The organism is Bacillus sp. XB1 (genome assembly GCF_053557995.1).
This window is the reverse complement of the sequence record NZ_JBNRIL010000003.1, coordinates 57,672-115,342: the sequence shown is the minus strand read 5'-3', so window position 1 is coordinate 115,342 and position 57,671 is coordinate 57,672. Positions and strand designations below refer to the sequence as shown.

At 36.6% G+C, this 57,671-nt stretch carries 47 protein-coding genes and 1 riboswitch (2 of these 48 cut by a window edge); of the genes, 23 read left to right on the top strand and 24 right to left on the bottom strand.

Features of this window, described 5'->3' with window-relative positions:
* Window positions 1-2,363 carry the 5' portion of a DEAD/DEAH box helicase gene (locus ACK1U5_RS21775; RefSeq protein WP_048534548.1) on the bottom strand. It extends 394 nt beyond the left edge of the window, so 2,363 of the gene's 2,757 nt are visible here — the first part of the coding sequence; the start codon lies at window positions 2,361-2,363; the stop codon falls past the left edge of the window.
* Window positions 2,347-3,966 carry an SWIM zinc finger family protein gene (locus tag ACK1U5_RS21770; protein ID WP_069605264.1) on the bottom strand — a complete coding sequence of 540 codons (1,620 nt, stop codon included), beginning with the start codon at window positions 3,964-3,966 and terminating at the stop codon, window positions 2,347-2,349. Before ACK1U5_RS21770 ends, ACK1U5_RS21775 begins: the two co-directional genes overlap by 17 nt.
* A gap of 158 nt (window positions 3,967-4,124) precedes the next feature.
* Between ACK1U5_RS21770 and ACK1U5_RS21765 the strand changes: the two genes are divergently transcribed.
* The 3 genes from ACK1U5_RS21765 to ACK1U5_RS21755 are packed head-to-tail and all read left to right on the top strand — an operon-like array spanning window position 4,125 to window position 7,564.
* Window positions 4,125-4,616: a zinc ribbon domain-containing protein gene (locus tag ACK1U5_RS21765; RefSeq protein ID WP_001281753.1), complete on the top strand. Its 492-nt coding sequence runs from the start codon at window positions 4,125-4,127 to the stop codon at window positions 4,614-4,616.
* A gap of 5 nt (window positions 4,617-4,621) precedes the next feature.
* Window positions 4,622-6,172, top strand: a complete 1,551-nt coding sequence (locus tag ACK1U5_RS21760; protein ID WP_070757671.1) for a zinc ribbon domain-containing protein — start codon at window positions 4,622-4,624, stop codon at window positions 6,170-6,172.
* Window positions 6,173-6,184: 12 nt separating this feature from the next.
* Window positions 6,185-7,564, top strand: a complete 1,380-nt coding sequence (locus ACK1U5_RS21755; protein ID WP_069605262.1) for a zinc ribbon domain-containing protein — start codon at window positions 6,185-6,187, stop codon at window positions 7,562-7,564.
* Between the two features lie 132 nt (window positions 7,565-7,696).
* Here the strand turns inward: ACK1U5_RS21755 and ACK1U5_RS21750 are convergent, their stop codons facing one another.
* On the bottom strand, window positions 7,697-7,999 hold the full coding sequence (locus ACK1U5_RS21750) for a DUF3910 family protein (protein WP_069605261.1): 303 nt from the start codon (window positions 7,997-7,999) through the stop codon (window positions 7,697-7,699).
* An 85-nt stretch (window positions 8,000-8,084) separates the two neighbouring features.
* A complete protein-coding gene (locus ACK1U5_RS21745) occupies window positions 8,085-8,963 on the bottom strand; it encodes a cell wall-binding protein EntA (protein WP_044584989.1) in 879 nt (292 codons plus the stop codon).
* A gap of 664 nt (window positions 8,964-9,627) precedes the next feature.
* Here ACK1U5_RS21745 and opuD point away from each other — a divergent pair.
* On the top strand, window positions 9,628-11,142 hold the full coding sequence (gene opuD / locus ACK1U5_RS21740) for a glycine betaine transporter OpuD (protein WP_001230117.1): 1,515 nt from the start codon (window positions 9,628-9,630) through the stop codon (window positions 11,140-11,142).
* 678 nt (window positions 11,143-11,820) lie between these two features.
* Here opuD and ACK1U5_RS21735 read toward each other — a convergent pair.
* From ACK1U5_RS21735 to ACK1U5_RS21710, 6 genes are all read right to left on the bottom strand, one after another.
* A complete protein-coding gene (locus ACK1U5_RS21735) occupies window positions 11,821-13,122 on the bottom strand; it encodes a glycosyltransferase family 2 protein (RefSeq protein ID WP_000988751.1) in 1,302 nt (433 codons plus the stop codon).
* Window positions 13,119-13,874, bottom strand: coding sequence for a diguanylate cyclase (locus tag ACK1U5_RS21730; RefSeq protein WP_000653236.1), 756 nt, complete (start codon window positions 13,872-13,874; stop codon window positions 13,119-13,121). The genes ACK1U5_RS21735 and ACK1U5_RS21730 overlap by 4 nt, the downstream gene beginning before the upstream one ends.
* 261 nt (window positions 13,875-14,135) lie before the next feature.
* Window positions 14,136-15,347: a NupC/NupG family nucleoside CNT transporter gene (locus ACK1U5_RS21725; RefSeq protein WP_001051029.1), complete on the bottom strand. Its 1,212-nt coding sequence runs from the start codon at window positions 15,345-15,347 to the stop codon at window positions 14,136-14,138.
* Window positions 15,348-15,715: 368 nt separating this feature from the next.
* Complete coding sequence (locus tag ACK1U5_RS21720; RefSeq protein ID WP_000760245.1) at window positions 15,716-17,452, bottom strand: C40 family peptidase; 1,737 nt, start codon at window positions 17,450-17,452, stop codon at window positions 15,716-15,718.
* 210 nt (window positions 17,453-17,662) lie between these two features.
* Window positions 17,663-18,547 carry a D-amino-acid transaminase gene (locus ACK1U5_RS21715; protein ID WP_080119342.1) on the bottom strand — a complete coding sequence of 295 codons (885 nt, stop codon included), beginning with the start codon at window positions 18,545-18,547 and terminating at the stop codon, window positions 17,663-17,665.
* A gap of 627 nt (window positions 18,548-19,174) precedes the next feature.
* Window positions 19,175-21,103: an LTA synthase family protein gene (locus ACK1U5_RS21710; RefSeq protein WP_000665350.1), complete on the bottom strand. Its 1,929-nt coding sequence runs from the start codon at window positions 21,101-21,103 to the stop codon at window positions 19,175-19,177.
* Between the two features lie 546 nt (window positions 21,104-21,649).
* On the opposite strand from ACK1U5_RS21710, the gene ACK1U5_RS21705 reads away from it, so the two are divergent.
* Both ACK1U5_RS21705 and ACK1U5_RS21700 read left to right on the top strand, forming a co-directional pair.
* Complete coding sequence (locus ACK1U5_RS21705) at window positions 21,650-22,015, top strand: YkvA family protein (RefSeq protein ID WP_000810369.1); 366 nt, start codon at window positions 21,650-21,652, stop codon at window positions 22,013-22,015.
* Between the two features lie 50 nt (window positions 22,016-22,065).
* Window positions 22,066-22,557 carry a metal-binding protein gene (locus ACK1U5_RS21700; RefSeq protein WP_001139060.1) on the top strand — a complete coding sequence of 164 codons (492 nt, stop codon included), beginning with the start codon at window positions 22,066-22,068 and terminating at the stop codon, window positions 22,555-22,557.
* A 71-nt stretch (window positions 22,558-22,628) separates the two neighbouring features.
* Here the strand turns inward: ACK1U5_RS21700 and ACK1U5_RS21695 are convergent, their stop codons facing one another.
* On the bottom strand, window positions 22,629-22,946 hold the full coding sequence (locus ACK1U5_RS21695) for a DUF4870 domain-containing protein (protein ID WP_001014099.1): 318 nt from the start codon (window positions 22,944-22,946) through the stop codon (window positions 22,629-22,631).
* A gap of 295 nt (window positions 22,947-23,241) precedes the next feature.
* Between ACK1U5_RS21695 and lldP the strand changes: the two genes are divergently transcribed.
* Together lldP and thiC are read left to right on the top strand one after the other, a co-directional pair.
* The gene (gene lldP, locus ACK1U5_RS21690; protein ID WP_001099331.1) at window positions 23,242-24,903 is read left to right on the top strand and encodes an L-lactate permease; all 1,662 of its coding nucleotides are present in this window, start codon (window positions 23,242-23,244) and stop codon (window positions 24,901-24,903) included.
* A gap of 71 nt (window positions 24,904-24,974) precedes the next feature.
* Window positions 24,975-25,090, top strand: a riboswitch (TPP riboswitch).
* Window positions 25,091-25,202: 112 nt separating this feature from the next.
* Window positions 25,203-26,963: a phosphomethylpyrimidine synthase ThiC gene (gene thiC, locus ACK1U5_RS21685; RefSeq protein ID WP_000814479.1), complete on the top strand. Its 1,761-nt coding sequence runs from the start codon at window positions 25,203-25,205 to the stop codon at window positions 26,961-26,963.
* Window positions 26,964-27,064: 101 nt separating this feature from the next.
* On the opposite strand, the gene ACK1U5_RS21680 is transcribed toward thiC, so the two are convergent.
* From ACK1U5_RS21680 to cydA, 3 genes are all read right to left on the bottom strand, one after another.
* Window positions 27,065-28,423: an arsenic transporter gene (locus ACK1U5_RS21680; RefSeq protein ID WP_030029375.1), complete on the bottom strand. Its 1,359-nt coding sequence runs from the start codon at window positions 28,421-28,423 to the stop codon at window positions 27,065-27,067.
* 470 nt (window positions 28,424-28,893) lie between these two features.
* Window positions 28,894-29,919, bottom strand: a complete 1,026-nt coding sequence (locus tag ACK1U5_RS21675; RefSeq protein ID WP_000272787.1) for a cytochrome d ubiquinol oxidase subunit II — start codon at window positions 29,917-29,919, stop codon at window positions 28,894-28,896.
* Window positions 29,912-31,267 carry a cytochrome ubiquinol oxidase subunit I gene (cydA, locus tag ACK1U5_RS21670; RefSeq protein WP_000381987.1) on the bottom strand — a complete coding sequence of 452 codons (1,356 nt, stop codon included), beginning with the start codon at window positions 31,265-31,267 and terminating at the stop codon, window positions 29,912-29,914. The genes ACK1U5_RS21675 and cydA overlap by 8 nt, the downstream gene beginning before the upstream one ends.
* Window positions 31,268-31,522: 255 nt before the next feature.
* On the opposite strand from cydA, the gene ACK1U5_RS21665 reads away from it, so the two are divergent.
* Window positions 31,523-31,672 carry a hypothetical protein gene (locus tag ACK1U5_RS21665; protein WP_000283181.1) on the top strand — a complete coding sequence of 50 codons (150 nt, stop codon included), beginning with the start codon at window positions 31,523-31,525 and terminating at the stop codon, window positions 31,670-31,672.
* A 91-nt stretch (window positions 31,673-31,763) separates the two neighbouring features.
* Window positions 31,764-32,849 (top strand): hypothetical protein, encoded by a 1,086-nt coding sequence (locus ACK1U5_RS21660; RefSeq protein ID WP_001231654.1) that lies wholly within the window; start codon window positions 31,764-31,766, stop codon window positions 32,847-32,849.
* Window positions 32,850-32,896: 47 nt separating this feature from the next.
* On the opposite strand, the gene ACK1U5_RS21655 is transcribed toward ACK1U5_RS21660, so the two are convergent.
* Window positions 32,897-33,781: a LysR family transcriptional regulator gene (locus ACK1U5_RS21655; RefSeq protein ID WP_000421939.1), complete on the bottom strand. Its 885-nt coding sequence runs from the start codon at window positions 33,779-33,781 to the stop codon at window positions 32,897-32,899.
* Window positions 33,782-33,915: 134 nt separating this feature from the next.
* Here ACK1U5_RS21655 and ACK1U5_RS21650 point away from each other — a divergent pair, with 134 nt between their 5' ends.
* Window positions 33,916-35,916: a YhgE/Pip domain-containing protein gene (locus tag ACK1U5_RS21650; protein WP_000676214.1), complete on the top strand. Its 2,001-nt coding sequence runs from the start codon at window positions 33,916-33,918 to the stop codon at window positions 35,914-35,916.
* A gap of 39 nt (window positions 35,917-35,955) precedes the next feature.
* On the opposite strand, the gene ACK1U5_RS21645 is transcribed toward ACK1U5_RS21650, so the two are convergent.
* The 3 genes from ACK1U5_RS21645 to ACK1U5_RS21635 form a co-directional block, all read right to left on the bottom strand.
* Window positions 35,956-36,336 (bottom strand): VOC family protein, encoded by a 381-nt coding sequence (locus ACK1U5_RS21645; protein WP_000610162.1) that lies wholly within the window; start codon window positions 36,334-36,336, stop codon window positions 35,956-35,958.
* A 39-nt stretch (window positions 36,337-36,375) separates the two neighbouring features.
* Window positions 36,376-37,533, bottom strand: coding sequence for an acyltransferase (locus ACK1U5_RS21640; RefSeq protein ID WP_000194318.1), 1,158 nt, complete (start codon window positions 37,531-37,533; stop codon window positions 36,376-36,378).
* Window positions 37,534-37,681: 148 nt separating this feature from the next.
* Window positions 37,682-38,899 carry a dicarboxylate/amino acid:cation symporter gene (locus ACK1U5_RS21635; RefSeq protein ID WP_000649376.1) on the bottom strand — a complete coding sequence of 406 codons (1,218 nt, stop codon included), beginning with the start codon at window positions 38,897-38,899 and terminating at the stop codon, window positions 37,682-37,684.
* A gap of 223 nt (window positions 38,900-39,122) precedes the next feature.
* On the opposite strand from ACK1U5_RS21635, the gene ACK1U5_RS21630 reads away from it, so the two are divergent.
* From ACK1U5_RS21630 to chbG, 8 genes are all read left to right on the top strand, one after another.
* Complete coding sequence (locus tag ACK1U5_RS21630; protein ID WP_030029362.1) at window positions 39,123-39,425, top strand: PTS sugar transporter subunit IIB; 303 nt, start codon at window positions 39,123-39,125, stop codon at window positions 39,423-39,425.
* Window positions 39,426-39,439: 14 nt separating this feature from the next.
* The gene (celB, locus tag ACK1U5_RS21625; RefSeq protein WP_069605028.1) at window positions 39,440-40,741 is read left to right on the top strand and encodes a PTS cellobiose transporter subunit IIC; all 1,302 of its coding nucleotides are present in this window, start codon (window positions 39,440-39,442) and stop codon (window positions 40,739-40,741) included.
* 9 nt (window positions 40,742-40,750) lie between these two features.
* The gene (locus tag ACK1U5_RS21620) at window positions 40,751-41,068 is read left to right on the top strand and encodes a PTS lactose/cellobiose transporter subunit IIA (RefSeq protein ID WP_000379645.1); all 318 of its coding nucleotides are present in this window, start codon (window positions 40,751-40,753) and stop codon (window positions 41,066-41,068) included.
* Window positions 41,069-41,414: 346 nt separating this feature from the next.
* Complete coding sequence (locus ACK1U5_RS21615; protein ID WP_001023563.1) at window positions 41,415-41,717, top strand: PTS sugar transporter subunit IIB; 303 nt, start codon at window positions 41,415-41,417, stop codon at window positions 41,715-41,717.
* Between the two features lie 16 nt (window positions 41,718-41,733).
* The gene (gene celB, locus ACK1U5_RS21610; RefSeq protein WP_001168837.1) at window positions 41,734-43,041 is read left to right on the top strand and encodes a PTS cellobiose transporter subunit IIC; all 1,308 of its coding nucleotides are present in this window, start codon (window positions 41,734-41,736) and stop codon (window positions 43,039-43,041) included.
* A gap of 182 nt (window positions 43,042-43,223) precedes the next feature.
* Entirely contained in the window at window positions 43,224-43,547 is a 324-nt protein-coding gene (locus ACK1U5_RS21605) for a PTS lactose/cellobiose transporter subunit IIA (RefSeq protein WP_000989057.1), read from the top strand.
* 3 nt (window positions 43,548-43,550) lie between these two features.
* Complete coding sequence (gene celF, locus ACK1U5_RS21600) at window positions 43,551-44,876, top strand: 6-phospho-beta-glucosidase (protein ID WP_069605027.1); 1,326 nt, start codon at window positions 43,551-43,553, stop codon at window positions 44,874-44,876.
* 49 nt (window positions 44,877-44,925) lie between these two features.
* Entirely contained in the window at window positions 44,926-45,630 is a 705-nt protein-coding gene (chbG, locus tag ACK1U5_RS21595) for a chitin disaccharide deacetylase (RefSeq protein WP_113710550.1), read from the top strand.
* 38 nt (window positions 45,631-45,668) lie between these two features.
* Here chbG and ACK1U5_RS21590 read toward each other — a convergent pair whose 3' ends face one another.
* Window positions 45,669-46,850, bottom strand: a complete 1,182-nt coding sequence (locus ACK1U5_RS21590; protein WP_069605026.1) for a chromate transporter — start codon at window positions 46,848-46,850, stop codon at window positions 45,669-45,671.
* Between the two features lie 188 nt (window positions 46,851-47,038).
* Between ACK1U5_RS21590 and exsM the strand changes: the two genes are divergently transcribed.
* Complete coding sequence (gene exsM, locus ACK1U5_RS21585; protein ID WP_000207046.1) at window positions 47,039-47,452, top strand: exosporium regulatory protein ExsM; 414 nt, start codon at window positions 47,039-47,041, stop codon at window positions 47,450-47,452.
* Window positions 47,453-47,636: 184 nt separating this feature from the next.
* On the opposite strand, the gene ACK1U5_RS21580 is transcribed toward exsM, so the two are convergent.
* The 3 genes from ACK1U5_RS21580 to ACK1U5_RS21570 form a co-directional block, all read right to left on the bottom strand.
* On the bottom strand, window positions 47,637-50,312 hold the full coding sequence (locus ACK1U5_RS21580; protein ID WP_000820963.1) for a PRD domain-containing protein: 2,676 nt from the start codon (window positions 50,310-50,312) through the stop codon (window positions 47,637-47,639).
* Between the two features lie 104 nt (window positions 50,313-50,416).
* On the bottom strand, window positions 50,417-51,154 hold the full coding sequence (locus ACK1U5_RS21575) for a polysaccharide deacetylase family protein (RefSeq protein ID WP_000597152.1): 738 nt from the start codon (window positions 51,152-51,154) through the stop codon (window positions 50,417-50,419).
* A gap of 199 nt (window positions 51,155-51,353) precedes the next feature.
* A complete protein-coding gene (locus tag ACK1U5_RS21570) occupies window positions 51,354-52,427 on the bottom strand; it encodes a glycosyltransferase family 4 protein (RefSeq protein ID WP_000378319.1) in 1,074 nt (357 codons plus the stop codon).
* Window positions 52,428-52,959: 532 nt separating this feature from the next.
* Here ACK1U5_RS21570 and ACK1U5_RS21565 point away from each other — a divergent pair.
* Window positions 52,960-54,285, top strand: coding sequence for a UDP-glucose dehydrogenase family protein (locus ACK1U5_RS21565; protein WP_061139624.1), 1,326 nt, complete (start codon window positions 52,960-52,962; stop codon window positions 54,283-54,285).
* Between the two features lie 74 nt (window positions 54,286-54,359).
* Window positions 54,360-55,475 (top strand): non-hydrolyzing UDP-N-acetylglucosamine 2-epimerase, encoded by a 1,116-nt coding sequence (gene wecB / locus ACK1U5_RS21560; protein ID WP_000140145.1) that lies wholly within the window; start codon window positions 54,360-54,362, stop codon window positions 55,473-55,475.
* Between the two features lie 37 nt (window positions 55,476-55,512).
* Here the strand turns inward: wecB and ACK1U5_RS21555 are convergent, their stop codons facing one another.
* The gene (locus tag ACK1U5_RS21555; RefSeq protein WP_000392785.1) at window positions 55,513-56,631 is read right to left on the bottom strand and encodes an LCP family protein; all 1,119 of its coding nucleotides are present in this window, start codon (window positions 56,629-56,631) and stop codon (window positions 55,513-55,515) included.
* 82 nt (window positions 56,632-56,713) lie between these two features.
* Window positions 56,714-57,349 (bottom strand): YigZ family protein, encoded by a 636-nt coding sequence (locus ACK1U5_RS21550; RefSeq protein ID WP_069605025.1) that lies wholly within the window; start codon window positions 57,347-57,349, stop codon window positions 56,714-56,716.
* 236 nt (window positions 57,350-57,585) lie between these two features.
* Here ACK1U5_RS21550 and ACK1U5_RS21545 point away from each other — a divergent pair, with 236 nt between their 5' ends.
* A protein-coding gene (locus ACK1U5_RS21545) for a DegV family protein (RefSeq protein WP_000684725.1) crosses the window boundary here: on the top strand, window positions 57,586-57,671 show its beginning. It continues 757 nt past the right edge of the window; 86 of the gene's 843 nt are visible here — the first part of the coding sequence; its start codon is at window positions 57,586-57,588; its stop codon lies off the right edge, out of view.

The following is a 57,671-nucleotide window of genomic DNA, read 5'->3' as shown; positions in this document are numbered from 1 at the left end:
TCTTCTAGCACACGTTTTAGCATGTTCCCCATGCCGATATATTGAGTGAAGATGAGGCAACTTTCATTTTGATCTTTTATATTTTCTATGAGTTCCATTAACGTTTTTGTTTTCATAGAGCGTTCAACGACATTTTGTGGCTCTTCTTCTTTTAAATAAAGAGCTGGATGATTACAAATTTGTTTTAGCTTGTTCAGCATAAGTAATATAAAGCCGCGTCTTTCAATTCCACTTAATCCTTCGACATTTTGCAGTGTATCTTGAACAAGTTGTTCATATAAGGAAGCTTGTTCACCAGTAAGAGGACAGTAAGCTTTTTGTTCTTGTTTATCTGGTAAATTTAATGCGACTGTTTGATCTTTCTTCGTTCGGCGCAGTAAAAATGGTGAGATAAACCGTTGAACTTGCTGGATTTTTCCTTCATCACGATCCTTTTCAATTGGTGTGACGAAGCGGCGTTGGAATTGCCCTAAGCTTCCGAGATATCCATGATTAATAAAGTCGAAAATGGACCAAAGTTCAGCGAGGCGATTTTCCATCGGTGTACCAGTTAAAGCGATTTTGTGATTTGCTTGCAAGTTTCGTACTGCTTTCGACTGTTTCGTATGTGGGTTCTTAATATTTTGTGCTTCATCCAAAATAACAGCATCCCAGCATAATGAAGTTAGTTCTTCCTCATCGAGTTGAGCCAATGCATAAGATGTTAATACAACATCTGCTGATTGAAAGAAATCTTCAAAAGAATTGCCCTTATCTCTATTACTTCCGTAATGTAATTGAACACGTAAATTCGGTGCGAAACGCTCAAATTCTTTTTGCCAATTTCCAAGAACAGATGTCGGCGCTACGATTAATGCAGGGCCTGTTTTGAGATTGTTTTCTTTTATATATAGTAAGTAAGAGATTGTTTGAATACTTTTCCCGAGTCCCATATCGTCAGCTAGCAATGCTCCAAATCCAAGCTTTCGTAAATATAACAACCATTCAATGCCGTGTTGTTGATACGGACGAAGTGTTGCGTTTAGTGAAGTAGGGACATCTACTTTTGGAATATCTCCAATATGAAGCAGCTTTTGGAATAGTTCCTCATAATATCCATCTAGTTCAATTTCAATATCAGTAAACGGACTATCATCTTCTACAATTTCTGTTTCAGCCGTATTTGATAAATGTTGCTGCAGGACATCTTTCATCTCTAGTCCGTATTTATCGGCACGGTTCATGAGTTTCCTTACTTCTTCGATAAAGGCTGGATCTAGTCGCATCCATTGACCGTTTATATTAAATAGACGTTTGTTTTGTTCAACGAGTTCGAAAAATTCGCTTTCTGATAAATCAATGCCGTTCGTCGAAATGCGCCAATCAAAATTAACGAGCGTATTCATACCGAAGAACGATTGTGTTTGTGCTGTATTTTGCTTCAGCTGGACACGTAATTTCGGTTTTGTTGCTTTTAAATTTTGCCACCATGATGGTAGTAAAATTGTAATGCCGGCTGCAAGTAACTCGTCGCTTGCTTCTGTTAAGAAGTTCCACGCTTCTGTTTCAAAGAGTTCATTTCGGAACGTATCTCCTTCTTTTAACCACGGTATGAGCTTACTAAAACCTTCTTGTGTTTCTGTAATCCGTTCTTCGTAATCGTGCCATCTTTTCGGTAAGGAATCGATGTTTTCATATACATATATGCGATGCGCCCCGCGCTTTGGTGTCACAATTGTTTCAAGCTTCCACATTTCAAATTCTTCTTGTGGTTCTTGTAATCTTAGTCCGATTGTAAACGGAAGATCATCTTCAATATAACCAATTTTTCGAAGCCAATCTTCTTCATGTAGTGCTGTTTCCAGTTGTCTTTTCGTAAAGTCATAATGTTCATATAGTCTTTTAGCATCTTCCCAGCCGTCATTTGAGCGGTTGTCTTGTAATATGCTTTCATTTACTGCTGCTGAGAAAAGCGATGCTAATGTTTCATCTTCAATTGGTGTATTTTGAACTTTCCAAGATGGTTGTTTAGGCCAATGATTCATATCTGGTACGAAACTACCACTCGTAAAGGCATCCCATAGTTCATTTGCATCTTTCGTAAGTGCTGTAATCGTGCCATTTATTTGAATATGTGCAAAGGAATTCATCGGTTTGTTTGCAATGTATTCAAAGGCTTGTGCATTTGTTAGCAGCACACCTTGTTTTCCTTCGAAGGTTGCTTCTTTTAGAAACGTACCGTAGAAAGAAGTGGAGTGCCATGTGAATGCATTTCGTTTCCAACTTGTTACGGATAATGGAGTACCGCTGTCATCTTCTCCCCAAAGGAACCAACCTTGACTAACATGCTGGAGCCTAATTGTTACTTCAGTTTGATTGATCATCGATTAATTTTCCTTTCCGTAATTCCTCTTGTAGTGCACGCAGGCGTGAATGGAGATTGGCGATGTGAATAATGAAAGCATCCCATTCATCGGTGCGTTTTAATCGTTTATATAATGTCCGTAATTTCTTTAAGTAACGAACTGCACGTTTATATGATTTACGATTTCGTTCTTCAATCGCCTCTACAGCAGCAAGATGGTAAAGAGGAAGTGCCACTTCTGGCGCTTCTTTTTCAATATCTTTCAGTGGCTCTTTCAACAGTTCAATTGCCTCAAATCCATATAAGAGATGAAGCTCTGCCCATGTGCGATACTGTTTTTTCGCGAGTACGTACTGTTCGTAGTTTGTGAAACTATACGGTAATAGTTCTTGTAAAATCATTTCAAAACCAGCTTGTTCATTTGTATGTGTTGCGTATGTTTCATACATGATTACAAATAGCCGAACGATATCTTTTATGAAAAGCGTATTTTCGTGATCTTGGATCGTTTTCTTTACTTGTTTATACGTAAAGGAAAGCCAGTTTTTTGCACGATCCCATTGCATGGCACTTAATAGTTCTTCTAACCAATAGAAGTATAGACTCACAACAGAAGCAGGCTGTTTTTTTAGTAAGTCCATCGCTAGTAGATCTTCGTCATTCAAAAAGAGAAGATGGGAAGACGCTAACGCTTTGGATAGTGGATTGATTTTCGTATCGATTCGTTTTTCTTCTTCTTGTATTTTCTCTTTATTGTTTAAAAGTTCACTCCATATGTGACGATAAATGAAAAATCGCTCTTGCGTATAAGTGTCGGTAGAGAAGAATACTTCATGAACGAGACGAGCTGTTTCTTGTAAAATTATTTCAGACTCTGAAGGAATCGCTTCTGATTGTAAGTCCCGAACGATGGATTCTACTTTGTCTACAAATAGGCGAATGACATTAACAGGTTGGTGATAAGAATACGTTTTGTTTGCTTCGAATGCCTGAATTTCTTCTAATAATTTTTGAAAGCAGTAAATTGCTGCATGTAACCTGAATAATTCATGTATGGCGATGACGCGCGGAGCTTTCCGCTCAAGCTTCGTATAGAAATCTGTAAAGATACTCATAAGAAAATACATTTGTTTATAAGTAAGGCGAGCTTGTTCTTTTTTAAATGATTCATATTCTTTTTCAAAATATGATTCCCAACTTTTATAATCCGTTTCTTCAAAAGCTGATGATTGCAATAGTTGTCTTGCAGTTCGAATAGGAGGAAGGGAAGGTCTCGTATTATTTTTAAATAAAGTTAATACATCTCCTACTTGCCCGAAACTAGACGCTGCAGATAGTAATACAGCGAGCATATGCTCACATTGTGTTGGTGCGAAGCAATCACAATAACTTTCAGCGACATTACGAATCGGAATATGAACGCTATATACGTTGCCTTCCGCATCTACAGTTCCTGATAGTGTATAACCATCAAAGTCAACGTTGTAGACAACACCACTACGATATAGGTGCCGAGCTGTAGCGACATGTTCCTGATCAGCTGTTTGCTGTGGATCTAGTCCTTGAACGAACTCATTCGCAATCATCATAATTTCATCTTTCGTAATTGAGTGTTGCAGCATAATATTCCTCCGTACACATATTTCTTTCCTTTACCATTATAAACAAAAAATGCTCAAAACAGAAAAAATGAAATTTGGATTACATAACTTGAAAATCATGGTAATATATAAAATGTTAATTTCATATATGAATATATACGTATAGGAGGATAAATAATTTGTCAGATTTACAGACGAAGTTAGGTAGTGGAATGAATAAGTTACAAGAAGGAATAGAACAAGGGAAAATGAAGTTGCAAGTTGCACAAGAAATTGCTCAATTGAAAAAGGGAATGCAAGTGCAAATGCAGAAAAAAGCAGAGGTTCTATTAGAGGTTGGGCAGCAAGTGTATGTTCAATTAAGAGGAAGTGGAGTAAATGAAGCGAGCTTAAAAGAAATGATTGCTCCAGTTCAAGAATTTGATGTAGCTATTTATCAAGCAAGAAAGCGCATTGTTGAATTGCAAAAACAACAAGGTGAAAAAGCTACATGTGAATGTGGTGGACCTTTATCAATAAATGATAAGTTTTGTGGTTCGTGTGGAAAACCTAACCCGATGTTAGCAGTAGAAAATGAAGGTGAAACGGTAAATTGTATTTCATGTAATGAGCATATCGATAAAAACTCTACTTACTGTCCAGTTTGTGGAATTAAGCAAAGTGGGGAGTGAATTAAATGTATTGTCGCACATGTGGAAAACAACATGGTGAAGAAGTAAATTATTGCCCAAATGAAGGTAGTATGGAGATTGCAGGAGCTATAGATGCAGTAACATTAGAAAAAGATAATGCAAAATACTGCAAAGGTTGTGGCAGTGAAAATGCTCAAAAAAATTTATATTGTCAAAAGTGTGGGTATTCTTTATCTGTTGTGAAGAAAAAAGAACAATCTGTAAAATTGCCTACAATGGATGGTGCTCCTAAAGTTGAATTTAAAGCAGATAAAGCCGTTTTACAAAAAGGTTTTATTGGTGGGGCTGTTGCAAGTATTCTCATGTTAATTGCTGGTTGGATTGGTAGTTTATTATTTGCTGCTATGTTAAGTGAGATGTTTAGCAAATTTGCAAAAGAATTAGAAATGTTGCCAAGTTTTTATTCGAGTGCAACTTCTACGATGTTAAGTTACCATTTACTTGGTTTTACAGCTAACGATGATAGTGGGTTGATATTTTCTTTATCTTGGCATACTCCATTTACATTATTATTAATCATTCCATTTATTATTTTCGTTGGTACAGGAATTTGGTTAGGGAAACAGCATGTTGCGAAAACGATTAAAGATCAAATCTTTATGGCAGCAACAGTTGGTATTATTTATGGCGTCTTTTTATTCATTATAAGTTTTATAGCATCACAATCTTTTGCAATTCCATTCTCAGAAGCAGGTAAGATTACGGTTGGCTATTCAGCGATTAAGAGTTTATTGAGTGGTTTTGTATGTGGGACATTATTTACCTTATTAGGATTTATTGCTCATACAAGCAAAAACAATATGGCAGTAGCATTTCAAGAGTTAATGCCATATGGAGCGTCTGTGTATTACGGTGTTTCAGCTATGATAAAAGGACTTTTAGTAACAGCGGTAGCGGTTTGTATTATGGCGTTAGTAAGTAAGGAAGACGGTATTGAACCATTAAAAGAAATAACAACTTTAAAATCTGAAAGTACATTATTAGCATTAGAGTTAACACCTCAATTATGGAGTATGGCTCATTTTGCGCCGTTAGAAGTATCAAGTCCAGCACTTAGTAAAGAATTTACTAGAATTGGTAAGAAATCAAATACATATGAGAGCACACTATCGTTTTCATTTATATCAGGCGTCTCTGTAAATGGCGTAGAGCTTAGAGAGATATTGATTTCAAAAGGAGCAAATGAGGAAAGCCTTGCAGAATTTGATAAAGTGAATAACGTATTCCATTATGGTTTATTACTGCTTATTATTCCATTGTTCTTTATGTTTAGAGCGGGAAGAAAGTTAGCTAAATTACCGACTGCCAATATATATATTACATTAGCGGTATGTAGTGGTTCTTACACAATTATGATGATTGTAATGAATATGATTTCTAAGTTCCAAATTAATGTTTCAGGAACGGTAACAGGTTTATTTGGAACAAGTGGAACGGTATTATCTATGCAAAATTCATTTATATATTTAACTTTGTTTAGCTTGATTGTGACATATGTAGCGGCATTTGCTGGAATGAAATTAGCTAAAAAATAGGAGGAGAGCACGTTGAAGTTTTGTGGAACATGTAAAAAGAACGTTGCAGACCATTTGAACTTTTGTCCGGAGTGTGGGAGTAAAGTAGAAGTAATCGTTGATAACACTGCTGCTTCATATACAGAATTACAAAGCGAGACAAAATCAGTGAAAAGTAAGAAAAATTTATTTTTGATCATTGGTTTTGCTGCTATTGCTGCATTATTATTTGGGGCATATAAATTTGGAGCATATAAGTTTTCAAAAGAAAAGCAAGTAAATGTAATGATTGAAGCATTCCAAAAGAAAGATATTAATGCAATTGATGAGTTTGTAAAAGCGAATGATTCAAGCTTAAAGATTAAGACAGAGGATATTAAAGCGTACATGCGTTATTTAAAAGAGAATCCTTCTTACAACAAACAATTACTGTCTTATTTACAGAAAGAGACAGTAGATCAAAAGTTAACTAAAGATAAATCTTCATTTAAGGACGGGGAAATAGTAGAAGAGGGAAAAGAGTGGTTCTTATATCCAAAGTATAAGTTTAGCATGAAATCTTATTATATGAGCATTAGTACAACTGCAAAAAATGCAGAGATATATGTGAATGACAAAAAAGAAACAGAGCTTTCTAGTGATAAAACTTCGAAAGAGTTGGGGCCATACTTCCCAGGTACATATGTTGTAAAGGCAACGGCGAAGACAGAACTGACTGAATTAGAAACAGAGAAAGAAGTAGATCTAGCGGATGAACAGAGCGAGAAGGTGAAAGTGGATTTATCGCTTGAAGGCAAGTATGTAAGCATTTCTTCTGATGAAAGTGATGCAACTGTATTTGTGAATGGGAAAAAACGTGGAAAATTAAATTATGGAAGTTATAAGCTTGGCCCTGTATCCACAGATGAAACAGTAGAAGTACATTTAGAGAAAACTACTGATTTTGGTGTGATGAAATCTGAAAGTGCTAAAATTGGAGACCAAAGCACGTATTATTTAAAATTCCCGAAAGAAACATCAAGTTCAGCAGTGGGTGAATTTGTAAGAAATCATATTTATGATAACGTACGTGCAATTTCATTAAATGATTTTAGTTTAATTGAAAAGAATTATGATAAGAGTGGGAAATCGTATAAGGAAGACCGTGATTATATACAGTATTTACACAAAAAAGGAATTACAGAAGACTTATTAACAATGGAAGTTCGTAATGTAGAGCGTCAAAGTGATACGAAATATAAAGTAACGACATATGAAGAGTATCATATTCGTTACGGTGATGGATCTGTGAAGTTCAAAAGTTTTAATAACGAACATATTGTAACTGTGGATGGGAATGGAAAGATGTTGTATCATTCTCTTGGTGCAAATAATACGTTGAAATCAGAAGATGTATCTGGTCCAACTCGTTAATATGAGAGAAGCTGTTCAATATTTGAACAGCTTCTTTTTTTTGTAGCTAAATCGATATTTCGTTTTGAACCGTTGATATATCATAAGTTATGATAGATATAATTGAAAAATCGTTGATATATTTTTTTACAATTATGAGTGTGTTTCCTTTAATATTTCTTGTACATATGGATCATGTAATATCTGCTGTATAATTGGTAACATGTTTTGTTCAAATGGAATTTCGATAGGAAATGGCTTTTGAGAGCCTGGTTTTATTCCATATTGCACAATTTTGTAATGTGTATTGTTTTCAGACTTGAGCACAATTAACTTATAGCGGTTATCATCGCCAGCGAGTGAGAAATCAATAGACGTAGCGTTATATGTTACTTCATCTTTATATATGTACGGTTTTGGCGTACCAATCCAGTCTACTTTTGCTTGTACATTCATGGGCATAGCCTCCTTATATGTATTATAAATAAATAAAAGCCAGCTCTCAATAAAGAGAACCGGCTTGTAATTTAGCAGTCATTGGTTATTTTAAAATTTTCACTTTAACAGTTTTGCGTCCCCATTTTTGAGCAGCGCTATCTGATCCAAGTAAGATATCAATACGGTTACCTTTAATTGCACCACCAGTATCTCCAGCGATAGCTTCTCCGTAACCTTCTACCCATACTTTAGATCCTAATGGGATTACTTTCGGGTCAACAGCGATCATTTTCATGTTTGGATTCGCAGTTAAATCATGACCCATTGCAGTTAATACACGGCCGCCATATGTGCCACCGTTTTCGCTCGGGTGAGCTGTATATGCTGTAGCTACAACTGTTAACTCACGACCACCAGAAGGTGTGTTAGTTTCAGCAGCTTTTACAGCAGGCTTAGCAGCTGGTTTTGCTTGTGCTATAGGTGCTTGAGCCTTAGCTGGTGCTTCAGCTTTAGCAGGAGCAGTTGTTTCTTGTTTCTCAATTACAGGTGCTGTACCTGTTAAGAAAGGAACATGAACATAAGCTGTTTTCCCGTTATATTCAAATTGTAACCAATCATTTTGTACTTGGTTCGTTGTTTCGATTACATCGTCTTTCTTCAACTTTCCAAGAACCTCTGAGTTTGTGTTCGCTTCAGCACGTACGTTTAATACGTTAGCTGTTACGTAGTAGATGCTTTTTGTGAACTCTGCACTTACGAATGCGTCTTTACCGTTTAAAGTAACTTTTGACCATCCGTTCTCTGTATTTTGTACATCTATTTTATTACCGTTTAGTAATTTACCGACAACTTTTGATTCCGTAGTAGGGTTTTCGCGTACGTTTAGTACGTCTGTTGTTACAACAGTTTCTGCATTAGCAGATGATGTGAAAATCCCAAGACCAAAAACTGCTGCTGTTGCTATACCAATTAATTTTTTCATGATAGCCTCCATTGCGTTTGTTTTCGTGTCCTCATTATAGCAACAGATTTTTTCGGATTTGGGGAAAACACACAATTACAAACCATTCGTAATAAGTCGTTAATATCCTGTAATATAACAAAAAATATAGGAAAGCGTTTTTCATTCTATATGACTCATAGGTTTCTAGTTATATTCAAAATATTTAATACAACATGTTTTTTTCGACGTAAATAAAAATATTACAGGAATGTTACATGATGTTTACTAAACGGTTACATTCCTTGAGTATTTTACCGTTTTATGGGTAATATAGTTATATAAACATAAACATTTTGTTTGTGAAGCTATAAACACGTGCTATATACTAGCAAAAAAACCGCATAATTGTTACAAAACGAAAGGGTTGCAAGGAAGAAATTTGCCCTTTTTTACATATGTAACACATCCTTTTTTAGGAAAATACATTCCTATCCGCGTTTTTCTCACACAATTTGACAGCAGTATTTCTAACTTGTAGCTCTTGCAGAGTGAAAAGGTTATACGAAAGGTAAGGCTGTCCATAAGAATTCGAATTGGTGAAGGTGAAAGTAAGAAAATCACCGCAAAATTATAGTTTTCTATCCGATTTTACATATCGGAATTTATGTTATTTACAAAAGCGAAACCTACGAAGGGGGATTTGATGAGGAAACTGACAAAAACATTCATCGTTTCATTAACATTATGTATTGCATTTACAATTTGGGGGATTATTCCCGAATCTATTATTGGAAAAGGTAGTTTAGGAAATGTAACAACCGCAATTCAAACTGCATTAGTTAGTAAGTTCGGCTGGTTTTATATTATTTCCGTTTCTATTATTTTAGGTGTGTCTATCTTTTTAATTGTTTCGAAATACGGTTCTATTCGTCTAGGTAAAGATGATGACGAACCTGATTATAGTTATATGACATGGTTTGCTATGCTATTTAGTGCTGGTATGGGTATCGGCTTAGTTTTCTGGGGCGTTGCTGAACCATTAAACCATTTATACGCACCTCCGTTTGGAGAAGGTGCAACTGAGGAAAGTGCGCGTCTTGCACTGCGTTTTTCATTTTTCCATTGGGGATTACATCCTTGGGGACTATATGCGTTTGTAGCGTTATGTATTGCTTACTTTACCTTTAGAAAAGGAAAAGCAAGTACGATTAGTGCGACAGTAGGTCCGTTATTTAAGGGCGGGGAACACGGGCGTATTGCTCATTCATTTGATGTGTTAGCTGTTTTTGCAACTGTGTTTGGTGTTGCAACGTCATTAGGTCTCGGTGCAAAACAAATTGCGGGTGGTGTTAGTTATTTAACATCTATCCCGAACTCATTAACGACACAGTTAGTTATTATTGCAATCGTAACAGTATTATTTATGTTATCTGCGCAAACAGGTCTGGATAAGGGAATTAAATATTTAAGTAATACGAACATTATTTTTGCGTTTGCACTTATGATTATTGTATTATTTGCGGGTCCAACAAACTTTATTATGAATTACTTCACTTCAACAATCGGTTCTTATATTCAGGAATTACCAAGCATGAGCTTCCGTTTAAGTCCATTAGACGAAGGTGGGAACCAATGGATTCAATCGTGGACAATTTTCTATTGGGCATGGTGGATTGCATGGTCACCGTTCGTAGGTACGTTTATTGCTCGTGTTTCACGAGGACGTACAATTCGTGAGTTTGTAATCGGTGTGTTACTCGTACCGACCGTAATTGGTGCACTTTGGTTCTCTGTTTTCGGCGGAACAGGTATTCATATGGAGCTGTTTGGTGATGCACATATCTTCGAAAAAGTGAAAGAGATGGGAACAGAAGTAGGATTATTCGCTATGTTCGATCAGATGGGCAGCTTTGGATCAGCTTTATCAGTTTTAGGCATTTTACTTATTGCAACATTCTTTATTACATCTGCAGACTCTGCAACATTCGTTTTAGGGATGTTAACGACACATGGTAGTTTAAACCCACCAAATCGTATTAAAATGATTTGGGGTATCGTTCTAGCCGCGATAGCTTCTACGCTATTATATATTGGCGGATTAGAAGCCTTACAAACGGCAGCTATCATTGCAGCATTCCCGTTCGTCTTTGTTATTTTCTTTATGATGGCAGCATTATTTAAAGAGTTACAAAAAGAAGGACGTATGAAGCGTCATTAATAATAGAAGGAAAAGAGCTGATTTCATATCAGCTCTTTTTTTATCCCTCTATTTGCTGAGCAGTAAGAACCCCACCTCAAAATTCAGCAAAAGCAAATAAATCGAGCTGCTTGTAAAAGCCCGATTGGTGATGGCTAATGAAAGTTTCACTTTATATAGAAGGAATTTGAAATGCGGGTAGGGGGAAATAAAATACTTTACCATATAAGTAGTATGCCTTTTATACGAAGAAAAAACGATAGGTTTCGACAATATTCGATCCCTTACGAATTCTATTCATATTTTTGACAAAAAATTGTCGGAAATGTGTTGTCACGTTTATATATATGTGCTATATTATTTCCTGTAAGCGATTTCAAATAGTTTTAAAGCGCATTCAAGGGGGACATCTAGAATAATGAAACGTTACGAAAGAAAGTGGAAGCATATTTGTTTGAAACGTGTGGCACATCGTAGTGTCCAAGAAAGCACGGAACCTAAGACTGAAACGCGCAAAGAACAGCAAGAGAAGCAATTGGTTCTACAAAAATAGCAATCACTTTTTCGTATATAAATGAAGGTCGATCGTTCGTTGGGGGATGGACGTGAAATTACTTTCAGCTAAGGGGTATTGTCTGATATATAATTTATACGGCAATAAATAAGCACAGAGCATACGGCGCTCTGTGCTTATTTTTATTATTTATCTTTTTTGAATCGAACTGTTTTATCCCAGCCAATGACTTGTTTCTTGCTCTTTGCACGTAAGTATAAGATTAAGCTACGAATAAATAAGTACGTAAAGAGCTGTGCGTACGTAAAGTACATAATAACGCTAATAAAAATATTAGTCGGTGTAAAGGTTCGTTCGACACTCTGGGCACTAAATAATTGAGAAACATATGTAATATATGCGACATACCACATAAATAGTAGCGGAATGCTATATTGAATTTGGAATATCCCGAGTAGCCCAATTACAAACCAAACGTTCGAAATGATTAGGAATAGCCAAAATACAACATACACTAGAACTTGTTGTAAGGAATGAACAAGCAGCTTTCCTTTAAAGAAACTTAATGATGAGAACATTTTTTCTAAAATATATAAATTTCCTTGGAGCCAACGTGTACGTTGTTTAATAAGAATTTTTAAATGCTCTGGTTCTTGTTCCCAAGTAACTGATTCTGGGACGATTGGTAAGAGATAACCTTTTTGTGTAATTCGTAATGTTAATTCAGCATCTTCTGCAATTGCGTAAGGGTCATAGCCACCAAGCTCTTCTAGTGCGGAGCGACGAAGAAGCATGTTTGTTCCTGTCAGCGAGCCCGTTTGGAATAGTAACCAGCGTCCAGATTGCATAAGGAGCTGGAAGATTTGGAATTCTAGCGAAATCATTCGCGTTAACCAGTTTCTTTTTTCGTTTACTGTACGAACGTGTCCAACAGCTCCAACAGCATCTTCAGTTGTTTCAGCGTGTTCTACAAGCATTCGCAGTGCGTGTGGTTCAGGCTGGTTATCTGCATCGTAAACACAGAAGTACTCACCATCTGAAATACTAAGCCCATAGTTTAGTACACGTGATTTACCCTTCGGTTCACCGGGAGGAACACGAATATGACGAATATGAGCATAAGCTTTGTCGAAATCATCTCCGATTTCAGGTGTTTCATCTTGAGAGTTATCATTTAATAAATAAATAGTTAGCTTTCCTGGATATTCAATCTTTGCCATCGCCTCTAAAGTATCTTTAATAACGACGCCTTCATTATGGGCAGGTATGAAAATATCGACGCTCGGATAATGTTCTAGCGTACGATCTTTTCGTTTACTATTTCGGTGAATTAAGCCCGCGATTGTTAAGAAAGAGTAGTAAACGAGTAAGCCAGAGAATAGAAAAGCCGTAAAAATAAGTACATATTTAATTGAAAATGTGATACTAATCCAAAAAACGAGTACGCAAAACAGAAGGAATAAAAGAAGTATAACGAGAGTCATCATAACAGTGTCTGTCCTTTGTTTCCAATTTGCTCGCGTGAAATTTTTATATCTTTGATTGCTTCAGCAGCAAGCCATTGCTCCATTTTTGGTTTTAGGCGGTTCATTACAATGTCAGCACCAGCTTCATTTGTGTTTTGTAATAAAATAACTAGCGTATTATTATCATATTCAGCAGTAAGGTCAAAATCATTCCTTACCGTTTCAACTAATAAAGAAGCTACACGGTCCATAACACTTTCCTTTGTATATTTACTAAAGGAAGTGAAATCAAAGTAAACAATAATGCCTGTTTCATTACGACGATTCATTGCAGTCGTTAATAACGCTTGGCGTCTCTCAAATTCTTGTCTTGTTAGTAATTTGGATTCTCCAATATATTGTTCCAATGTTCTCACACGCTCAGTTAAAGTTTTATTTTCATGAACCACTTTTTTCAATAGGTGAGTTGTTATATATACAATGAAGAAGTTAGCTGCCATCAGGAAGTGGGTAATCATATATTGCCATTGATCTGATGTACTCCATAAGTGAAGCCATGCTTGATAGAACAAATAAAATACGGAAATAATGGTCCCTAGTATAAAGAAAACAAATGCTGTTTTGTCAGCTAAAAATAAGAATAGTACATTTACGATTACGTATATTATTGTAAAAATGAGAGCATGCTCATATTTCGTCACATATACAGTAGTAAAATAAAATACAATTTGTAAAATCCACATAGAGAGGATTTTATAGAACTTATCTTTCACAAAACTTTCCTCCTTAAAGCTATTTCATCAATAGATACTTGTAGTATGCGCAATTATTAAGAAATTGACTATGTCGTTACATTCTTTTGAAGGGCAACAACAAGTAGTATCTCTATTTTCATAAGAAAAATAAAAAGACTTAAACATTATTGTATCATAATGTACTTATATTTAGGATAAATTGATTAATAGATACATAAAAGACGCTTGGATTGCATGAAAAAAGTCTCCTCTTGTAGAAAGAGAAGACTCTATATAAGTTTATAGGAACATCATACCTGCAACTGCTGCATTTAAGAAGTTCGCTAATGTACCAGCGATAACTGCTTTAATCCCTAATTGTGCAATTTGTTTACGGCGAGTAGGAGCTAGCGTTCCTGTTACACCTAATTGAATTGCGATAGAAGAGAAGTTTGCGAATCCACAGATTGCGAATGTTAAAATTAGATTTGTTTTGTCAGAGAACTCTGCCATGTGCGGTCCTAAGTTTGCGTATGCAACGAATTCGTTGATTGCAAGTTTTTGACCGATAAAGCTTGCTGCTTGTATCGCTTCACCAGGAGAAACCCCGATTAAGATTGCGAATGGTGATAATAAGTAACCAAAGATTAAATCAAGGCTAAGTTTAATATCGAACAGAGAACCAACCCATCCTAATAATCCATTTAATAAAGCGATTAATGCGATGAAAGCCATTAACATTGCTGCTACGTTAATAACAAGTTGCATACCTTCAGATGCGCCGCGTGCAGCTGCATCAATAACATTTGCGTCTTCACGTTCTGTAGAAAGTTCAACGTTATTATCTACTTTTTCTGTCTCTGGCATGATTAGTTTCGCAATTAATAAGCTCGATGGAGCCGCCATAATTGCAGCTGCTAATAAGTGCTCTAACGGAATACCCATTGCTGCATAACCGACAAGAACGGATCCAGCAACAGCTGTCATACCGCTTACCATAATAGTGAAGAATTCACTATTTGTTAAGCGTGCTAAGTAAGGTTTAATTAAAATTGGAGCTTCAGTTTGTCCTAAAAATACAGTCGTTACTGAGTTTAGGCTTTCTGCTTTAGAAGTTCCAAGAAGTTTACTTAATGCACCACCAACGATGCTAACAAATTTCTGCATAATACCGAAATAATATAAGATTGCTACTAATGAACTAATAAATACGATTGGAAGTAGTGCTTGAATAAAGAATACAAATCCCCAAGGTCCCTTTGCGTTGACTAAATCCCCAGTAACGAACTTAATTCCCTCGTAAGAAAAATTAATTAATCCTTGAACACCGTCAGCAGCGTGTTTTAAACCTGCTTTACCAGCGTCCCATCGTAATACGATAAATGAAAATGACATTTGTAATGCTAGCGCAATTAAAATTGTGCGCCAATTAATAGCTTTGCGGTTGGAAGATAGTAAGAAAGCAATTGCTAATACTCCAATCACGCCGCCAATTCCCCATAAAAGATTCATGCAGTGTATGCTCCTTCCTCATAGTAAAAACAGTGTATAAACCAGTTGTCTATACGTTTGCGAATATAACATCTTTAGTAACTTATCATAATGGACATCGGAGGTCAAACGTCTAATGAAAAGTTTAAATAAAAAGAAAATTCTTCAAAAAAACACATATAAAATAAATAGACATGAAATAGGTTATGTTTTTTATGAAAATATATACATTATGATAACGTTATGCATTGTTTTTGTAGAATAAAGTGTATGAAATGGAAGAATGGATACATTATTTTTGTAGAGAGAAGGTAGGAGAAAGGGAGTAATATGTTGAACTCATAGCAAAAAAAGCCTTCTAGTAAACTAGAAGGCTTTGAAACTATTAATTAAGGTGCTTTCGTGTATCCTAAGAAGTGGCTCTTCCAATAAGAGTTACTTAATGAAGCGATCGCGACACCTTTATCTCCAGCTTGGATAAATGATCCGCCCCCAAGGTAAATACCCATGTGAGAAGGACCAGATTTATAAGTGTTTTGGAAATAAATTAAGTCACCAGGTTGTGGACTTGAAGTTTTTGGTAGGCTACTCCAATATCCTGCAACACTTTGGCGGCTAATGTTATGACCAAATTTCTTAAATACGTGGTAGATGTAGCCACTGCAGTCTACACCGTTAGCAGAAGTTCCGCCCCAAACGTACGGTACACCTTGCATTGATTTTGCATATGCAAGTACGGAAGAACTGTCGCCGCTATTGTTGCCTGTATTATTATTGTTGCTATTGTTTTGATTGTTATTTTGGTTATTGTTAGGCTTATTATCTACTGCGCCTCCAACTGGTGTTTTAGACAGGTAACGTGTTCCGATATAACCAGTTTGACCGTTGTAGTTAATTTTGCTCCATCCAGAGTTTTCAGAGATTACTTGAACCTTCTGTCCTTGTGGAAGTGCGCCTATGATTCTATAATTTGTACCTTCGCCGCTACGTACATTTAGTGCAGAAGCATTAATGTAGTAGTCGCCAATTGCACCTTGGTTAGGTTTTTCGGGTTGTTTTGGTTGCTCAGGAGTAGTAGTGCCACCTTTAACGAATTTTACAAATTCGCTACTAACAAAGCCTGTTTTTCCTTGGTAATTTACTTTAAACCAACCGTTTTCAGATCCAACTACGTTTAATGTTGTACCATTTAAAACGCCACCAATTACACTATGGTAAGCGGCAGGGCCTGTACGAACACGTAGAGATGTAGCGTTAACCACGTAAGAACCACCAGTTTGAATAGTTCCATTATTATTGTTTTGCTCTTGTTTGTTGCCTTCTGTAACGTTTTCGTTAGAACCGCCTTTTGTTACGTAGTCTTTGCTTACATAAGCAGTTTGTCCTGCGTAATTGATTTTGAACCAATCTTGAACTTCGCCAACAACTTGTACTACTTGTCCTTTTTTGACAGAACCTACAGTTGTATGAGAAGTGCTAGGACCTGTACGAACGCGAAGGGAAGATACATTTACTGTATAGTTTCCGCTTGCTGGTTTTACTTCTTGGTTGTTATTATTCGTATTGTTGTTTGAAGAACCTGCATTAGAAGAAACGCCAGATACGAATTCGCCACTTACATAACCTACTTGTCCATTATGGTTAATTTTCACCCAACCATTTTCTTGTCCAATTACGTTTAATGTTTGTCCTTCATATACACGCCCAGAAACAGAACTAGATGTGTTAGGAGCTGTACGTACACGTAATACATCAGCGGTAACTTTATTGTTTCCACCTGTACTTACATTGTTGTTTGCTGCGCCACTTTTTGATACAAATTCGCCACTAACAAAGCCTGTTTGTCCATTAATGTTAATTTTGAACCAACCGTTTTCTTCGCCAATCACGTTTAGTGATTGACCGTTATAAACGCGTGAGATGATGTCGTGAGAAGTGCTTGATCCCGCACGAACATGTAATACGCTCGCGTTTACCTTATAAGATGAGCTGTTTGATGCAGAAGCTTGGACAGCTGTAGCAGCTTTTTGTGTATTTTGTTCAGGTGCAGCTTGAACACTATCAAGTGTAGGTGCTGCTCCTCCTGCTACAGACACTGCCGCAAGACCGGCAAGATACTTTTTCATAATTTGTCGATTCCTTTCTGTCTGTAATGTAGTGAAGAAATATTTACCAACTGTTAAAAATTCTAAAGAGCATGTCGATTACTGTCAAGACTTATATAGGAATCTGAATATGACAAAAAGATTACAAGAAAAAAATCAAGGCATAAAATTACACCTTGATTTCCATTTAAATGCATATATTGAATATGAAAGGACAGAAATTATTCGTGTTTAAGAAGATGCCATATTGGATTGTAATAAGATTTGATTAAAAGATTTTTGCAGTTTTTTGGTGATAGGCCCAACTTGCCCATCTTGAATCGCGGTCCCATCAAGGTGGGTCATCGGTAAAATTTCAATCGTTGTGCCTGTAAAAAAGCATTCATCTGCTTGATAAACGTCACGAACGCTGAAAAGTTCTTCCTGCACAGGAATGTGAAGAGTATTCGCTAAAGAAAGGACATATTGACGAATAATGCCATTTAAAATAAGGTGATTGGCTGGATGTGTGTAAAGCGTTCCGTTTTTAATTAAAAAGAAGTTGGAATGGCTTCCTTCCGTTACAATACCGTTCCTTACGAGAAGTGCCTCTTTACAGCCTTTCCGTTCAGCTTTCGTAGCAGCTAGTACGTTTGGTAATAAATTTAATGATTTAATGTCACAGCGTAGCCATCGAGTATCGGGTTCTGATATAGCGCGTATACCATATTCAATCCATAAAGCTGGTCGTTCTTTTTTTGTAATATAGGCATAAATTGTCGGAGGGTTGTCATATGAAAATACATGTGTGCGAGCTTGTACACCACGAGATACTTGTAAATAAATGATGCCATCTTCGTGGAAATGGTTTCGTTCAATTAATTTGTAAAGTAAAGTGATGAGCTCAGCTTTTGAGAAAGGGAGCGATAATTCTACTTCTTCCATGGATCGATATAATCTCGTTATGTGCGGATCTAATAAATGAAAGTTCCCTTTATATAGGCGAATAACCTCATAGACACCATCTCCGAACTGCGAACCTCTCTCTTCAAGTTCTATGTACGTTTGTTGTTTTGTTGTATCAATAACTTCATCATTCCAAAGTACAAATTTTTCGTATGCCAATTTCCGTCCCATCCTTTCGTAAGTACGTAAGTAACGTGAAACTTTCATTCATGCGAGATAAAAATCACTATAGTAATTTTTATGTGAGCAATTCTCTACATATGACCATATATGTATTTGTAAATCATAGAGAAATAAGGATGATCTACCCCGCATTAACGGCAGTAAAGCCCCTACTTACAAATTCGGTAGAGCAAAGAAGTGAAGTGGCGAATTACTGCCCGTAAATGCCCGATTGGTGAGGGCTGATTAAACTTTCACTTTACAGCATTTTGTATATACAAATTCGAAAATAAGAAATGAGAATCCTGCTTTTAAATAAAAAAAAGCAACATTCTTATGGAATGCTGCACAAGGAGGGTAGCTATCTTTCATAGGGACATTGTCTCGTTGAATGCTTTGTGTATGGAAACAAAACAAGTTGAAAGACAATTATAAGAAAGTAGAAACAAAAGATTTACACATTTCTTTAAGGGATCTTACGAAAGATGAGAGATAAGAAATATGTAGAACCTCGTTTACATATTTTATTATAGAGATTCTTCATTAACACTATGTGAATATTTGGTAAAGGTTATGTAATTTTAAAGTTAATGAATATAAGTAGTTGTATGGAAGAAAATAAAAAAGAGGCTGAGATTACTCAGCGCTCTTCTTTTCTTCTTTAATAACTGTTTTTACTTCACCAGTTTTGATCTTATTACTTTCAGAGAAGCGAAGTAAGTCACCTTCAATGATTTTATCAGACATGTTCAATTCATTTTGGGCACGATCAATTAGTGGTTGAGATTCTTCTTTCGGTAATTGTACAACTTCGCCAGTAGCACGGTCATAGAATGTACTGTTTGTGTACATGTATTTATCTGTAACGAAGCTACCGTCACGAAGAACAACAAATCCTTTATTATCAGGTGAGAATACATCATGACCGAATCGAACGTCATTTGTAGAATCTACACCAAGTAAGTTTAGAATAGTTGGTTTAATGTCAATTTCACCAGTTGGTTTCGAAATTGTTTTACCTTCTTTTTGACCTGGAACGTGAATAAACATCGGTGTTTTTTGTAAGTTCATATGGTCAAATGCAGTGATTTCTTCTTTTCCTAAGAACTGTGCCATTGCACGGTTATGGTTTTCAGAAATACCGTAGTGGTCACCGTAGAATACGATTACTGAGTTGTCGTAAATACCTTCTGCTTTTAGACGCTCAATAAAGTGTTTCATTGCTTCGTCTAAGTAACGAGCAGTTACCATGTAACGGTCAAATACTCCATCACCAGAATTATATTCGTCGATTAATTTTGTACTGTCATCATAAGTGAATGGGTAATGATTCGTTAAAGTAAGGAAGCGAGTATAGAATGGTTGCTTCACTTGTTTTAACATATCAATAGATTGATCGAAGTATTCGATATCTTTTAATCCCCAATTTAATTTTGTTTCTGGCGTAATCTTGTAATCAAGCTCGTTGTAGTAACGATCATAACCAAGTGCTGGATACATAATGTTACGGTTCCAGAATGTTGCGTTGTTTGCGTGGAATACCGACGTGTGATACCCTTGCTGACGTAAAATTTCTGGAGTTGCTGTATATTCATTGTTACCGTGTGTAAAGAATACAGCACCGCGGTCTAGTGGATATAACGAAGTATCTACTAGGAATTCAGCATCAGATGTTTTACCTTGACCAGTTTGATGGAAGAAGTTATCAAAGTAATAACTTTCTTTCGTAAATTGGTTTAAGAATGGTGTAACTTCTTGTCCATTAACTGTTGCACCAATTAAGAATGTTTGTAATGACTCAAGAGAGACAACAATTACGTTTTTCCCTTTTGCAGTACCGAACATATTTGGATCTGGTTTACTTTGTGTTGTTTTTACGTAGTTTTCTGTTTCTTGTAATTTACTACCGTCAGCGAACGCTTTTTGTGAACTTGATTTTGCTTGTAAGCCAAGATCGTATACTTGGTGTACATATAATCCTAAGTTTTTAACAAGCATAACGCGGTCGAATGAACGTGTTAATAGTTCTGGGCGTTCAGCTTCTGCAAGTCCTAAGTTTGCGAAGAAGATAGCAACTGTTGATACGAAGTATAGGGAACGCATCGGGCGTGCTACACGCTCTGTAGGTGCAAAGTTTTTCATTTTCTTCAACAGAACGAAGAATATGATAATGTCTGCAAATGCAAGGATAATTTTGTAGTTAAATAATTCTTTCACACTAGAACCTAAACTTCCGAAGTTAGATGTTTGTCCTAGCACCGGTAATGTAACGAAGTCATTGTAGAATCCGTAGAACATTACGTTACCAACAAGAACGATTGTTAAGACAAAATTAATTCCAAGTGCTATATAGTTACGTTTTTTCCCTTTTGCAAATAATGCAAGACCAACAAGCAGTAATGATGCTGCTAATGGGCTAAGGAATAAAATGAATTCTTGCATGAAAGATTCAAGTTTTAAATCAAAGCTTGTGCGTGTAATAAGGTAAGTTTTCAGCCATAAGGCTAAAGCTACGAATACAGTGAAACGCACATTTTGAAATTGTGATTTCAAGGTTTCTTTCATTCATTTCCACCCTTTCTCTATCAGGCTTGGTCGATTTTGGAGCGAAAAATGTTAAAATAAAAAATACATAGTTTTCTTGGCCATAATTAAAGGTTCTATATTCACCCATATACGACTATAACTATGCATACCCTTTTGGTTTCTTTTGTTGCTCATAAGCATAACGTCATTTCTGTATTATACAACAAAATTCATTTCTGAGAAACACTATAACATTTTACATTTTTTGTATAAGATTTGTCACTACCAGAGAAAACTTTAACATTCGTTTATATGTCCGTCAACTAGAAAATATAACAAAGGTAGAGCAGAATGTTAAGTGGAAGTGAAAATTTTCTTTGTTGAGAAATAAGAAATGAAGATGGGTAAGGGTTATCTAGAAATCTATTATATGAAGGAAATAGTGTGAAAATTAACGAACACTTGTTCTTTTTTGGTTTGTTTGTTACAATAAAAGTTCATTGATAGGTTTTGTGTAATTTCCATGAACTTTTACTGATAACATATTGTAGCTTATTTCTTTTTAAAAATAGGGAGGCTTTTTACATGAAACAAAAATTTTCAGTTGAAGCGTTTTGGAAGAAAGTAAAACATGTTGCAAAGCAAGCAGGGCAATCGGTCATTTATGCAAGTTTATTACTGTTTTACGTTTTGCAAAGACCCGATGTTCCAAAACGAGTGAAAATTATTGTAATTGGAGCACTCGCTTATTTTATTGCACCGATTGATGCGATTCCAGATTTCATTGCTGGAATTGGCTATACGGATGATTTGGGGGCGTTAACGGCCGCACTAATACAGGTGTCGTTATACGTCAATGAAGATGTGAAAGATAAGGCACGAGTGAAGTTGGCAGAATGGTTTGGTTCGGATATAGACACAACATTTATCGATCAGAAATTAGGTCAATAGGTGAAACCTGTCATAAGGTGACAGGACGAACGTAAGCGAGGAAGTGCATTATGCCATCAGGAAGAACGCATACGAAAATAAACTTAATATCCCTTCCGGTTGTTTTGTTTTTGCTCTTTTCGTATGGATTAACAAATTTTGATTTTTTATTAACTTTTGCGATTGGTTTTTTAGTAGGTACTTCATTTTTAACACCAGATTTAGATACGTACAGTAATGCTTATAACAAATGGGGTTTCTTACGTATATTTTGGTATCCTTATAAGAAAGTAATGCCGCATCGATCTTTCTTTACACATACGATTATACTTGGTGATGTAATTCGTATTGCGTACATGTTAATCGTCTTTTCTCCATTTTTATTACTATTAAATGTAATCGCACTGGATGGTAATTTAATAGAAATTGCGAAGAAGCATGAGGTTGAAATTGTAACGTTCTTAATGGGAATTGTTGTGGCAAGTACGCTCCACATTATAGCGGATAAAGTGAATACGCGCCGAAAGAAAATGATGAGAAAAAAGAAGAAACGCAGAAGATAAAGTGAACGAATTAGGAAAAGGGCCCCTTGCAAATTGCAAGGGGCCCTTTTTAAACAAACATTTGTTTAAAATTAAGCTTTCAGCACTTTAATTCCTTTTACAATGTTCCAGATGAAGTAGTATAAGCTGATGATTCCGCAAATAGCTAAGACAATCATTGATCCAATTCCAAGTGTTACATCTGGTTGATCAGATCCAAGGCCCATAATTCCTAGAATAGTTACGCCAATGAATGTAGCGATACTTGGAATGATGTGTGTCCATAGAGCACGTTTTGCATGTGGTTTTGTTTCAGCGTCTCCCACAATCCAAACGATAATAGGGAATAAGATAGGGGCAAATAGTACACTAAAGTATGATAACGCAGCTAATATTTTATTTCCGTTCATATATATCACCTCATGAATAATTTCTGTTGTTATACTATTATTATGCAATAATTTTGGCAAACTTCCTATCGATGAACATTACAAGAACGTGACGATTTTGTAAGATTTTCTGTTAAATAATAAAATTTTCAAAAAAATCTTTTTTAATAGAAATTGTTATGGTACAGTATAAATGAAAGTTGTTGAAAACGTTTTCTTAAACGTTTTTTTATTTTAGGCTTAAAGGTATGATGACCTGATAGTATATTGATGAGGTTATTCTATTTAAAAGGGGATTCTTTAGGGGGAGAGAACAATGAACACATGGACACAAGTTTATGATCCATTCGGAAACATTTGGATTTCGGCAGCGGTCGCACTTATTCCGATTATCTTTTTTTTCTTAGCTTTAGCAGTTTTCCGCATGAAGGGGTATGTGGCAGGATTTATTACAGTTGTACTTACAGTTTTAGTAGCGTTATTCGCTTATAAAATGCCGTTCGCGATGGCAATGGCAGCAACCGGGTACGGTTTTTTGTACGGGTTATGGCCAATTGCTTGGATTATCATTATGTCCGTATTTTTATATAAAATTTCTGTGAAAACAGGTCAATTTGATGTGATTCGTGCATCGGTATTATCGATTACGAACGATCATCGTCTACTCGTTATTTTAATTGGATTTTCATTTGGAGCATTTTTAGAAGGAGCGGCAGGATTTGGGGCACCAGTAGCGATTACAGCAGCGCTTCTTGCGGGTCTTGGGTTAAATCCTTTATACGCAGCAGGTCTTTGTTTGATTGCAAATACTGCACCAGTGGCGTTCGGAGCGATGGGAATTCCGATTACAGTTGCTGGACAAGTAACAGGTATTGATCCACATAAAATTGGACAAATGGCTGGGCATCAATTACCGTTCCTATCATTATTTGTTCCATTCTTTATCGTATTTTTAATGGATGGATTTAAAGGGATAAGACAAACGTGGCCTGCGTTACTTGTAGCGGGTAGTTCATTTGCGATTACGCAGTTCATTACAGCGACATTTTTAGGACCGGAACTTCCGGATATTACATCGGCACTTGTAAGTTTAATTAGTTTAGCGCTGTTCTTAAAAGTTTGGCAGCCGAAAGAAACTTATCAATCTGGACAAGCAAATAGTGAAGTAGCAGCAACAACGACAGTAGCATCGATGCCAAAATTAACGTTTGGAAAAGTAGTGAAGGCATGGTCCCCATTTATCGTATTAACGGTTATGGTAGTCATTTGGAGCCAAAGTTTCTTTAAGGCATTATTCGCTCCAGGAGGGGCTTTAGAAAGTCTTGTGTTTAAGTTTGAAATTCCAGGTCTGCATAATTTAGTAATGAAAGCAGAGCCAATTGTAAATAAACCAACGCCTTACGAGGCAATTCTGAAGTTTGATGTATTATCGGCAACTGGAACAGCGATTTTAATTGCTTGTATCATTTCCATGTTTATTTTGAAAATGAATGTAAAAGATGCAGCAGTGACATTTAAAGAAACGTTAAGCGAATTAAAAATGCCAATTCTATCTATCGGATTTGTACTAGGGTTTGCATTTATTGCAAACTATTCTGGTCTATCTTCTACGTTAGCGTTAGCATTAGCCGGAACTGGCGGACTATTCCCGTTCTTCTCACCATTCTTAGGCTGGATTGGCGTATTCCTAACAGGGTCTGATACGTCTGCGAATGCACTGTTCTCAAATTTACAAGCCATTACAGCGCAGCAAGTCGGCGTATCTGAAGTGCTTCTTGTTGCAGCAAATACAACAGGCGGTGTAACAGGGAAAATGATTTCCCCGCAGTCGATTGCGATCGCTTGTGCGGCGGTTGGTCTTGCTGGAAAAGAATCGGATTTGTTCCGTTTTACAGTGAAGCATAGCTTATTCTTCGTAATTATTGTTGGTATTATGACGTATGTGCAGGCGTATTATTTAACGTGGATGATTCCGTAAAGTGCAAAAGAAATAAACTTTTCATTTTTCAGATTATCGTGTATGATGGGAAAGTATTGAAAATTAAATCAGTGATAAACTAGGGGTGCCTAACGTATGCGTAGGCTGAGAGAGAAGCGCGTGAACTTCTTAACCCTTTGGACCTGATCTGGCTCGTACCAGCGTAGGGAAGTTAACGGCTTTACATAATGATGTCTTTATGAGCCAGGTCCTTATTTTTTTATGGACCTGGCTCTTTTTATTTTGGCATGCGCTGGCCATATCTTGTCCTTGTCACGAACAGGGGGGCAACAAAATTTATGAAACAATCTGTTTCAGCTGAGCAAATTGAATTGAAGTCGAGTTTACCAGGGAGTAAGAAAGTATATGTGGATGGACCACGAGAAGGTATGAAAGTGCCGATGCGTGAGATTGAACAAAGCGAAACGAATGGCGTTCCAAATCCACCAATCCGTGTGTATGATACGAGCGGTCCTTATACAGATCCTGCGTATAAGGTCGAGTTGGAAAAAGGAATTCCAACGCCGCGCCACTCTTGGATTATGGGGCGTGGTGATGTAGAAGCATACGAAGGGCGTGAAGTGAAACCAGAGGATGACGGTGTGAAAGTAGCTTCGAAGCATACACCTGTTTTCCCGCAAATGGATCGCCAGCCGCTTAGAGCAAAGCAAGGTGCAAACGTTACGCAAATGCACTATGCACGTAATGGCATTATTACGTCTGAGATGGAATACGTTGCGATTCGTGAAGGGGTAGAGCCGGAGTTTGTTCGTAAGGAAATCGCAGAAGGTCGCGCTATTTTACCAGCGAATATTAATCATCCAGAAGCTGAACCGATGATCATCGGGCGTAATTTCCATGTGAAGGTAAACGCCAATATCGGAAACTCAGCTGTATCTTCTTCGATTGCAGAAGAAGTAGAGAAGATGACATGGGCAACGCGCTGGGGTGCAGATACGATTATGGATTTATCTACAGGTAAAAATATTCATACGACGCGGGAGTGGATTATTCGTAACGCGCCTGTACCAGTTGGAACTGTACCGATCTATCAAGCGCTGGAAAAAGTAAACGGAATTGCAGAAGATTTAACGTGGGAAGTATATCGTGATACGTTAATTGAGCAGGCGGAGCAAGGCGTTGATTACTTTACGATTCACGCTGGTGTATTGCTTCGTTATATTCCAATCACGGCAAAGCGTACGACAGGTATCGTTTCGCGCGGTGGTTCGATTATGGCGCAGTGGTGTTTATTCCATCATAAAGAAAACTTCCTATATACTCACTTTGAAGAGATTTGTGAAATTATGAAGCAGTATGATGTTTCGTTCTCTCTTGGAGATGGATTACGTCCAGGGTCTATTGCAGATGCCAATGACGAAGCACAGTTTTCTGAGCTTGAAACACTTGGTGAATTAACCAAAATTGCTTGGAAACATGATGTGCAAGTTATGATTGAAGGACCTGGACACGTACCGATGCACTTAATTAAAGAGAATATGGAGAAAGAGCTTGATATTTGTCAGGGCGCGCCGTTTTACACACTTGGGCCACTAACGACAGATATTGCACCAGGTTATGACCATATTACATCTGCAATTGGAGCTGCGATGATTGGCTGGTTTGGAACAGCGATGCTTTGTTATGTAACGCCGAAAGAACATTTAGGTTTGCCAAACAAAGATGATGTACGCACGGGTGTTATTACGTACAAAATTGCAGCGCATGCGGCTGATCTTGCGAAAGGACATAAAACGGCTCATCAGCGTGATGATGCACTTTCAAAAGCACGCTTCGAATTCCGTTGGCGCGATCAATTTAATTTATCTTTAGATCCTGAACGTGCGATGGAATATCATGATGAAACGTTGCCTGCAGAAGGGGCAAAGACAGCTCACTTCTGTTCAATGTGTGGACCGAAGTTTTGTAGTATGAGAATTTCACATGATATTCGTGAATATGCAAAAGAAAATGATTTAGAAACGACAGAAGCAATTGAAAAAGGAATGAAAGAGAAAGCAGAAGAATTTAAAGAAGCTGGTAGTCATTTATATCAATAACATGTTACACCTCTTTACTTGATTGATCACACTGTAGTACCTAACTTTATTATAGAAGAAGCCCCATTTGCTAAGACGGTAGCAAATGGGGCTTCTGTTGTTTATAAGGCGAAGAAGAGATGTACCCAGTAGAATAAGAGGAATAGTGTGACGACTGTTGTGAGCGGGATAACGATAAGGGATACACTTAAATAGTCTTTCCATTTTACTTTAATTTTGTTTTGTTTCAGAATATACATCCAAATGAGTGAAGCTAGCGTACCAATTGGTAGTAATAGTGAACCGATGTCACTACCAATGATGTTTGCAAGATAGATAGTTTTTAATGTGACTGGATCTAGTCCCATTTCTGTTAATGTGATTGTACCAATCATAAGGGCAGGATGGTTATTGAAGACGTTAGAGAGGATGGATACAAGTCCGCCCATTGCAAAGCTAGCATAGAGTAGATGCTGATTCACAATTGGCTCGAGCCATTGTACAAGTGCAGCTGTTAATCCTGCGTTGTGGAGTCCGTAAATAATGACGTACATAGAGAAAGCGAAAATTAAAATGTGCCACGGTGTCTTTTTCAAAATGTCGACAGGATTTGTTCGTAAGTAGTACCATCTCCAAATGAGAAGAACGAGTGAACCAAGTACTGCAACGATTTCAATTGGGATGGATAAGAAGGATGCAACGAATAGAAGACAGCGCATCAGGAAGACGAAACCTAATACTTTTAACATGAATCTTGTCCGTTTTTGTTTCGTATCGACAGAATTATTTCCTTTTAGTGGATGGAAGTTTTTCGTGAAGAAAATTTCTTCAATATCATATGAAGAAACAGGTAATTTTTTCGGAAGTTTTTTCTTCAAAACTGTATACATGAGCCATGACATAAATAATAAGCCTAATGTTGCAGGTACAAACATCATAGCGGTATGCATATAAAGAGTCATATGGACGATGTTTAATGCGATTAAATTTACGATATTACTTACACCAATTGGTGCACTAGATGCCGTAGCGATTAAAGCTCCGCTTAATAAATAAGGAATTTGTTGATGTGGTTTTAATTGAAGGTTTTTTAGAAGAAGAATTAAAATGGGAGTTGTAATTAAAATACTACCGTCGTTATTAAATAAAAGAGTCATAAGAAAACATAATAATTGAATATACCAGTATAGACGGCGTCCGGAACCTTTCGCTAGATTTGCCAGTTTCGCTGCGGACCAATGGAAGAAGCCGAAGCTTTCTAATATAACTGCCATAACAATAGTTGCTAATATTGTTATGGAAGCACCGCCAATTTTACTTATAATATCCATGATGTCTGGTTTTGATACAAGTCCAGTAATTATGATGATACCAGCTCCGATTGCTGCTGGCCATGCCTCATTTAAGCCGCGAGGTCGCCAAAAGATAACGATCATCGTTAAGAAAAATACAATAATAGTAATCCATATTTCAATGCTCATATTTTGCCTACCTTTCTATTTTCCCTTGAACAGATGTAGCTTGTCTCAAGTTTATATTGGTAGTATATTCAGCAAAAAATAAGAAGAACTAGACGTATAACGAGATGAACCGAATATGTGTTTTTCAAGCTAAAGGACAAGTGTCACGAATAGTGAAATAACTATTATGAGAGGAGTCTATAAATTATTGGGCAGTAAGATAGTAAATGAAATTTATATGGGCGATTATTGAGATATATTGGCGCAAGTTAAAATATATCAGCGATTATTGAAATATATCGGCGCAAGTTAAAATATATCAGCGATTATTGAGATATATCGGCGCAACTAAAAATATATCAGCGATTATTGAAATATATCGGCGCAAGTTAAAATATATCAGCGATTTTTAAAATATATCGACTTATCGACAAAACATGAAAAAAGGAGCCCATCCCAAAATGTCTTTTGGAACAGACTCCAATGCTATATTATTTTTCTTTCAAAAAAGTACGATCCTTCAAGAATAAGTTCCAGAAGAAAATAAATCCTGGTAATAAAATTGCAATCCCAATTGCGTATAGAATGAGCAGTGCATAGAACGTTTCTTTCGTTGTAAAGCTTGTAAATACCGTTACGTCAGGATAAATAATATACGGTAAATGCGCGACCCCGTAAGCATAGCTTGCAAATGCATATTGAGCGACGACAGCTAAAACGGCAATGCGAGGGTATCCTAGTGTATTGTACTTTTTGTTTGTCCACCAAAGGGACGAGTATCCGATAACGAATAAAACAATAGAAACTGTAAACCATGGGAATTGCTTTATTAATCCTTGCATAAGCCAATGTGTTTCTGGATCCATTACAACGAGGGCAATAATTGCCGTAACGAGCGTTGCAGGACCAAGGATGATAGCATTTCTTCTATAAATTCTATACGTATCTTCTGAACTTTGTTCTCTCGAAAAATCAGCAAGAAAGAGAGAGGAGAGAAATAGTTCAGAAGTTAGTCCGAAGAGCATATAACAGTAGATAACTGGGCTAGAAAGAAGTTTTCCATATAGGAGTACTTCCTTTCCTTCAGACATTGTAATATAGGCTCCCTCTGTAACGGGTAAAACGGTAATTAATAGTGCTGGAATTAATAGACCAGTAATACCTGAAATAACCCGAAGAAGGTATTGATATTTTGGCAAGGAGTAAGCAAATACCATAAATGTACTACGTACTGCAATGAGCACTAAAATTAACATAACTGGTACGAACATTACTGTCGCAAGAGTAAAGGCCGCTTTCGGAAAGAAGCCGAGAAATGCGACAACGACGAAAACGAGAAACGTATTTGTTACTTCCCAAGTTGGTGATAAGTATCGATTCGCAAGTTTAGCAGCGAGCGTCGGATGTTTTGCGTATACCATGCCCCAAAAACCAGCGCCAAAATCAATGGACCCTAGTATACTGTATACGAAAATAAGGGCCCATAAGATGATGATTGCAATACTTTCCTCATACATGAGAATCGCCTCCTTGGTGTTGTAAATCATTCTTTAATGGATGTCTTCTAAAGAATGTCCGTAGAACAATGACTGTTAAAATAGCGAGTCCAATATACAAAATGATGAACAAAACAAATAAAGGACCGACGAAATCGGCGCGTGTAGATGCATCGACGGTACGTTGCATACCATAAATTGTCCATGGTTGACGACCGCTACAACTGAAAATCCATCCGAATTCAATACCGAGCATCATAATTGGTCCGCATGCGGCAGCCCCCCAAAGTAGCCACTTCGGTAGTTCTGTTCCCTTTTTTCGGTACACGAAATACCAATATAAGAGTGCAATTGTTGCAACAGCAAAGGTAAACGCAGCAGTTCCTACCATTAAGTTGAATAGTGTATGTGTATAAAATGGTGGCCATGTTTCTTGTGGGAATTCGTTTAGTCCTTTTACGACAGTGCTAGGGTCTAGTCCCACTAATAAGCTAAGCATGTTTGGAATTTCAAGTGCATAGTTTAGTTCAAGTGTATTAGGATCCACAACTCCGCCAATGGATAGCGGTGCGTGTGATGTCGTTTCAAATAAAGCTTCAGCAGATGCAAGTTTTTCAGGTGAGTGTTTATGTAAGGCAATCGCTGATTCATGTCCTGAAAGCCACATCGTAGCGCCTGTAATAAATGTAACGACAAGCCCTAATAGCAGCCCTTTTTTATGATAAGCAATTTCACGTGTACTTAAATTTTTCTTCAATAATTTAAATCCAGCAATAGAAGCAATGACAGCCGCACCGGTTGCATAAGCCGTAATAACGACATGAAATGCACTTGTGCCAAAACTTGGATTAAAGAAAGCTTTCCACGGATCAACGTTAAAAACAGATCCATCTGGATTCATTGAAAAGCCTGCTGGTGTATTCATCCATGTATTTGCTGATGTAATAAGCACGGCGGATGCCGTGGCACCAAGCATGACGAAAAATAGCGAGATTAATCTCATAAATGGAGGAAGTTTATCAGCTGCATATACGTAAATCGACATGAATAAAGCCTCCAAAAAGAAGGCGAAAATCTCAATTTGGAAGGGAACAGAAATAACTTGCCCAACAATTTTGGCGAAACCAGGCCAAAGAAGTGAGATTTGCACACCAACAATTGTTCCAGTTGGAATTGCTACACCGAGAAGAATAGCAAACGCCTTTGTCCATCTTTTCGCCATAATGGCATAGTCGGAGTCTTTCTTCCAGTGATAGAGTATTTCGCTTATAAAAATCATCAATGAAAGTCCGACGCCAAGTGTTGCAAAAATAATGTGGAATGCTAATGAAGAACCAAAAAATGCTCTTGCTAATGTTACCGTATCCATATGTAAACTCCTCTTCTTTTTTGCCATTATTTTCTGATTGAATTGGAAGATTTATTCAAAAAAACTACCAAAAATATATATGTATTTAAAAAGTGAATATGATAATATAATGTTGTAATATTTTGAATAGAAAGAAATAAATAGTTTCTCATGTTTTGTTTGTTTTTTTTACAGGAATCTTTTATAATCTTTTATGCGAACATAAGTTCTATTTTTCAAAAAGAAGAAGTTTATGTGAAATGGAGAGGGTGTTTTATGTATCCTGAAGTCATTAAAAAGATGGCATTTTCAAAAGAGCATAGAGATTTATTATTGAAGCTATATAATAAAGAGATTACACGTCGTGAATATGATCGGCTTGTACAATCGCTATATAAACCTTCTAAAGAGGTTTACGAGGGATAGAAATGGGGGAGACAATCTAGTGGATTGTCTTTTTTAAATTTATGTATGTTCTGATAAAATTAAGGTTAGCCTTACTAGGGAGGTGAAAAGATTGCGGAAACGTTTATATATAGGGATTGGAATTATCTTCTTGATCGCTTTAGGTGGAATTGTATTTTGGTCAGCTTTACAAGGAAACCGTACAGAAAATTTTATTTTAAGACATATGGTGAATGACAATGGAACGCTTGCCACGTACCGTTTAGTAGATACTAAGGCAGGTACGGGTGAAGCAAAGGGACGTGAAGCTTTATCAGAATCAGCGGGATTATGGTTACAATATACACTTGATAAAGATGATCAGGCGTTATTTGATGAGCAAGTAAAGGTTATTCAAGATAATTTCGTATATAAGAATCATATCGTTTTATGGAAACTCTCTGAAAAGGGAGAGAGGCAGTCAGCTACAAATGCACTTATAGATGATCTTCGTATTATAGAACAATTATATCGTGCTTATGAAATGTATAAGGAAGAGCGTTATAAAAACCTTGCCGATCAATTAAGTGATGCTGTACTTCGTTATAATAAAAAAGATAATTATTATGTTGATTATTATGATGCAGATGCAGGGAAACAAAATAATTTTGTAACAACATCATACATAAATCCACGTGCATTCTCCTATATGAAGAAGTACGACAAAGTTTCTGCTCAGCAATATCAGGAAGTCGTTCAATTTTTAGCGGACTATCCAAGGCATGGCTGGGCATTCCCGAAAGAGTATAAAGAAGATGGTACGTTTACGTACGATAAAGAAGTGAATCTTATTGACCAATCATACGTTGCATATCATCGAAGTTTAGGTGGTCTTTCATCAACTGCTTATTTGGAATTTATAAAGAAGAAATTCCAGGAGGATGGAAAGCTATACGGTCGTTACAATTTAGAAACGGGAAAACAAACTGTGAATTATGAATCGCCAGCCGCATACGGATTAACGATTTTGTACGTACTACAAACAGGTGATAAAAAGTTTGCGAAAGAATTGTATGATCATATGGCCACATTCCGAAATGATAACGTATTTAGTAGATATTACGGTGGATATGTAACAGGTGAAAATAATAATACGCATATTTTTGATAATGTACTACCACTTTTAGCTGAAATGGAATTAAAAAAGAGTGAACAATAAAAGTTGCCACCATATGAGGGTGGCAACTTTTATTTGTTGATATAATTTTACGTCCTAATGTTGGAGAAGTAATCAATCACGAATTCACGGAATTGCTGAGCTGTTTTTGATAAGTAGCGTTTTTTTGACCAACTTAATCCGATGGTTCGCTGACAATTGGGTTCAATAATACGCAACTTGCTTGATGCTAAAGTAGAGTTTTTTAATAAAGTTAAACTTGGAACAAAAGCGATGCCGAGACCTTGCTTAATGAGGTCGCTAATCACGGTCGGTTCATCTACTTCAAAAGCAATATGCGGAGTGAAACCAGCTTCTTTGCAAAATCCATCCGTTAAGTGTCGAAATCCATAGCCAGTGTTCATACTAATAAACGGTTCGTTTTTTACTTCATGCAGGTGGATATTTTCTCGGCCTGATAAACGATGGCCTGAAGGGACGACTAAGAAAATTTCTTCTGTAATAAGTGGTTCCCAAACAATCTCCTCACCTTCAATTGGCACAGAGGAGATACAAAAGTCAATTTCTATATTATCTAGTTGTCGTTTCATAGAAGGAGTGGATGCAAGAAATTGTTGGAATCGAACGTTAGGATGTTCTAGTAAAAAAGAGCCAAGTAGTTCTGGTAATATTCTCGGAATAGAAACGGCCAGTGTAATAGAGCTTTGTTGTAATTCGGCTAAATCTTTAATTTCTCGTTGCCCTTCGCTTAATTCATGAAAAATACGTTCTACTCGTTTTAAAAATACTTTTCCGAAAGAATTTAAAGTAATCTGTCGGCCTTGGCGATCAAATAAAGGGACTCCTAAATCCTTTTCGAGTCTAGCGATTGTTTTGCTGAGTGAAGGTTGCGCGATATGCAATTCTTCAGCTGCCTTTGTCATGTGTTCTAGTCGTGCAACTGTCTGAAAGTATTTTAACTGGAGCAGTTCCATTTCGAGTCTCCTTTCTATAGACCAAAAGGAATGAATTAATAATTAAAGATGTATTATACAGTATGTAAAGTGACGTGTATAGTAAATCTGTTAAACCATTCGAAGGGTGTTAAATTAGAAGAGGAGTATGTTTCATGAAGGGAATTAAACTTATATTTAAAGATTGGAAAGCGATGTGGCACCATAAACATGGACGTATCGCTTTAATTTTTTTATTAATCGTTCCGTTAATTTATTCAGGATTCTTTTTAGCTGGATATTGGGATCCGTACGGAAAATTAGATAAATTACCTGTTGCGGTTGTGAATTTAGATAAGGGTGCTGCGATGGATGAAAAAACAATTCATGCAGGAGACGATTTTGTTAAAAATTTAAAAGAGAATAAGGAATTGGCTTTTCATTTCGTATCAGAAAAAAGTGCGGATGAAGGGTTAAAAGAAGATAAATATTATATGGTTGTTACGATTCCGGAAGATTTCTCTAAAAAGGTAAGTACACTTATGGATGAGAAACCAGAGCCAGCAAAGTTGCAGTACAAAGTAAATCCAGGTAAAAACTTTGTAGCGGCTCAAATTGGAACGACAGCTGTTGAAAATATGAAAACAAAAATCTCAAACAGTATTACGAAATCATATACAGAAGGTGTTTTTTCAAAGTTTCAAGATTTGGCACAAGGGTTGAGTGATGCAAGTAATGGTGCTGAGAAGTTACATGAAGGAACGACCGATGCAAAAAATGGAGCGAATCAGCTTGCGAATGGTATTGATCGTTTAAGTGACGGGACATCGAAATTGAAAGAAGGAAGTGACAAGCTTGCGTCTAGCCAATCTGCCTTAACGGGGGGAGCAAATGAGCTGAGTCAAGGAGCGACATCACTTCATAGTGGTATGGAGTTATTAGCACAAGGTGAAAAAACGTTACAATCAGGAGTTAGTGAATTAAGTGCTGGTACAAATGAATGGGTGAGCGGAAGTGAGAAGCTTGCTGAAGGGCAAGTAAAAGCGGATGGGGCGGCTAATAGTGTGAAACAACAATTAGAAGAGTACGTGAAAAATCATCCAGAAGTGCAGCAAGATCCCGCTTTTCAAAAAATTGTTGCTACGTCTAATGGACTAGCTAAAGCAACAAGTACTTTAAATAGTAGCCAACAACAATTGACACAAGGTGCGAAGAAGCTAACTGATGGTCAACATAAGATTGAAGAAGGCATGAATACATTCGGATTTAAGTTAAATGAAGCTACTGCTGGAACGAAAAAGATAGCAGATGGTGCATCGAATTTGGCTGATGGATTTATGAAGTGGGGAAATGGATTTACATCCCTGCAAGAAGGTGTAAATCAGCTTGCGAGTGGTGGAACGGAGCTGAATAACGGTGCTAGTAAATTAACAAATGGACTTGTTAAACTTGATGATGGTGCGAAAGAACTTTCTACGAAATTAGGAGAGGGCGCAGAGAAGATAGCGGATGTTCGTAATGATGATGCACGCAATACGATGTTCTCAGAGCCAGTTCAGTTAGTGAAGTCAACAGTTTCTGACGTTCCTAACTACGGTTCAGGCATTGCACCATATTTCTTATCACTTGCATTTTATGTTGGCGGAATTATGGCATCGAATATTTTACCTCTTGGCCGCAGACAAAACATGAAGGTAAGCGGAACGGTACATTTTATCAATAAACTAGGATTGGTATATTTAATTGGACTCATTCAAGCGCTACTCGTAGATGTAGTTGTGCTAGGAGTTATGAAATTAGAAGTTGCAAGTGTGCCACTTTTTGTTTTATCAAGTATTGTTATTTCCTTTACGTTCATGACATTTATTCTTATGTTAGTAACAGTATTTGGTCTTGTTGGAAAATTCTTAGCGGTAACGCTTCTTGTCCTGCAATTAGCGACGAGCGGAGGTACTTTCCCAGGAGAATTAAACATAGCTGTTCTTAGCAAAATTGGACAGTTTCTCCCAATGTCTCATTCTCTTAGAGGATTACAAGATGTTATTTCTTTAGGAGATTGGTCGCAATTACAAATGCAAATTTTAATATTGTTATGTTATCTCGTTGTTGCCGGTGGAATTGCTTGGATCACGAGCCATATACAGCATAGAGAAACGAATGCAGAACAAGTTTCTTAAAATGAAATAAGCTATCCGATTTTTCGGATAGCTTATTTTTTATTTGCGTTCCATTACTGCAAAGTAATTATTTTCATTATCAGCAAAGTTGAATGCTCTACCAGTAGGTAAATCTACAACCTGTCCAACTGTGACATTTTTCTCAGAAAGATCTTTATATAGACGGTCTAAGTCATTTGAGAAGAACATAAGTGAAGGCGTATTTAGGTTTAGTTCAGGTTGCATCTTCGCGATTAACGCTTTATCGTGAAGGACGATGCTTGTTCCTGCTTCTTTCGCCGGTGCAATTTCAATCCAGCGGAATCCGTTTCCGTTATTTTCTTCCGCAATGATTTGGAACCCTACTTTTTCTGTCCAAAATTGTACTGTTTCGTCTTGGTTATTTACATATAGCATAATTTGTCCAACTTGATTAATCATAGGTGTCTCTCGCTTTCTTTTTATATGCGTATTATTATATCAAATATATGGCTTGAATAGTTTTTTATGATTTTTTCGTAATACAACCTTCGTCCATTTCATCTTTGTTGTAGGAGAAGGCCCTGTAATCCAAGTATGAAATGGTATTGTGCTACAAATGACCATTGTTGAAATAGAGATAATGGCCGTTAACACAAATAGTAATAGGCTATATAATATAGTATTTTCTTGCAGTGTGAATAAGGAAAGAAGTTTTGTGCATAGTTGCAAGAAGAATAAATGAGCTAAATAAGCACCATACGTGTAATTACCAATGAAACGTAACGTTTTATATAAGAAACCCCGACGCTGTACTATCATAATAGATAACACATACAGTATGATAATTTCGCATACGATATATAAAAACATAGATGGTTTTAAATAGGTAGAAACAGTTAAATGAATAGAGTTTGCTCCGTAAAAACTAAACAACTCATAATTGATGAATAAAAATAAGATGAAAAATAATATTGTTATAAGCGGGATATGTTTCATGACGAATAGACGCCAAGTTTTTAGTGCTACAGCGGCAATGCCGCCCATAACGAAATAGAATGAGTAGAATAGAAATGATCGATCTGTATAATGTAAAATTGTTGAACTTGTTAATTTTTCTCCATTAAAAATATAGTGAGAAGAGAACCACATTAATAGAAAATATAGGCAAGCGAAAAAGGTCATATATTTATATATGTCTTTTTTATTTTCTGTTCGTTTTTGAAACCAATAAAAAAGTGTGCATAGTAAAGGGAACAATAAGTGAATTTGGAACATCATAATAACGTACCAAAGATGGGGCGCGGCTGTTCCGAGTAATAAACTTTTTATTCCGCTTTGTAATGTAATAAGATCGTTTGTTGTTAATAAGTAAAGAATAGACCAAAAGAAATACGGAATGAGTAAGTGTATCGCTTTTTCGGAAATATATTCTTTATATACTAATTGCTTTGTATAGTGACGAATTAAGTGAAATCCAACGATAAATATGAATGCTGGTGCTGAGAATTTTGCAAGATTAAATAGCATGCCCATAATGAGGGATTGCTCAAGTAAGACATTTCCTTGATTCATTGTATATAATAAGGAACTTTGCAAAACGACAGCGAGAAATGCAATGCTTTGCAAAACTTTAAATTCTGGTGCGCTTTGTGTCATTATTTCCATCTCCTGTTCCATACATGATTATAGTACGGAGAATGGATAATGGATGTGGAATATTTGTGAAGGTTTTAACAAATTTGTGGCGGAATGGATTAACAACAAAGAAAGAGGATGCTCGTTTGGAGCATCCTCTTTGTATTTATTAAGCAAATTTGTTTTTGATCCAGTTCTTACCTTCTACAAGGCGAGCTGTCATTACGGCACAAGCGTTATCTGCTGTTACGTTTAACATCGTTGCAGGAGGATCAATGATTGTACTGATTGCTGCGATAATTGGCAATGCTTCTGGCGGGAAGCCATATAAAGAAACGATTAACATTTCACCAATCATACCGCCGCCTGGAATAGCGCCCATTACTGTTCCTACTAATAGAGAAACAACAAGTGCGATTGCTAATGTTTTCGGTCCTTCGAATTCCATGTTGAAAATACCGAATAAGAAAGCAATTTTTAATACGCCGCCTAAAACAGAGCCATCTTTATGAAGAGTAGAACCAAGAAGGACAACTGTTTCACGAACGTCTGAAGAAATACCCATTTTCTTTGTTGCTTCTAAGTTTGCTGGAATACTTGCGGCACTACTACAAGTTGCAAGTGATGTAACTGTAGGAGAGACCATGTTCTTCCAAAATACTTGTACACCTTGTTTGCGACCTGCAAGGTATGCATAGAATGTGAAGAATACAAAGAAATAAATGAGAGAAGCAGGATAGTATACCATTGCTGCTCGGAAGTAAGTTCCAAGAAGTTGTGGTCCGAATTCGCCAACTAATGCTGCGAAGTAAGCAGCAAGTCCGATTGGAGCGTAGTACATAATGAAAGATACAACCTTCATTGAAATCTCTGCACCAGCTTGTAGGAATGTAGCAAATGGCTTTCCTTTTTCGCCAACTGCTGAAGTTGCAATCCCCATTAAGATAGAGAAGAAAATAAGAGCTAACATATTTTCACGAGATAGTAACTTCGAGAAGTCAGATACTGTTAAAATACCGACGATTTGATCTGCAACACTAACAGCTTTACCGGCTTTGTCAGGTTGTGTTAGTTCTAGTACAACACCTTGTGCTGGCGGGAATACTTTCACGACAATAATCATAAAAATAGCAGCTAAAATACTTGTAAATAAGAAAGTCCCAGCCATACTAGACATAATTTTACCGAAACGTTTTAATCCATCCATATTAGCAATAGACGATGCGATGCTAAAGAACACTAGAGGTACAACAATCGTAAACATTAAGTTTAAGAAAATGTCACCAAGCGGCTTTAAAGCAACTGCATCGGCACCCATGAAATAACCAATGAAACCACCAATTAGGATAGAAGATAATAAAATAAGTGGAAAGCGATATGCCTTCATAAATATATCCTCCTATCAATTAAAAAAATCATACTGAATCATTATAGCGAGTTAGGGGCCTCTTTACTAGGAGAATACGGATAAATGGAATAGCGTGAAAATCAAGAAATTTTTGTTTTTAAGCTCGGCATACAGCAGGAAATCTAGACATATATATTTGTAACCTAGTGGTGGCAAGGAGTGCACCATAACTTAGGTAGAGAAAAAGGGGGAGGGAAGCGGGATGAATATTTTACTTTGCTGTGCAGCGGGAATGTCTTCCAGTTTGATTGTTACAAAGATGGAGAAAGCAGCAGAGGCAATAGGGATAGAAGTAACAATCTGGGCAGTATCAGGTTCTGAAGTGAATAGTCATATTGATAAAGCTGATGTTCTTTTACTTGGACCGCAAGTACGTTATTTATTACCGAAAATGAAAGAATTATGTAAGGATAAAGGGATACCTGTTGATGTCATTCAATCTGTTCATTACGGACTTTGTAATGGAGAAGCTATCTTGCAAGCAGCTTTGTTAATGAAACCATGAGGAGAGTGGGATAGATGATACGGTTTTTAGAGAAGTATGTGATGCCGGTAGCAGGGAAGGTTGCAGAGCAGAGGCATTTACAAGCAATTCGAGATGGAATTATTTTAACGATGCCTTTCTTAATTATTGGATCGTTTTTCCTCATTATTAGTGCACTGCCGATACCGGGATATAACGATTTTATGGCAGGTTTGTTTGGGGAGAATTGGCAGCGAGCTTTAGGGTATCCAGTTAGTGCAACTTTTAATATAATGGCTTTAATAGCTGTTTTTGGAATCGCTTACAGACTTGGGGATTATTATAAAGTAGATGCTTTAGCATCCGGGGCATTGTCGCTTGTGACGTTTTTACTTGCGACTCCATTTCAAGTTGCATATATTATACCAAGTACAAAAGAAAGTGTACTTGTAGAAGGCGCTATCCCAGCTGCATTAATGGGAAGCCAAGGGTTATTTGTAGCAATGATTATTGCACTTATATCTACTGAACTTTATCGGTTTATTGTACAAAAAAAGATAATTATAAAGATGCCAGAGACAGTTCCACCAGCTGTCACGCGTTCATTTGCAGCACTTGTTCCAGGATTTATTGTTGTAACAGTTATTTGGATTTTACGCTTAATTATAGAAAATACTTCTTTTGGCAGTATCCATAATATTGTAGGACAAATTTTACAGGAACCGCTTAGTGTACTTGGTGCTAGTCTTTGGGGCGCGATAATAGCAGTTATTCTCGTTCATGTTCTTTGGTCTTGTGGAATTCATGGTGCTACTATTGTTGGTGGTGTAATGAGCCCCGTTTGGTTGTCGTTAATGGATCAAAACCGAGTTGCTTTTCAAGCTGGGCAAGATGTACCAAATACGATTACGGCACAGTTTTTTGACTTATGGATTTATATGGGCGGTTCTGGTGCAACGCTTGCTCTAGTTGTCGGAATGTTACTATTTGCACGAAGTCAACAATTAAAAAGTTTAGGGAGATTGTCAATTGCACCTGGTATATTTAATATTAATGAGATGGTAACTTTTGGTATGCCGATTGTGATGAACCCACTTTTACTAATTCCATTTATATTAGTTCCAGTCGTGCTAACAATTGTTTCTTACTTTGCAATGGAATGGGGATGGGTTGCACGTCCGAGTGGGGCCGCTGTACCTTGGACGACACCTATTCTTTTTAGTGGATATTTAGGATCGGGCGGGAAAATTTCAGGTGTTATTTTGCAACTTGTTAACTTTGCGCTAGCATTCTTCATTTATTTACCGTTCTTAAAAATATGGGATAAACAAAAACTGGCGGAAGAAAAGGGGGAGTAAAGAACTACAATGGATACGATAGAGACGAAAGCTTTTCATTTAATCTTGCATGGGGGAAACGCGAGAAGTTGTTCAATGGAAGCAATTGATTGTGCGAAGCGTGGGGAGTTTACAGAAGCTGAAGCTAAATTACAAGAAGCACTAGAGGAATTAAAGGAGGCGCACCGCGTACAAACGGAGCTTATCCAGAAAGAGGCTGGTGGCGAAAAGACCGAAGTTACTCTTTTAATGGTACACGCGCAAGACCATTTAATGAATGCAATTACGGTGAAAGAATTAGCGAGTGAGTTTGTAGAGTTATATAGGAAGATGTCGGTGGATGAATGAACCTTGCTTATGCAAGGTTTTTTTATTTCACTAAATAGTGGGTTAAAATAATGAATTATTTTTCATTGAAAAAGTTTTTTTAGTGTTTTTTCATGTTAAACACAACTAGACGACTAAACACTAATCTATTTTCATACAGTTATGTGTTAAAAGCGTGTTGTTTTATAACACACTGTGTGTTTTTTGGACGACACACTAATTGAAAGCGTTAACACACAAAGAAAATGCTCGAAAAAGCACTGATTTTAGTGGTTTTGAAAAGTTGGCACGCTAATTGCATTAATAAATAGCGTAAAGAAAAATAAATAAACATAAATTTTTTATACTACACAAGGGGGATTTTCAAATGAATATTTTATTATGTTGTTCAGCAGGGATGTCTACAAGTTTACTAGTTACAAAAATGGAAGCGGCTGCAAAAGCTCGCGGTCTAGAAGGAAAGATTTGGGCTGTATCTGGGGATGCAGTAAAAAACAATATCGACCAAGCTGATGTATTATTACTAGGACCACAAGTTCGTTATATGCTCTCTTCAATGAAAACGCTTGCTGACGAGAAAAACGTTGGAATCGACGTTATCAATCCAATGCACTACGGCATGATGAATGGAGAAGCAGTTTTAGATCACGCATTAACACTTAAAAAATAATTAGGGGGGAAGCGAAATGCAAAAGTTTATTGCATTTATGGAGAAATATATTGTTCCTGTCGCTGGTAAAATCGGATCGCAACGTCACTTAGCTGCGATCCGTGACGGATTTATTGCAGTTATGCCACTTATTTTAGTTGGTGCACTGGCATCACTAATTAATGGTTTTCCATCTGAAGTTTTCCAAGATTTCATGAAAGGTTTGTTTGGTGAAACGTGGAAACAAGTCGGCGGCGGAATGTGGACTGGTTCTTTCGCGATTCTAGCACTAATCATAGCATTTACAACAAGTTATAACTTAGCAAAATCTTACGGCGTTGATGGTTTGTCAGCAGGTATTATTTCATTTGGTGCGTTAATTATTCTTACACCAACAACACCGAAAGAAGGCGGATTGAACTTAGCTTGGACAGGTGCACAAGGGTTATTCGTAGCAATTATTGTGGCACTCCTTGTTACTGAAGTATTCCGTTTCTTTGTACAAAGAAACATTACTTTTAAAATGCCTGATGGAGTACCACCAGCAGTTTTAAGATCTTTCGCAGCTATAGTTCCAGCATTTGTTATCTTAACAGTAGTTGCAGGTATTCAATTAGCAGTGAAATTATCTGGTACAAGTGTTCATGAATTTATTTTTAATACGATTCAATCACCACTGCAAAGTTTAGCAGGGACATTACCAAGTGCAATTATCATTGTAATCCTTGTTCATCTTCTTTGGTTCTTCGGTTTACATGGGCCAAATATCGTTGGTGGTATTATTGAGCCATTATACTTACCGGCATTAGAGAAAAATATGAATTTATTCAAAGGTGGTACATCTGCATTTGATGTTCCAAATATTATTACAAAACCATTCTTTGATACTTTCGTATACCTTGGTGGTTCTGGTGCGACATTAGCATTCTTAGTAGTGGTATTACTCGTAGCAAAAAGTGCACAATTACGTGGTGTATCTCGCTTATCAATTGGACCTGGTGCATTTAACATTAACGAACCAGTAATATTTGGTACACCAATTATTTTAAATCCAATTTTATTCTTACCTTTTATCCTAACACCAATTGTATTAGTAATTACTTCTTATACAGCTATATCTATGGGGTGGGTACCAAAAACAGTTGTGATGATTCCATGGGCAACACCACCAATTATTAGTGGTTATCTTGTAACAGGTGGACATATTTCTGGTGCAATTCTACAGTTATTCAACTTTGTAATTGCAATGGTAATTTATTATCCATTCGTTGTGTTATGTGACCGTTCAGTTGTTCGTACTGAAAAAGCAGCAGCACAAGGTAATAGTAATTCTTTACCTATGTAACATAGTAATTGTTCTCACAGGCAACAGTGTCTGTGAGAACAATTACCTTTATATCATGTTCAAAAAGATGAAAAACATCTATATGAACACTAAACTATCATTAATAAATTCATACTTTAATAGACATGTTCAAACTGAAGGGGTATTTAAATCGGTTGAACCTTATAGAGAGGGCGGTAATTATGATGACTACAGCAGAACAAATTCCATTCCAATTGATTTTAAATAGTGGTAACGCACGAAGCTTTGCGATGGAGGCACTTCAATTTGCCAAACAGGGGAAAATGGTAGAAGCAGATGAAGCGATGGTAAAGGCGAAAGAAGCGATTAATGAAGCGCATCATTTCCAAACAGAGCTCATACAATCAGAAGCAAGAGGAGAAAAAACAGAGATTAGTGTTCTTTTAATTCACGCACAAGATCATTTAATGAATGCGATTACAGTGAAAGAATTAGCAGCAGAGTTTATCGATCTTTATAAAAAGCTTGAAGCGAAAGGGGAATAAAGCATGACTGGAATTAAAATTGCTACAATCGGCGGTGGATCTAGTTATACACCAGAGTTAATTGAAGGATTTATTAAGCGTTATGATGAGCTTCCTGTTCGTGAAATTTGGTTAGTAGATATTGAGGCAGGAAAAGAAAAGTTAGAAATCGTTGGTAACTTAGCGAAACGTATGGTGAAAAAATCAGGTTTACCAATTGAGGTTCATTTAACACTTGATCGCCGTGAGGCATTAAAAGATGCTGACTTCGTAACAACACAACTTCGCGTTGGTTTATTAGAAGCACGTGCAAAAGATGAAGCAATACCGTTAAAATATGATGTAATCGGTCAGGAAACAAATGGTCCTGGTGGTTTATTTAAAGCGTTGAGAACGATTCCTGTTATTTTAGATATTTGTAAAGATATGGAGGAGCTCTGTCCGAATGCATGGTTAATTAACTTTGCAAATCCAGCTGGTATGGTAACAGAGGCTGTCCTTCGTTATACAAATATTCAAAGAGTAGTTGGTCTATGTAACGTTCCAATCGGAATCCGCATGGGTCTTGCAAGATTACTTGAAGTAGATGCAAGTCGTGTCCACGTTGATTTCGCAGGTTTAAATCATATGGTATACGGACTAGATGTATACTTAGATGGCGTAAGTGTAATGGATCGTGTGTTAGAGCTTGTGACAGATCCAGAAAAGCAAATTACGATGGAAAATATCGCAGCGCTTAACTGGGAACCAGACTTTATTCGCGGACTTCGTGCAATTCCATGTCCATACCATCGTTACTACTACAAAACACGTGAAATGTTAGAAGAAGAGAAAGAGGTTTCTGTTGAAAAAGGTACACGTGCAGAAGTAGTAAAACAATTAGAAAATGATTTATTTGAGTTATATAAAGACCCGAACTTAGATATTAAACCACCACAATTAGAAAAACGTGGCGGAGCTTATTATAGTGATGCAGCATGTAGCTTAATTACGTCTATTTACAATAATAAAGGTGATATCCAGCCTGTTAATACACGAAACAACGGAACAATTGCAAGCTTACCACATGATTCAGCTGTTGAAGTGAACTGTATTATTACGAAAGAAGGCCCAAAACCAATTGCAGTTGGAGATCTTCCAGTACCAGTTCGCGGTTTAGTACAACAAATTAAATCATTCGAGCGCACAACAATTGAAGCTGCTGTTACAGGGGATTATCATAAGGCGCTGCTTGCTATGACAATCAATCCACTTGTACCATCAGATAAAGTTGCAAAACAAATTTTAGATGAAATGTTGGAAGCACATAAAGAGTATCTTCCACAGTTCTTTAAAAAGGTAGAGAAGTAAAAGCGGCGCTATTTAGCCCGCTTTTTTTATTCTATTAGGAGGTATTATGATGATTAAGTTAATTGTAAATGCAGATGATTTCGGTCTTACAGAAGGTACAAATTACGGCATTATTGATGGGCATATAAATGGACTTGTAAATTCAACGACGATGATGATGAATATGCCAGGAACAGAGCATGCGGTACGCTTAGCGAAAGAGTATAACCTACTCGGAGTAGGCGTACATCTCGTATTAACAGCAGGTGAACCACTTCTTGGAGACGTACCATCACTTGTAGGTAGCGACGGATCGTTTCATAAACAAAGTGTTGTAAGGGAAGGGAATATAAATCCAGAAGAAGTTGAGAGAGAGTGGACTGCTCAAATTGAGAAATTCCTATCTTACGGATTAACACCAACTCATTTAGATAGTCATCATCATGTACACGGATTACCGATCTTACACGATGTTCTTGAGAGATTAGCAGCTAAATATAATGTTCCAATTCGTCGTTGTGGGGAAGATAGAGCGGCGCATCCATTTTCTGATGTATTTTACAGTGACTTTTATGCGGATGGTGTGAAGGAAGATTACTTTGTGAAGTTAAAAGAAAGAGTACAAGGTGAACAAACGGTAGAAATTATGGTTCATCCAGCTTATATTGATCCAGAGCTTGTGAAGCGTTCTTCTTACGTAATGGATCGTGTGAAGGAATTGCGTATTTTAACAGAGAGTGAGTTGCCTGAAGGGATAGAACTTGTGAAGTTTTAATAGAAAAACGACGGCTACATCATGCCGTCGTTTTTTATTTACAAAATGGATAGAATATATCCGCCAAATGCCCCGAGTATAACGATAACCCAAGGTGGTGTTTTCCAAAAAGCTAGTAAGCAAAAAAGAAGCGAAGCGAAAACGAAATCTGAAGCATTCATAACTGTACTCGTCCAAATGGGATCGTAAAAAGCGGCAATTAAAATACCGACAACAGCGGCATTGACTCCAAGTAGTGCGCCTTGTATGAATGATATTTTTCTCACGCTGTTCCAAAATGGTAAAACACCAATAACGAGTAAGAAAGCAGGGAGGAAAATTGCAATTGTTGCGATTGTTGCCCCAAGCGTCCCGTTTAACACTGCTCCTATATAAGAGGCGAATGTAAATAGTGGTCCTGGTACTGCTTGTGTTAATCCGTATCCAGCTAGGAACTGTTCTTTCGTCATCATGCCGTTTTGTACGAACTCACCTTCAAGAAGGGGCAGCACGACGTGTCCTCCTCCAAATACAAGTGCGCCAGAGCGATAGAAACTATCAAATAAAGCGATGTAATAAGAGAACGGTCTTAATATTGGTAGCAGTAGTAATAGTCCAAAGAATAAGACGAGACAAGAAACTGCTATCTTTTTTGAAATAGGTACTCTTATATTTTGAGATTGGCTAATTGGTTGGTTGCGATATAAAAACCAACCGATAAAGCCACATATTATAATGAGGATCACTTGCGTCCAGCTACTTGGCCATAATAAGGCGATTGCGGCAGTTACAATCGCAATCGTCGCACGGTTGCGATCTGGAGTTAACTTTTGCGCCATTCCCCATATGGCGTGAGCGACAATAGCGACTGCTACAAGTTTTAGTCCATGAATCCAGCCAGCACTCCCAAGATCGAACTGATTAAGGAATGAGGCGAAGAAAACTAAAACAAGGACAGACGGTAAAGTGAATCCAATCCATGAAATAATAGCTCCTAAAAGCCCGCCCCGTAATAATCCAACCCCCATACCGACTTGACTGCTGGCAGGACCGGGAAGGAATTGACATAGTGCTACTAAATCTCCATAGATTCGTTCATCCATCCATTTTCTTTTTTGCACGTATTCGTGGTGGAAATAACCAAGATGAGCGACAGGACCGCCGAATGAAGTAAGTCCTAATTTAAATGAGACGAGAAAAATCTCTAATAATGTGTGAAAGGTGTGTTTGTTTTTTTTCAAAATAACCTCCTAGAATGTTTTTGCTATGTGCATTATACAAGAAGTGGTAAAGCAAAAGGAACAAATCTAATGTAAAGATTATGTGAATCTTTTCTTTGTAATTAAAATTGAAAAAGTCATAAATGATTATGTCTAAACCATAAAGTAGTAGAAGTAGTGCTGGGAAATTTATATAAGGAGAATGCCTTATGACAACACATTTCTTTGCCAGGTTAACAGGTAAGAGGGAAGTGCCTCCTGTAAATACAGAAGCTTTTGGGGTAGCAGAGTTTATTTTTAGTGATGATTTAACGAAATTGCATTACAGAGTAATACTAAAAAATATAGAAAAGGTTACATCGTGTCAAATTCATTTAGGGAAGTCTACTCAAATTGGTCCTGTTGTTTTATATTTGTATGGTCCACTGGAGCAAGGGATTAGCTTGAACGAGGGAAGTATTACTGGTGTAGTGAATGTGGAGGATTTTGAGGGACCTTTACAAGGGAAATCATTTGTACATTTACTTCAAGAAATTATTCAAGCAAATGTATATGTTAATGTCCATACGAAATCACAAAAAAGAGGAGAAATAAGAGGGCGAGTTAGAAAAGTAAAGAAATAGAGGAAAAGGCTGTCCATATGTTGGAACAGCCTTTTCTCATTATATAAGGTGCTAGTTTTAGCAATTATTGTCGGTAAATCGATATATTTTGAAAATCGCTGATATAATATGAGTTGCGCCGATATATTTCAATAATCGCTGATATAACTCGCGTTACGGTCGATATTTTTAAAAACTGCCTCGATTAATTTTTCACAGGTTGATTTTTAATAAAGAAGTCCATAACGTAAAATACTTCGTCATCTGGTATTTGTATTTCAAATGTATTTTCAATTGGTTGCAACGCTTTTTTTACTTTCATATACATCCAGTACTCATCTTGTCTTCTTTTCTCTTTATCAGGGTGAGGAAGAAGGCTTTCTCCTTTTTGAAGACGGTCAACCATACAGCTCATATGCAGAATAACACCCATTAAGCTATCAGGAGTTAGCTGTAAGGAAATTAATTCTTGGATTGTATTTAATGCGTAACGAATTGTTTTGATTAGTAATGCTCCATCGTTACGCTGCATTTGTTGTTCAAGAATATCCGCCATTTTTGCATATGTTTCTTCATACGTAATTAATTCTTGAATGGGCTGAATCGCTGTGTAGTTTACGATGTCTTGGAAATGATATGTTAAGCATGGTACTTGCACATCGAAATTCGTGACGATACAAATGATGTTACGCTCTTTTTTTATGTTCTCAATCATTTTCGTTAAATCTTTTTCATGGACGATACTAATCGGAATAATTTCAATTAAGTCTTTATCAAATCGTAAATAGTTCTCTAACATTTTTTGAATAGCTAAAGCACTTCCTTCACCAGTTAAGCAAGCTGTTAAAATAACAGATTTCATTGGAGAGAGAGGTTTTTTCTTTTCTTCTTGTACGTTTAAGTAAAATGGTGTTAAATTTTTTACTGTTTCATACAGCGCATCTAATGAATAACCGAGCTGAGCTTTTCGAGCTGCTTCTAGTGCGTGTGGTGTGCTCGTCATCGAAAGAACACGTACAGGGATTTTGAACTCCGTTTCTAATATGTCACCGATATAAGCAAGTGACCCCATATCGACAAGTAAGAGAAGCCCATTTACATTTTGTAGTGTTTTCATATACACTTTCACACGTTCCAAGAAATCTTTCGGTGATTCGTGTAACGGCATATCAATACCGGTTACTTCCTCAATGCCGAGAAGTTCGTTTGCGACGTTTGCCATTTCAGTTGCGATGCCATTACCGTGTGCTAATATTAATACTTTTACTTCTGTTTGTGAGGCAGGAATTGGATCAACAACGAAGAACATTGTTAAAAAGCCAGCTTCATCAATAGGCATTGTTATTTGTAATTCTTCCTCCAGTAGTTGAATGCATTGCATAGCTACGGAAAAAGCTTCTTTATATTTCGTACGAATTTGATTTAATTGTGGGTGATGTATTTGTTTTCCGCTTTGTAAACGTTGTAGAGTTGTCTGTACATGTAAACTTAAAGCGAGAAATACTTTTTCATCAAACGTCTTAGATAAATGCTTTTCAGCAAGTTCCGCTATTTTTTCACATACGGAAACGATATTACGATCCACAATTTTAAAAACATTTTCATGGCTTGTTTTTTTTGATATTTGGTTAAAATATTGTACGAAAAAGCTTTGAACATCATTTTCTATTAGTAATTCTAATTCTTCCTCTTCAATACCACGTGCTTGAAGTTCTTCGTATTTATAATCAATATAATCGTAAATAGAAGAGCGTTTTTCATCTTCTGTTTTATGATTACTCCAACCTTCCTCACCTGTAAATACAAATGTTTCATTTGGTATTTGGTATAAGTGACGGCTCTTCCTTTCAATGAACAATCCTTCTTTCATATACCAAGGTAAATCTGTACTTGAAACATAGACAGAATCACGTTTCTTTGTGACCAAATCAGAATAGGCTTTCGCACAGGCAATTTGAACATCTGTTTTTAATTGACCAATGTTATTGGGACAATTGTAAAAGACGAAAGCACGCATTGCATTTGGGCTAACGTGAATGTCTTTTCCCAGACGAATTGCTTCATTTGTGAAAAATAGCTGTAGTAAAGCAAAGCGCTCTTTATGTGTACGCTCACGAAGTGGTGGCAGCGTAACAGTCATTGGTATACGTCTTGTAAATGTTTTTAATAAAAATGAATTTGGTTCTTCTGTTGTTGCAGTAATGATTAATACTTGTGCTTTACGTTCGTTCTCTGTTTCTCCAAGGCGGCGGTATACTCCGCGGTCAATAAAGGTGAAAAGCATTTCTTGTCCCTCTGGAGGAAGGCGATGTACTTCATCTAAGAAAAGAATTCCTTCATGTGCTTTTTCAATTAACCCTTTTTGATCACTTGCTCCTGTATAAGCTCCTTTTTTAATCCCAAATAATTGCCCGAGTAGTAACTGTGGATTATTTGCATAATCAGCACAGTTAAATACGATAAATGGTGCATCTTTGGGAAGCTGTTCAACTTCAATTGCATATTCGTGCATTAAAGAAGCAAACATAGACTTTCCGACCCCTGTTTCTCCCAGTAGTAAAGTATGCATACCGTTTGGAGGATAGAGAATAGAAGCTTTCGCTTTTTCAATTGCAATTTTAAGGCTCGTATTTTCAATTGCAAATGTATCTAATGAAGTTATGTCTTTTGAATGCGTTTCCAACGAAGTGTTCGTTTCTATGTAAAAACGAACAGGTCGCGTATTTGTTTTTAATAAACGTTTATCTTTTACAAGTTTGTTTAAATCGCTACTTACATTGGCGCGATCTAGTTGCAAAAATGTAGCGAGTTCTGATGCGGTTACACCTTCTGTATAATTGCCTTTTTGTATTGCGTTAAAAATGAGATCTATTCGTTTCATTTCTATTCACCTCGAAACTTCATCACTATTTAAAATTTTACACAAAAATGGGAAGGGTGGGAAGAGAAAAATAAAACAGCTTTAGCACATAGGCGCTAAAGCTGTTACAATCTTGTGTCTTTCCAAAAATTCACCTTGAGATGAGAAGAAGGATTATAGGGAAGAAGTTTGTATCCTTGTGACTGTAAATAATCAATTACTTTTGGCAGTATTTGTACGGTTACACTCGAATCATGCATTAAAATGACTTCGACTTGTTCATCACTTTGATTACGTACTCTTTCGAGTATGGCAGAAGGATTGTCATAGCTTTTCCAGTCGTATGTATCGATCGTCCAATCCCACATTTTATACTGGGCCGATACAAGTGCGTCACGGTAATTCTTTTTTAAGTAAGGCATACTACCATATGGAACGCGAACGAGATGTGTATTTAATTTCGTAACTTGCTGGACAATGCTTTGTGTTTGCTCCATTTCTGCAATTAAAGTGGAAGGGTCACCAGTGTAAAGGCGTTTTACATCATGTGACATGCTGTGGAGCCCGATATAATGTCCTTCTTTAATTAATCGTTGCATCGTTTTTGTGTAATGTGGCACTTTTCCACCAATAACAAAGAAAGTTGCTTTTCCGTTCTTTTCTTTTAAGATGTTTAAAATTTGTGTAGTATATTTGTTTGGCCCGTCATCAAATGTTAAGTACGCAATTTTTTGTGTAGGAGAAGTTGTTTCAGTATTTGGATGATATTCAGCAGGAATAACAGTTGTTGCTTCAGTATTAGATGATACGTACATAGTAATCGTTAAAAATAAAATAATACATTGAAATACTCGCTTGATCATAACATTCACCCTCAGTTTGACAATCAAGATGTAAAAAAGAAAACTTGATACTTTTCTTATTATGTATAGCTTTCTCCAATAGAGGAACTCTCAAACAATCTATATTTTGGAAATATAAAATGAGAATAAAAAATAGCATCCTCTTATAAGAAAGAGGATGCTATTTGAATATTTCATAATTGAAAAGGCTATACTACAATTAGTCTTCGCGTTTTTTCACTTTTTTATAAAAGGAAATGATTGGTTTGTAGCGTTCATGTACAAGCCCGATTATTTCAGCGATGATTTCTGTGAAGAAAATCAAAGCGAAAAGAAGAATAATGGATAACCATAACGTTGCACTAGTGAAAATAATGGCATTTACACTAAAGAAAATACCGAATGCGTATATAATTAGTACCGTTTTGCGATGAGAGAATCCCATTGCAAGTAAGCGGTGATGTAAATGCGATTTATCTGGTGCTGAAATAGGTTTTTTATTTACGATACGACGGATGATTGCAAATATCGTATCAAATATAGGTACACCTAAAATGATAATTGGAACGATAAAACTGAATAACGTTACACTTTTGTATAATCCAAGTAACGATATAACAGAAATACAGTATCCTAAAAATAGTGCTCCTGTATCTCCCATGAAAATTTTTGCTGGATGGAAGTTGTAGAATAAAAATCCAATTGTACTTGCTAATATAATTAATGCAAGTGGCAATATAATAGCTGTTCCAGTACCCCATGGGCTAGTGAAGGCCATATATGCTAGCGTTGCAAGTACGATAGATGAAATCCCAGCAGATAATCCATCTAAGCCGTCAATTAAGTTGATTGCATTCGTAATACCTACAAGCCAAAATACTGTAATTGGATAAGCAAGCCATCCAAGTTCAGTATCCCCAAGGAATGGGATATATAATACTTGCACTAATAATCCACTTTTTACAATCATAATGGCAACTAACAGTTGTCCACCGAATTTTACTCTCGCAGATAACTCGTACATATCATCTAAAATTCCGATGATTACAATGATAATCGCACCTAGCGTTATCGATAACATTCTTTGTTCATATAAGCCGCCGACAACAAATCCTACAGCTACACCAATAAATATTGCCAACCCGCCAAGACGTGGCATAATCTTTTGGTGCACTTTACGTGCGTTTGGCTTATCTGTCGCTCCTATTTTAAAAGCTAATTTAATAACTAAAGGAGTAACGACGAGTACAGTGATGAATGATGCCAAAATGGCATAAATCACTTGTGAGTCCATTAATACCCCACCCTTTATAGTCTAACGTAATTTTTTTTTGAAAATATATTTATCTGAAAATTATGATGTTTATTTACAGGCTCATAACATATGGTATCACAAAAAGATTAGAATTCAATCTTTTTTTCTTTTTACGGTTAATGGAAGCGGATAGAATATATGACAATTGTATATAGAATGTTGAATCATATAAGAAGGTTAATCGTACTGGGCTTTGGAATGTAACATTTCCTCTTTTTCTTCAATAGTGAATACTTTTATTTCAGTATTATAAGTGTTGCACGTAGAAATGAGTAAGTTTCATGTTAAAATGTGGGAATTTATCACACGTGACCTGGCAGCCTGATTCTCACTGATTAAGTTTTACTTTATAGTGCATTTAATTTTACAAAAACTTAAAAAAAAGTAAGGGAAGTAATTCATATAATGAAGAAGGAAAAGGGTTTTCTCATTTTTAATATGAGAGGGGGAAGCGCAGGGAGAATTCTAATTTTCATATCTTTTCTATTGTAAATTCCTGTGCGAAAAGGAAATGAAAATTACGATAGTAGGTACTGGATATGTTGGATTGATTACAGGAGTAGGATTGGCAAAATTAGGGCATTCAGTTACATGTTTTGATATAGATGATGAAAAAATTGAACGGATAAAACAAGGGGATTTACCTATTTATGAGGCCAGATTACATGAATTAATAAATTATGCATATGAGAATAATGCTTTAACTTTTACATCAAATAAAGAAGAGGCATTTGATGATGTAGAGTTTATATTTATTGCAGTTGGAACCCCACCTTTATTAGATGGGACGGCAGATTTAACGTATATTCAGAGTGCTTGTAACGATATTGGATTATATGCGACGAACGATATTATTGTTGTTACGAAAAGTACAGTTCCAGTAGGCACAAATGATGTAATGAAGGGATGGATTGAGGAGAAGTTAAAAGAGAGGCATACAGTACATATCGTATCGAATCCAGAGTTTTTGCGTGAGGGTTCAGGTATTTATGATTTCTTTCATGGAGATCGTATTGTAATTGGAGCGGATAGTAAGGAAGTAGCAAGAAGAGTAGAGAGTTTGTATAGTCAATTATGCTTAGAAACGTATGTTACAGATATTAAAAGTGCGGAGATGATTAAATACGCGTCGAACGCCTTTTTAGCTACAAAGATTAGTTTCATTAATGAAATTTCAAATATATGTGAGAAGGTAGGCGCGAATGTATTGGATGTTGCCAAAGGGATGGGAATGGATAAGAGAATCGGTGCATCTTTTTTAAATGCGGGCATTGGCTACGGAGGGTCGTGTTTTCCGAAAGATACGAAAGCACTGGTACAAATTGCGGGAAATGTTGCTCATGATTTTCGTTTGTTAAAAGCAGTTATTGAAGTAAATAATAAGCAACAGCTGCTATTGATTGAAAAAGCGAAAAAAGTTATGAACATGAATAAAAAGCGAATTGCAGTTCTTGGCGCATCCTTTAAACCGAATACGGATGATATTAGAGAGGCATCATCTCTTATTATAATAGAAGCATTAATTAATATAGGTGCAGATATTGTTCTTTATGACCCAAAAGCAATTCAATATGTAAAGAATATATTTGGAGATGCTATACAATATAGTAGATGTATAGATGAATCGATTAGAGATGCGAGTGCGGTTTTTATCGTAACAGAATGGGAAGATATTCAAACTTATCCGTTAGAAAAGTACGTACAACTTATGAGGGAGCCTATTTTATTTGATGGGAGAAATTGTTATACTGATGAAGATGTTAAGAAACAAAAGATAGATTATTACTCGGTGGGAAGAAAAAGTATTTGTAATAGAAAAGTTTCTGTTATGCGTTAAAAAGGGATGTACTCATGCATATTTTTATATGTCATAATAGAAGCTGTAATTAGTGAAAGAAAAGAGGCAATCACATGACTGAACGTTTAAAAGTAATGACAATTTTTGGGACACGTCCAGAAGCAATTAAAATGGCACCTCTTGTATTAGAGTTGCAAAAACACCCAGAAAAAATTGAATCGATTGTGACTGTAACAGCACAACATCGCCAAATGTTAGATCAAGTATTAAGTATCTTTGGAATTACGCCAGATTTCGATTTAAATATTATGAAAGACCGCCAAACTTTAATTGATGTTACAACGCGTGGTTTAGAAGGTTTGGATAAAGTAATGAAAGAAGCGAAGCCGGATATTGTACTTGTACATGGTGATACAACAACAACATTTATTGCAAGTTTAGCTGCTTTTTATAATCAAATTCCAGTAGGGCATGTTGAGGCGGGCCTTCGTACGTGGGATAAGTATTCTCCATACCCAGAAGAGATGAATCGTCAATTAACAGGTGTAATGGCGGATCTTCATTTCTCACCGACAGCAAAATCAGCAACGAACTTACAGAAGGAAAATAAAGATGAGTCACGTATTTTCATCACAGGAAATACAGCGATTGACGCGCTACAAACGACTGTAAAAGAAACATATAGTCATCCTGTACTAGAGAAACTTGGAAATGATCGTCTTGTACTTATGACAGCTCACCGCCGTGAAAACTTAGGTGAACCGATGCGTAATATGTTCCGTGCAATTAAGCGTCTTGTTGACAAACATGAAGATGTACAAGTTGTGTACCCTGTTCATATGAACCCTGTTGTTCGTGAAATAGCAAATGAAATTTTAGGTGAACATAACCGTATTCATTTAATTGAGCCGCTAGATGTAATTGATTTCCACAATGTTGCAGCTCGTTCATACTTAATGTTAACGGATTCTGGTGGTGTACAAGAAGAAGCTCCATCACTTGGTGTACCAGTTCTTGTTCTTCGTGATACAACAGAGCGCCCTGAAGGTATTGAAGCAGGTACGCTGAAATTAGCAGGAACAGACGAAGAGACAATCTTTGGTCTTGCTGATGAGCTGTTATCAGATAAAGAAGCTCATGATAAGATGGCGAAAGCATCTAACCCTTACGGTGATGGTCGTGCATCAGAGCGTATTGTAGAAGCAATTTTACAGCACTTTAATAAGTAAATAAAAAAGGCCCAATCGCATAGATTGGGCCTTTTTGTTACGGCTGATTGCGCATAATCCACTCTGCATGAGCATTTGTAGAAGGTGGCGGATCAGTTGGTGTTTTATTTTGGTTTGTTGCTTTTTTTGTTTGTTCGTTAGAATTAGAATTTGAATCAGGACTTGAGTTGTTTTTTGTAGTTGGTTTTTTTGCTTTTTCTCCTAATTCTTTTTCAATTTCGTTACGCACCGTTTCTACACTGATTGGATCTGGAAGGAAGTAATAAATACCGCCTATCTTTTTGTCTTCGCCTTCAAGCTTTAACGTTTGCATTGTAGAAGGATCAAATCCAGAAAGTTTATTGTAAAGAGCAAGTCCGTCTGAAATAGGAATGTCGGTTTTTATATATTTTCCAACGACAGCTGTTAAATCTTTAATTTTAAATACAGTAGAGGTGGAGTTTAGCTTTTGGGCAACAGCGGCCAGTAATTGTCTTTGTCTAGCAGCTCGACCATAATCGCCATTTGGATCTTGCTTTCGCATACGGACATAAGCAAGTGCTTCTTCACCGTTTAAGTTTTGCTGTCCTTGCTTAAATTGAATTTTTTTGTAGTAATCCACGTCAGAGCGCTCCCAGAAATCGAAGGGTACGTCAACGGTAACACCGCCAACAGCATCAACGATACCTTTAAAGCCTTGGAAATCAATTTTAATATAATGGTCTACAGGAACTTTTAGAAAACCTTCTACAGTTTTGATTGCCATTTCCTCTCCACCGTAAGCATGGGCGGCATTAATTTTGTCTTCTTTTCCCTTTCCGACAATCGGAACGCGGCTATCACGAGGAATGCTCATAAGCGAAATCTTTTTAGTTTTCGGATTGACTGTTGCAAACATTAATGAGTCCGTACGACCATTTTGACCATCTGTCGCATAATCTTCTATACCCATAATGAGAATTGTAAAAGGTTCCTTTGTAATTTCTACATCTTCGTTTCTTAAATCCGATTTTTCACGAGTAAAACCACTATACATCCCCATAAGAGAAGAGTAAGAATTTAACACATAAACTCCTATGCTGCCAAATAAAAATGCGAAAATAAGGAAGAAGAAAAGTTTCCTTCTTCGCTTCTTTTTTATTCTGCTATTTTGGAGATGATAATAACGTTCTTCCATATATAATCTCCTTAGTTCGTTAGTTCATTTGTAGGGAAGTAATTCACTACATTAATCTTTGAAGGTGATAAATGGGTTATTCTTAGATAACATCTTGTTCTAAGTACAACATATCTCCTTCTGTAATTGTACATTTCCCGTTTGTTAATTCAATCATCCAATCTGTAAATGCTTGTTTGCCGTCTTCTTCTACATACGTATCAAATGTGACATTTTCTAGATAATGAATATCTTTAATGGCATATTTTGAATTGCGTAATTCATTTTCCACTTTGCCAAGTAATGTGTAATCAATCTCGGTTTGCATCACACGCATTAGTTTTCGATGGACAACACCGACATGATTAATGCCTTCGCTTGTACACTTTCCATATGCACGAATTAATCCACCTGCGCCAAGTTTAATGCCACCAAAATAGCGTGTTACGACGACGACGGTATCTTTTAGTCCGCGTTTTTTTAGTACCTCTAACATTGGTACGCCAGCTGTACCGCTAGGCTCACCGTCATCATTTGCTTTTTGAATATGATCTTGTTCGCCAATTAAATAAGCGGAACAATTATGTGTTGCATTCCAATGTTGTTTTTTTATTTTTTGTATAAATTCTTGAGCCTCTTCCTCAGTTGTTGCTCGGCTAATATAACAAATAAATCTTGATTTTTGAATGACGATTTCGTGTTCGCCGTAGTCTTTGATTGTAAAATATTGTAATAGCACTTGTGTACGCCCCTATCTATCAAAATGACTAGTACTTTCCATTTTAAAAGCGAGCCTTTTTATATTCAAACATTTTTTCTAAATATGCTGAAGTTTTTGGTGAGTATTTTATCTTTTTGTTGTAATTTGTCGAGATGGTAGGTATAATTTCAACCGGCATTTTCATGTATGGATGCACCATTTGTAGTTTTCGTGTAAAATTAGGAAATAAAACTTTTTATAAGGCAGGTACGAAAATGAAAATAGCTATTGTTACTGATAGTACGGCATATATACCGAAGCAAATTCGTGATGAACTCAATATATATATGATTCCATTAAA

Coding starts and splice junctions, on each gene's coding strand:
- ACK1U5_RS21570 (WP_000378319.1), bottom strand. CDS start 52,427: ATGGACTCACAAGTGATTTATGCCATTTTGGCATCATTCATCACTGTA.
- ACK1U5_RS21725 (WP_001051029.1), bottom strand. CDS start 15,347: ATGAATCTTTTATGGGGAATTGGCGGCGTGATTGGAGTATTAGCAATT.
- ACK1U5_RS21615 (WP_001023563.1), top strand. CDS start 41,415: ATGAATATTTTATTATGTTGTTCAGCAGGGATGTCTACAAGTTTACTA.
- lldP (WP_001099331.1), top strand. CDS start 23,242: ATGAACACATGGACACAAGTTTATGATCCATTCGGAAACATTTGGATT.
- ACK1U5_RS21720 (WP_000760245.1), bottom strand. CDS start 17,452: ATGAAAAAGTATCTTGCCGGTCTTGCGGCAGTGTCTGTAGCAGGAGGA.
- ACK1U5_RS21605 (WP_000989057.1), top strand. CDS start 43,224: ATGATGACTACAGCAGAACAAATTCCATTCCAATTGATTTTAAATAGT.
- ACK1U5_RS21710 (WP_000665350.1), bottom strand. CDS start 21,103: ATGAAAGAAACCTTGAAATCACAATTTCAAAATGTGCGTTTCACTGTA.
- ACK1U5_RS21705 (WP_000810369.1), top strand. CDS start 21,650: ATGAAACAAAAATTTTCAGTTGAAGCGTTTTGGAAGAAAGTAAAACAT.
- ACK1U5_RS21650 (WP_000676214.1), top strand. CDS start 33,916: ATGAAGGGAATTAAACTTATATTTAAAGATTGGAAAGCGATGTGGCAC.
- ACK1U5_RS21555 (WP_000392785.1), bottom strand. CDS start 56,631: ATGGAAGAACGTTATTATCATCTCCAAAATAGCAGAATAAAAAAGAAG.
- ACK1U5_RS21750 (WP_069605261.1), bottom strand. CDS start 7,999: ATGAATGTACAAGCAAAAGTAGACTGGATTGGTACGCCAAAACCGTAC.
- celB (WP_001168837.1), top strand. CDS start 41,734: ATGCAAAAGTTTATTGCATTTATGGAGAAATATATTGTTCCTGTCGCT.
- ACK1U5_RS21640 (WP_000194318.1), bottom strand. CDS start 37,533: ATGACACAAAGCGCACCAGAATTTAAAGTTTTGCAAAGCATTGCATTT.
- ACK1U5_RS21760 (WP_070757671.1), top strand. CDS start 4,622: ATGTATTGTCGCACATGTGGAAAACAACATGGTGAAGAAGTAAATTAT.
- ACK1U5_RS21620 (WP_000379645.1), top strand. CDS start 40,751: ATGGATACGATAGAGACGAAAGCTTTTCATTTAATCTTGCATGGGGGA.
- ACK1U5_RS21630 (WP_030029362.1), top strand. CDS start 39,123: ATGAATATTTTACTTTGCTGTGCAGCGGGAATGTCTTCCAGTTTGATT.
- ACK1U5_RS21565 (WP_061139624.1), top strand. CDS start 52,960: ATGAAAATTACGATAGTAGGTACTGGATATGTTGGATTGATTACAGGA.
- ACK1U5_RS21580 (WP_000820963.1), bottom strand. CDS start 50,312: ATGAAACGAATAGATCTCATTTTTAACGCAATACAAAAAGGCAATTAT.
- ACK1U5_RS21665 (WP_000283181.1), top strand. CDS start 31,523: ATGTATCCTGAAGTCATTAAAAAGATGGCATTTTCAAAAGAGCATAGA.
- ACK1U5_RS21770 (WP_069605264.1), bottom strand. CDS start 3,966: ATGCTGCAACACTCAATTACGAAAGATGAAATTATGATGATTGCGAAT.
- ACK1U5_RS21745 (WP_044584989.1), bottom strand. CDS start 8,963: ATGAAAAAATTAATTGGTATAGCAACAGCAGCAGTTTTTGGTCTTGGG.
- exsM (WP_000207046.1), top strand. CDS start 47,039: ATGACAACACATTTCTTTGCCAGGTTAACAGGTAAGAGGGAAGTGCCT.
- ACK1U5_RS21680 (WP_030029375.1), bottom strand. CDS start 28,423: ATGAGCATTGAAATATGGATTACTATTATTGTATTTTTCTTAACGATG.
- ACK1U5_RS21735 (WP_000988751.1), bottom strand. CDS start 13,122: ATGATGACTCTCGTTATACTTCTTTTATTCCTTCTGTTTTGCGTACTC.
- chbG (WP_113710550.1), top strand. CDS start 44,926: ATGATTAAGTTAATTGTAAATGCAGATGATTTCGGTCTTACAGAAGGT.
- cydA (WP_000381987.1), bottom strand. CDS start 31,267: ATGGATACGGTAACATTAGCAAGAGCATTTTTTGGTTCTTCATTAGCA.
- celF (WP_069605027.1), top strand. CDS start 43,551: ATGACTGGAATTAAAATTGCTACAATCGGCGGTGGATCTAGTTATACA.
- wecB (WP_000140145.1), top strand. CDS start 54,360: ATGACTGAACGTTTAAAAGTAATGACAATTTTTGGGACACGTCCAGAA.
- ACK1U5_RS21715 (WP_080119342.1), bottom strand. CDS start 18,547: ATGGGACGGAAATTGGCATACGAAAAATTTGTACTTTGGAATGATGAA.
- ACK1U5_RS21575 (WP_000597152.1), bottom strand. CDS start 51,154: ATGATCAAGCGAGTATTTCAATGTATTATTTTATTTTTAACGATTACT.
- thiC (WP_000814479.1), top strand. CDS start 25,203: ATGAAACAATCTGTTTCAGCTGAGCAAATTGAATTGAAGTCGAGTTTA.
- ACK1U5_RS21700 (WP_001139060.1), top strand. CDS start 22,066: ATGCCATCAGGAAGAACGCATACGAAAATAAACTTAATATCCCTTCCG.
- ACK1U5_RS21655 (WP_000421939.1), bottom strand. CDS start 33,781: ATGGAACTGCTCCAGTTAAAATACTTTCAGACAGTTGCACGACTAGAA.
- ACK1U5_RS21635 (WP_000649376.1), bottom strand. CDS start 38,899: ATGAAGGCATATCGCTTTCCACTTATTTTATTATCTTCTATCCTAATT.
- ACK1U5_RS21645 (WP_000610162.1), bottom strand. CDS start 36,336: ATGATTAATCAAGTTGGACAAATTATGCTATATGTAAATAACCAAGAC.
- ACK1U5_RS21695 (WP_001014099.1), bottom strand. CDS start 22,946: ATGAACGGAAATAAAATATTAGCTGCGTTATCATACTTTAGTGTACTA.
- celB (WP_069605028.1), top strand. CDS start 39,440: ATGATACGGTTTTTAGAGAAGTATGTGATGCCGGTAGCAGGGAAGGTT.
- opuD (WP_001230117.1), top strand. CDS start 9,628: ATGAGGAAACTGACAAAAACATTCATCGTTTCATTAACATTATGTATT.
- ACK1U5_RS21675 (WP_000272787.1), bottom strand. CDS start 29,919: ATGTATGAGGAAAGTATTGCAATCATCATCTTATGGGCCCTTATTTTC.